This is a genomic window from Halobium salinum (genome assembly GCF_026586625.1).
Classification (GTDB): Archaea; Halobacteriota; Halobacteria; order Halobacteriales; family Haloferacaceae; genus Halobium; species Halobium salinum.
In genome coordinates this window covers 221377-276127 of the sequence record NZ_JAODIW010000004.1, presented here as the reverse complement: position 1 = coordinate 276127, position 54751 = coordinate 221377, and the positions used below count along the sequence as shown (strand labels likewise).

55 protein-coding genes, 1 tRNA gene and 1 pseudogene (2 of these 57 running past the window's edge) are annotated in these 54751 nt (G+C 69.3%); 20 read left to right on the top strand and 37 right to left on the bottom strand.

The features are described from left to right. The 4 genes in view from N5095_RS01430 to N5095_RS01415 are tightly spaced (at most 25 nt apart) and all read right to left on the bottom strand, a layout consistent with a single transcriptional unit that may run on beyond the window. On the bottom strand, positions 1–36 hold the 5' end (the start) of the coding sequence (locus N5095_RS01430) for a CopD family protein (protein WP_267620258.1). Its footprint begins 423 nt before the window's first position; the window shows 36 of its 459 coding nt (coding positions 1–36); the start codon lies at positions 34–36; its stop codon lies beyond the left edge, outside the window. A 25-nt stretch (positions 37–61) separates the two neighbouring features. Beyond that, entirely contained in the window at positions 62–856 is a 795-nt protein-coding gene (locus N5095_RS01425) for a TetR/AcrR family transcriptional regulator (RefSeq protein ID WP_267620256.1), read from the bottom strand. Further along, positions 853–1641, bottom strand: coding sequence for an ABC transporter permease subunit (locus tag N5095_RS01420; protein WP_267620254.1), 789 nt, complete (start codon positions 1639–1641; stop codon positions 853–855). Before N5095_RS01420 ends, N5095_RS01425 begins: the two co-directional genes overlap by 4 nt. Continuing rightward, entirely contained in the window at positions 1641–2729 is a 1089-nt protein-coding gene (locus tag N5095_RS01415) for an ABC transporter ATP-binding protein (RefSeq protein ID WP_267620252.1), read from the bottom strand. The genes N5095_RS01420 and N5095_RS01415 overlap by 1 nt, the downstream gene beginning before the upstream one ends. 166 nt (positions 2730–2895) lie before the next feature. Between N5095_RS01415 and N5095_RS01410 the strand changes: the two genes are divergently transcribed. The 4 genes from N5095_RS01410 (at position 2896) to N5095_RS01395 (ending at position 7649) form a co-directional block, all read left to right on the top strand. After that, positions 2896–3708, top strand: coding sequence for an aldo/keto reductase (locus tag N5095_RS01410; RefSeq protein WP_390202424.1), 813 nt, complete (start codon positions 2896–2898; stop codon positions 3706–3708). Positions 3709–3877: 169 nt separating this feature from the next. Next, on the top strand, positions 3878–4666 hold the full coding sequence (coxB, locus tag N5095_RS01405; RefSeq protein WP_267620248.1) for a cytochrome c oxidase subunit II: 789 nt from the start codon (positions 3878–3880) through the stop codon (positions 4664–4666). After that, entirely contained in the window at positions 4663–7305 is a 2643-nt protein-coding gene (locus tag N5095_RS01400) for a cbb3-type cytochrome c oxidase subunit I (protein WP_267620246.1), read from the top strand. Before coxB ends, N5095_RS01400 begins: the two co-directional genes overlap by 4 nt. Before the next feature lie 83 nt (positions 7306–7388). Then, on the top strand, positions 7389–7649 hold the full coding sequence (locus N5095_RS01395; protein WP_267620245.1) for a cytochrome C oxidase subunit IV family protein: 261 nt from the start codon (positions 7389–7391) through the stop codon (positions 7647–7649). A gap of 32 nt (positions 7650–7681) precedes the next feature. Here N5095_RS01395 and N5095_RS01390 read toward each other — a convergent pair whose 3' ends face one another. Continuing rightward, positions 7682–8119: a hypothetical protein gene (locus tag N5095_RS01390; RefSeq protein WP_267620244.1), complete on the bottom strand. Its 438-nt coding sequence runs from the start codon at positions 8117–8119 to the stop codon at positions 7682–7684. Between the two features lie 69 nt (positions 8120–8188). Next, the gene (locus N5095_RS01385) at positions 8189–8494 is read right to left on the bottom strand and encodes a DUF7410 domain-containing protein (RefSeq protein WP_267620242.1); all 306 of its coding nucleotides are present in this window, start codon (positions 8492–8494) and stop codon (positions 8189–8191) included. Between the two features lie 139 nt (positions 8495–8633). On the opposite strand from N5095_RS01385, the gene N5095_RS01380 reads away from it, so the two are divergent. After that, the gene (locus N5095_RS01380) at positions 8634–9647 is read left to right on the top strand and encodes a hypothetical protein (protein WP_267620240.1); all 1014 of its coding nucleotides are present in this window, start codon (positions 8634–8636) and stop codon (positions 9645–9647) included. Between the two features lie 200 nt (positions 9648–9847). Here N5095_RS01380 and N5095_RS01375 read toward each other — a convergent pair. The 5 genes from N5095_RS01375 to N5095_RS01355 form a co-directional block, all read right to left on the bottom strand. Then, positions 9848–9922, bottom strand: a tRNA-Glu gene (locus N5095_RS01375). 175 nt (positions 9923–10097) lie between these two features. After that, the gene (locus N5095_RS01370; RefSeq protein ID WP_267620238.1) at positions 10098–11510 is read right to left on the bottom strand and encodes a helix-turn-helix transcriptional regulator; all 1413 of its coding nucleotides are present in this window, start codon (positions 11508–11510) and stop codon (positions 10098–10100) included. A 99-nt stretch (positions 11511–11609) separates the two neighbouring features. Beyond that, positions 11610–12785 carry a metal-dependent hydrolase family protein gene (locus N5095_RS01365; protein ID WP_267620235.1) on the bottom strand — a complete coding sequence of 392 codons (1176 nt, stop codon included), beginning with the start codon at positions 12783–12785 and terminating at the stop codon, positions 11610–11612. A 281-nt stretch (positions 12786–13066) separates the two neighbouring features. After that, complete coding sequence (locus N5095_RS01360; RefSeq protein ID WP_267620233.1) at positions 13067–14035, bottom strand: hypothetical protein; 969 nt, start codon at positions 14033–14035, stop codon at positions 13067–13069. Positions 14036–14278: 243 nt separating this feature from the next. Beyond that, positions 14279–14425, bottom strand: a complete 147-nt coding sequence (locus N5095_RS01355) for a hypothetical protein (RefSeq protein ID WP_267620231.1) — start codon at positions 14423–14425, stop codon at positions 14279–14281. Positions 14426–15378: 953 nt separating this feature from the next. Here N5095_RS01355 and N5095_RS01350 point away from each other — a divergent pair. After that, entirely contained in the window at positions 15379–17379 is a 2001-nt protein-coding gene (locus N5095_RS01350; protein ID WP_267620229.1) for a bacterio-opsin activator domain-containing protein, read from the top strand. A gap of 20 nt (positions 17380–17399) precedes the next feature. On the opposite strand, the gene N5095_RS01345 is transcribed toward N5095_RS01350, so the two are convergent. The 4 genes from N5095_RS01345 to N5095_RS01330 all read right to left on the bottom strand — a co-directional run bounded on the left by N5095_RS01345 (position 17400) and on the right by N5095_RS01330 (position 20406). Then, entirely contained in the window at positions 17400–18269 is an 870-nt protein-coding gene (locus N5095_RS01345) for an MOSC domain-containing protein (protein ID WP_267620227.1), read from the bottom strand. Positions 18270–18474: 205 nt separating this feature from the next. After that, positions 18475–19194, bottom strand: a complete 720-nt coding sequence (gene psmA / locus N5095_RS01340; protein WP_267620226.1) for an archaeal proteasome endopeptidase complex subunit alpha — start codon at positions 19192–19194, stop codon at positions 18475–18477. Between the two features lie 137 nt (positions 19195–19331). Then, positions 19332–19640 carry a cupin domain-containing protein gene (locus N5095_RS01335; protein ID WP_267620224.1) on the bottom strand — a complete coding sequence of 103 codons (309 nt, stop codon included), beginning with the start codon at positions 19638–19640 and terminating at the stop codon, positions 19332–19334. A gap of 64 nt (positions 19641–19704) precedes the next feature. Continuing rightward, a complete protein-coding gene (locus tag N5095_RS01330; protein ID WP_267620222.1) occupies positions 19705–20406 on the bottom strand; it encodes a hypothetical protein in 702 nt (233 codons plus the stop codon). Between the two features lie 127 nt (positions 20407–20533). Between N5095_RS01330 and N5095_RS01325 the strand changes: the two genes are divergently transcribed. After that, on the top strand, positions 20534–21196 hold the full coding sequence (locus N5095_RS01325) for an MBL fold metallo-hydrolase (protein ID WP_267620216.1): 663 nt from the start codon (positions 20534–20536) through the stop codon (positions 21194–21196). Positions 21197–21229: 33 nt separating this feature from the next. Here N5095_RS01325 and N5095_RS01320 read toward each other — a convergent pair whose 3' ends face one another. From N5095_RS01320 to N5095_RS01300, 5 genes and pseudogenes are all read right to left on the bottom strand, one after another. Continuing rightward, positions 21230–21898 carry a DUF3006 domain-containing protein gene (locus tag N5095_RS01320; RefSeq protein WP_267620214.1) on the bottom strand — a complete coding sequence of 223 codons (669 nt, stop codon included), beginning with the start codon at positions 21896–21898 and terminating at the stop codon, positions 21230–21232. Further along, on the bottom strand, positions 21895–23361 hold the full coding sequence (locus tag N5095_RS01315) for a lamin tail domain-containing protein (RefSeq protein ID WP_267620211.1): 1467 nt from the start codon (positions 23359–23361) through the stop codon (positions 21895–21897). Before N5095_RS01315 ends, N5095_RS01320 begins: the two co-directional genes overlap by 4 nt. Positions 23362–23502: 141 nt before the next feature. Beyond that, on the bottom strand, positions 23503–23712 hold the full coding sequence (locus N5095_RS01310; RefSeq protein ID WP_267620209.1) for a hypothetical protein: 210 nt from the start codon (positions 23710–23712) through the stop codon (positions 23503–23505). 90 nt (positions 23713–23802) lie between these two features. Beyond that, entirely contained in the window at positions 23803–24624 is an 822-nt protein-coding gene (locus tag N5095_RS01305; protein WP_267620207.1) for an ATPase, read from the bottom strand. Positions 24625–24761: 137 nt separating this feature from the next. Next, positions 24762–25028, bottom strand: a pseudogene (locus N5095_RS01300) (DUF5827 family protein); the annotation flags it as partial. 312 nt (positions 25029–25340) lie between these two features. Here N5095_RS01300 and N5095_RS01295 point away from each other — a divergent pair. Then, positions 25341–25757: a DUF7522 family protein gene (locus tag N5095_RS01295; protein ID WP_267620202.1), complete on the top strand. Its 417-nt coding sequence runs from the start codon at positions 25341–25343 to the stop codon at positions 25755–25757. Between the two features lie 102 nt (positions 25758–25859). Further along, positions 25860–26291 (top strand): universal stress protein, encoded by a 432-nt coding sequence (locus N5095_RS01290; RefSeq protein ID WP_267620199.1) that lies wholly within the window; start codon positions 25860–25862, stop codon positions 26289–26291. Between the two features lie 104 nt (positions 26292–26395). Here N5095_RS01290 and sod read toward each other — a convergent pair whose 3' ends face one another. The 5 genes from sod to N5095_RS01265 all read right to left on the bottom strand — a co-directional run bounded on the left by sod (position 26396) and on the right by N5095_RS01265 (position 32676). Further along, positions 26396–26995 (bottom strand): superoxide dismutase, encoded by a 600-nt coding sequence (gene sod / locus N5095_RS01285; RefSeq protein ID WP_267620197.1) that lies wholly within the window; start codon positions 26993–26995, stop codon positions 26396–26398. A gap of 104 nt (positions 26996–27099) precedes the next feature. Then, positions 27100–27768, bottom strand: coding sequence for a DJ-1/PfpI family protein (locus N5095_RS01280; protein ID WP_267620195.1), 669 nt, complete (start codon positions 27766–27768; stop codon positions 27100–27102). A gap of 111 nt (positions 27769–27879) precedes the next feature. After that, positions 27880–29874, bottom strand: a complete 1995-nt coding sequence (locus tag N5095_RS01275) for a histidine kinase N-terminal 7TM domain-containing protein (RefSeq protein ID WP_267620193.1) — start codon at positions 29872–29874, stop codon at positions 27880–27882. 120 nt (positions 29875–29994) lie between these two features. Continuing rightward, entirely contained in the window at positions 29995–30924 is a 930-nt protein-coding gene (locus N5095_RS01270) for a UbiA family prenyltransferase (RefSeq protein ID WP_267620191.1), read from the bottom strand. Between the two features lie 237 nt (positions 30925–31161). Beyond that, complete coding sequence (locus N5095_RS01265) at positions 31162–32676, bottom strand: cryptochrome/photolyase family protein (protein WP_267620189.1); 1515 nt, start codon at positions 32674–32676, stop codon at positions 31162–31164. Between the two features lie 125 nt (positions 32677–32801). On the opposite strand from N5095_RS01265, the gene N5095_RS01260 reads away from it, so the two are divergent. Next, positions 32802–33968 carry a DUF7351 domain-containing protein gene (locus tag N5095_RS01260; RefSeq protein WP_267620187.1) on the top strand — a complete coding sequence of 389 codons (1167 nt, stop codon included), beginning with the start codon at positions 32802–32804 and terminating at the stop codon, positions 33966–33968. Between the two features lie 169 nt (positions 33969–34137). Here N5095_RS01260 and N5095_RS01255 read toward each other — a convergent pair whose 3' ends face one another. The 4 genes from N5095_RS01255 to folP all read right to left on the bottom strand — a co-directional run bounded on the left by N5095_RS01255 (position 34138) and on the right by folP (position 37599). Further along, positions 34138–34827: an Ntn hydrolase family protein gene (locus N5095_RS01255; RefSeq protein ID WP_267620184.1), complete on the bottom strand. Its 690-nt coding sequence runs from the start codon at positions 34825–34827 to the stop codon at positions 34138–34140. A gap of 48 nt (positions 34828–34875) precedes the next feature. Next, positions 34876–35448, bottom strand: a complete 573-nt coding sequence (locus tag N5095_RS01250) for a universal stress protein (protein WP_267620182.1) — start codon at positions 35446–35448, stop codon at positions 34876–34878. A gap of 55 nt (positions 35449–35503) precedes the next feature. Then, entirely contained in the window at positions 35504–36217 is a 714-nt protein-coding gene (locus N5095_RS01245) for a 6-hydroxymethylpterin diphosphokinase MptE-like protein (protein WP_267620180.1), read from the bottom strand. A gap of 230 nt (positions 36218–36447) precedes the next feature. Continuing rightward, positions 36448–37599, bottom strand: a complete 1152-nt coding sequence (gene folP / locus N5095_RS01240; RefSeq protein WP_267620178.1) for a dihydropteroate synthase — start codon at positions 37597–37599, stop codon at positions 36448–36450. A gap of 133 nt (positions 37600–37732) precedes the next feature. On the opposite strand from folP, the gene N5095_RS01235 reads away from it, so the two are divergent. From N5095_RS01235 to N5095_RS01220, 4 genes are all read left to right on the top strand, one after another. Continuing rightward, positions 37733–39058, top strand: coding sequence for a M48 family metallopeptidase (locus N5095_RS01235; protein WP_267620176.1), 1326 nt, complete (start codon positions 37733–37735; stop codon positions 39056–39058). A gap of 101 nt (positions 39059–39159) precedes the next feature. After that, on the top strand, positions 39160–39456 hold the full coding sequence (locus tag N5095_RS01230) for a hypothetical protein (protein ID WP_267620174.1): 297 nt from the start codon (positions 39160–39162) through the stop codon (positions 39454–39456). Between the two features lie 76 nt (positions 39457–39532). Further along, entirely contained in the window at positions 39533–40114 is a 582-nt protein-coding gene (locus N5095_RS01225; RefSeq protein ID WP_267620172.1) for a DUF8114 family protein, read from the top strand. Further along, positions 40111–40920, top strand: coding sequence for an RNA methyltransferase (locus N5095_RS01220; RefSeq protein ID WP_267620170.1), 810 nt, complete (start codon positions 40111–40113; stop codon positions 40918–40920). The genes N5095_RS01225 and N5095_RS01220 overlap by 4 nt, the downstream gene beginning before the upstream one ends. Before the next feature lie 29 nt (positions 40921–40949). Here the strand turns inward: N5095_RS01220 and N5095_RS01215 are convergent, their stop codons facing one another. Continuing rightward, positions 40950–41414: a MaoC family dehydratase gene (locus N5095_RS01215; RefSeq protein WP_267620168.1), complete on the bottom strand. Its 465-nt coding sequence runs from the start codon at positions 41412–41414 to the stop codon at positions 40950–40952. A gap of 130 nt (positions 41415–41544) precedes the next feature. Between N5095_RS01215 and N5095_RS01210 the strand changes: the two genes are divergently transcribed. Then, positions 41545–42504, top strand: a complete 960-nt coding sequence (locus N5095_RS01210; protein ID WP_267620166.1) for a site-2 protease family protein — start codon at positions 41545–41547, stop codon at positions 42502–42504. Positions 42505–42530: 26 nt separating this feature from the next. Here the strand turns inward: N5095_RS01210 and gatE are convergent, their stop codons facing one another. The 3 genes from gatE to N5095_RS01200 form a co-directional block, all read right to left on the bottom strand. Continuing rightward, positions 42531–44414, bottom strand: a complete 1884-nt coding sequence (gene gatE / locus N5095_RS01205) for a Glu-tRNA(Gln) amidotransferase subunit GatE (protein WP_267620164.1) — start codon at positions 44412–44414, stop codon at positions 42531–42533. Positions 44415–44732: 318 nt separating this feature from the next. Continuing rightward, positions 44733–44915 (bottom strand): HVO_2901 family zinc finger protein, encoded by a 183-nt coding sequence (locus N5095_RS22155; protein ID WP_303651526.1) that lies wholly within the window; start codon positions 44913–44915, stop codon positions 44733–44735. 479 nt (positions 44916–45394) lie between these two features. Then, entirely contained in the window at positions 45395–46801 is a 1407-nt protein-coding gene (locus N5095_RS01200) for a class II fumarate hydratase (RefSeq protein WP_267620162.1), read from the bottom strand. Positions 46802–46991: 190 nt separating this feature from the next. Here N5095_RS01200 and N5095_RS01195 point away from each other — a divergent pair, with 190 nt between their 5' ends. Genes N5095_RS01195 through N5095_RS01180 form a run of 4 tightly spaced genes read left to right on the top strand, consistent with a single transcriptional unit; the run spans position 46992 to position 51524 of the window. Beyond that, entirely contained in the window at positions 46992–48407 is a 1416-nt protein-coding gene (locus N5095_RS01195; protein ID WP_267620160.1) for an ABC transporter substrate-binding protein, read from the top strand. A gap of 21 nt (positions 48408–48428) precedes the next feature. Then, positions 48429–49427 carry a carbohydrate ABC transporter permease gene (locus N5095_RS01190; RefSeq protein ID WP_267620157.1) on the top strand — a complete coding sequence of 333 codons (999 nt, stop codon included), beginning with the start codon at positions 48429–48431 and terminating at the stop codon, positions 49425–49427. Further along, on the top strand, positions 49427–50380 hold the full coding sequence (locus tag N5095_RS01185; protein ID WP_267620155.1) for a carbohydrate ABC transporter permease: 954 nt from the start codon (positions 49427–49429) through the stop codon (positions 50378–50380). Before N5095_RS01190 ends, N5095_RS01185 begins: the two co-directional genes overlap by 1 nt. A gap of 4 nt (positions 50381–50384) precedes the next feature. Further along, entirely contained in the window at positions 50385–51524 is a 1140-nt protein-coding gene (locus N5095_RS01180) for an ABC transporter ATP-binding protein (protein WP_267620153.1), read from the top strand. Between the two features lie 33 nt (positions 51525–51557). Here the strand turns inward: N5095_RS01180 and N5095_RS01175 are convergent, their stop codons facing one another. Next, positions 51558–52781, bottom strand: coding sequence for an AGE family epimerase/isomerase (locus tag N5095_RS01175; RefSeq protein ID WP_267620151.1), 1224 nt, complete (start codon positions 52779–52781; stop codon positions 51558–51560). A gap of 220 nt (positions 52782–53001) precedes the next feature. Next, positions 53002–53265, bottom strand: coding sequence for a BolA family protein (locus N5095_RS01170; RefSeq protein WP_267620149.1), 264 nt, complete (start codon positions 53263–53265; stop codon positions 53002–53004). A gap of 93 nt (positions 53266–53358) precedes the next feature. Here N5095_RS01170 and N5095_RS01165 point away from each other — a divergent pair, with 93 nt between their 5' ends. Further along, a complete protein-coding gene (locus N5095_RS01165; RefSeq protein ID WP_267620147.1) occupies positions 53359–53859 on the top strand; it encodes a DUF7988 family protein in 501 nt (166 codons plus the stop codon). A 59-nt stretch (positions 53860–53918) separates the two neighbouring features. On the opposite strand, the gene N5095_RS01160 is transcribed toward N5095_RS01165, so the two are convergent. Together N5095_RS01160 and fen are read right to left on the bottom strand one after the other, a co-directional pair. Continuing rightward, complete coding sequence (locus tag N5095_RS01160; RefSeq protein WP_267620145.1) at positions 53919–54143, bottom strand: DUF7835 family putative zinc beta-ribbon protein; 225 nt, start codon at positions 54141–54143, stop codon at positions 53919–53921. A 73-nt stretch (positions 54144–54216) separates the two neighbouring features. Beyond that, positions 54217–54751: the 3' portion of a flap endonuclease-1 gene (gene fen / locus N5095_RS01155; RefSeq protein WP_267620143.1), read on the bottom strand. The gene runs 443 nt beyond the window's last position; only the last 535 of its 978 coding nucleotides appear in the window; the start codon falls outside the window, past its right edge — the gene reads right to left on this strand; the stop codon is at positions 54217–54219.

Sequence of the window (54751 nt, the reverse complement as noted above, 5' to 3'; positions counted from 1 at the left end):
ATGCACCGTCGCGGCGGCGGAATCGACGAACGACATGTCGGAGAGGAGGAGGATGGGCCGGTTAGTTCGGTCGGTTCGTCGGGGGGTCGTCGCCGACTGCGGGGTCGGTGCCCCCGCCGACACCTCCCCTCCTGTCGACACCTTTCCTCCCGTCGACACCTTTCCTCCCACCGTCGCCACCCGAACCGTCGTTGCCATCTGACCTGTCGTCGCCACCCGAACCGTCGTTGCCATCTGGCCTGTCGTCGCCACCCGAACTGTCGACGACCAGTCCCGCGGCGACGGCCGAGATGAGCGTGTCGCGGACGGCGCCGTAGCGTTCCTCGCCGACGTCCTCCTCGTGGAGCGTGAGGAAGGTCACCGACCGGATGGCGTGGGCGACCGTCTCGGGGTCGGGTCCGCGGAGGCGGCCCTCGTCGAACCAGCGTTCGACGTAGGGGAGGAAGTACCCGACCGACCGCTCCTGGTTCGCGGCGCGCTCCTCGTCGGTGTGGTACGCCCGGAGGCGGTCGAGGTCGTCCTCGACGACGAGGCGACGCACGAGGGGGTTGGTCTCGATTTCGTCCACGATGGCCGTGAGGAACGCCTCGATGGCGCGCCGGGGGTCGTCGTGGCGTCCGAACGACTCGGTGAGAACGTGGTCGGCGACGACCTCCCCTTCCGACTCCAGAATCTCGAGGTACAGCGCCTCCTTCGAGTCGAAGAACTGGTAGAACGTGCTCGGGGCGATGTCGACCACGTCGGTGAGGTCGCCGATTGTCGTCTTCCGGAGGCCGTAGCGGGCGAACAGCTCGTGGCCCGCCTCGCGCAGTCCCGCCCGGATGCGGTCGCGCTCGGCGTCGGAGAACCCCTTCATCGCACGTCCATCCGGGTGAAGCGACGGGCGCTGAGGGCGACGAGAGCCGCGGCGGCGACGAGCAGGAGCGCGGCGCCGACGAGGTCGTAGCTGCTCTCGACGAGGATGGCCATGGGGTCGTAGTACCACGTCGGACTCAGCCGGGCGAGGGGTTCGTAGTCGGTGCCGGTCAGCAGCGTCTCGAGCATGAACAGCCCGAAGACGACGCCGGCGGCGCCGCGTTGTGCGACGCTCTCCCGGCGGGCGAGCACGGACAGCAGGAGCCCGATGGCTGCACACGTCAGCAGATACGGCACCGACAGCGCGTGGACCGCGACGACGTCGACGGGCGCGAGGGGTTCGCCGACGAGGGCCGCTCCCGCGTAGACGACGGCGCCGACGACGACGTTGACGACGAGAATCGGCAGCAAAAGCGAGAGAAACTTCTCGACGACGACGCGGCGTCGCGAGACCGGGTTCGCCAGGAGCAGGTCCATGCGGTCGCGCTCGACGTCGCCGGCGATGAGCCCCGCGGCGCTGTAGGCGAGATACAGCCCCAGCAGGATGACCCAGCCGAACTGGTACAGCTCCGTCGCGAGGAACCCTTCGACGGTTCCCATCGCCGCGATGTCGAACGCGTTCGAGAACGCCGGCGGCAGCGCCTCGGCGTAGGCTTCGAGGTCGACCTGCGAGATGATGTCGGGGGCGATGGCGAGAAACATCGCGGCCATGAGCGCCAGTCCGACGGCGAGCGCACCCGACGCGAGGACGCGCCGCTCGGACTCGTACCGAGTGATTTCGAACATCAGGCGTCACCCCCGGTGTCCGCGGCGCCCCCACCGCGGGTGCGGTCACCTCCGGTGGTCGCCGTCGCGTCGGCTGGCGTGCCGGTCGTCGAGGCGTCGCCCGATATCTCGGCCGGAGCGTCCCCACTGGCGCCGTAGAAACGCATGAACACGTCCTCGAGCGGGGCGTCCTCGACCGTGAGATCCTGCACGTCGAACTCGAGAAGCCGCCGGAGCAGGGGTCCGAAGCCGCCGGTGTAGGTAAACGAGAACGCCGTGGTGTCGGTCGCCCCGTCCTGGTCGCCGTGGTCGTCGTGGTCCCCGTAGTCGCCGGTATCCTCGCTCCCCCCGTCGGACTCCGCCGTCCCCGACACCTGTAGGTCGTGGACGTCGGGGCCGTCGAACGCTCCGAGCGTAGGAGTCCCGGCCACGCGGACTCGAACGACCTTGCCGCTCCGGTCGAGCAGGGTCCGGACGTCCTCGAGTTCGACGAGGCGGCCGTCGCGGACGATGCCGACGCGGTCACACACCTTCTGGACCTCGCCGAGGATGTGCGAGGAGAAAAAGAGCGTCTTCCCGCGCTCGCGCTCGGACTCGAGGAAGGCGAGGAACTGTTCCTGCTTCAGCGGGTCGAGTCCCGAGGTCGGCTCGTCCATGACGACGAGGTCGGGGTCGTGCATGAACGCCAGCACGATGGCCAGCATCTGGCGGTTCCCACGGGAGTACTCGCCGACCTTCCGGTCGAGCGGTGGGGTGAAGCGTTCGAGGAGTTCCTCGCTTCTGGTGTCGCCGCGGAGGGAGGCGTAGTAGTCGAGCAGCCGTCGGCCGGTGACGGAGTCGTCGAACCCGGGGTCGCTCGGCAGGTAGCCGATTCGCTTGCGCGCCTCGATGAGTTCGCGCTCGTCGGTCACGTCGTGACCGAGCACGCGCGCGGTTCCGCTCGTCGGCGCCTGCAGTCCGAGGAGGGTGCGGATGGTGGTCGTCTTCCCGGCCCCGTTCGGACCGAGAAAGCCGAACACCTCTCCCGACTCGACGGTCAGGCTGAGGTCCTCGACCCCGAGAGTGTCCCCGTAGTACTTCGTCAACTTCCCCGTCTCGATTGCTGGCATGTCGTCCCTCCCACGCCGATACGGGTAGCGAACGCTTGAACGAATCGTTTTCACGGGTTTGAGTCGCTGAAGGTCGACAGACGCGACGACCGGGCACGTCGACGTACACTGCCGACTCCCCAGCGACCTTGTGTCGACGACGCGAACGACCGGTATGAGCAGCAACATGGAGTACGCGACGGTTCAGGGTGTCGACGTTCCGAAGGTCGGCCTCGGTACGTGGCGGATGGAGGGCCGGGAGTGTCGCGAGACCGTCGAGACCGCACTCGACCTCGGCTACCGACACGTCGACACCGCACAGGTGTACGGGAACGAACGACAGGTCGGCCGGGCAATCGCCGCCGCCGACGTCGACCGCGAGGACGTGTTTCTGACGACGAAGGTGAACCCCCGAAAGGCCGGCTACGACGACCTCCTCCTCTCGGTCGGGCGGAGTCTCGAACGCCTCGAGACCGACTACGTGGACCTCCTCCTGCTCCACTGGCCGAACCCACTCGTCGACGTCGGGGAGACGATGGACGCGATGGCCGCGCTGGTCGACCGCGGCGCCGTCCGCCACGTCGGCGTCAGCAACTTCGGCGTCCGCCGACTCCGGAAGGCGCGGAAGGCGGCCTCGGTCCCCGTGTTCGCCGACCAGGTGCAGTTCCACCCCTACTCGCCACAACGTGACCTCCTGCGCTACTGCCAGCGCGAGGACGTTCTCCTGACGGCCTACAGCCCGCTCGCACAGGGGTCGATGCTCGACGACGACGTGGTCGCCGACGTGGCGGCGCAGTACGACAAGTCGCCGGCGCAGGTCGCCCTGCGCTGGGCCACGCAGCACCGAAACGTCGCCGCCATCCCGAAGTCGACGAGCCGCGACCACCTCGCGGCCAACCTCGACATCTTCGACTTCAAACTCACCCGCGAGGAGGTCGACCGCATCACGCGACCCTCCCGGCTGAAGACCGGACTGACGATGGTCCGCGGGATGCTGTAGCCGCGGTTGGCCTCCGTCGAAGCTCACGCCCCATCGCCGCGCCTTCTATCGCCCGCGCTTCGCGCCCGCTTGGCGCGTGCCTCCTCCTCCCTCGCCGACGCTCTGCTGGCGCGCCCCCGAAATACATAATGATTATCTATGTGTGACAACAACTACCAAGGCGGCCACCATGTTCGAGCTCTCGTCCTCCGTCGGGTCGGTGACGGCCGTCCTACAGGCGGGTGGCGACGTCAGAACGCCGGCCACGGAGTTCGAGGCCATCTTCCGCGTGTTCCTCGTGCTCGGTGTGCTCGTCGGCGTCGTCGTCCTCGTCTACATGACCTACAACGCGGTGAAGTTCCGGGCGGGCGGGCCGAACACCGCCGAGGGTGACGCCGACCGGCCGCGACTCGGCGAGCTCCCGACCGGGAGCGGCGGCGGACGGAAGCTGTTCCTCTCGTTCGGCCTCAGCGCCGTCATCGTCCTCTCGCTCATCGCGTGGACGTACTCCTCGCTGCTGTACGTCGAGGGGGACCCACCGGGCGACGACGCACTCGACGTCGAGGTCGAGGGGTACCAGTGGGGGTGGGCGTTCACCTACCCCAACGGGTACACCGACAGCACCCTCCGCGTTCCCGCGGACCGACCCGTCCGACTTACGCTGACTTCTCGCGACGTGTTCCACAACTTCGGCGTCCCCGAGTTGCGGGTCAAGGCCGACGTCATCCCCGGCCAGGAGACCGACGCGTGGTTCGTCGCCGAGGAGCCGGGCACCCACACTATCAACTGCTACGAACTCTGCGGTGCCGGCCACTCCTACATGTCCGCCGACCTCGTCGTGATGGAACCCGACGCCTACGAGACGTGGTACGCCGGGACGGACAACTCGTCCGAGGGAAGTGAACCGGACGGAAACGAGACGACGAGCGCGAACGGAACGACCACCGCGAACGCGACGCTGGCGGGAGTCCTACCATGACGCGACGGAACCGACACCACGAGCGGGCGGAGAGAGACGGCGAGCACGACGAGCCGAGAGTTGCCGACGGCGGCCACGAGCGGCCAGCCGACACCGACGGCGGTCACGAACGCTCCCCGACCCCCTTGGAGGACGTCGGCGCAGTCGGCCGCGCGTTCCGCGTGGAAGAGTTGCCGCCGCTCTCCTCGGTTGCCCGGTGGTTCGTCACGACCAACCACAAGGACGTGGGCGTGCTGTACGTCGTCACCTCGCTGTTCTTCCTCGTCTTCGGTGGCGTACTCGCGCTGTTGATGCGGGCGGAGCTGTGGACCCCCGCCGCCGACCTGCTCGGCGCAAACGCGTACAACCAGGCGGTCTCCATCCACGGGATGGTGATGGTGTTCTGGTTCCTCTCGCCGCTCGCCTTCGGCTTCGCGAACTACATGGTCCCCCTGCAAATCGGCGCGGAGGACCTCGCCTTCCCGCGGCTAAACGCGCTCTCGTACTGGTTCTACCTCTTCTCGGGCCTCCTGCTCGGGGCCTCCTTCTTCCAGGAGGGTGCCTTCTCGGGCGGGTGGACGATGTACGCCCCGCTCAACGTCCCCGTCTACACGCCGGAGTTGGGGGCGACGACGACCGTACTCGCACTCCTCCTCTTCGTCGCGAGCATCACCGTCTCTTCGGTGAACTTCCTCACGACGATGCACCGGATGCGGGCGCCGGGGCTCACCCTCCGCAAACTGCCGCTGTTCACCTGGACCATCCTCCTCACCGTCTGGATGATGCTGTTCGCGTTCGCGGCGCTCGGGGCGGCGCTCGTCATCCTCACCTCGGACCGCGTGCTGGGGACGACCTACTTCGCCGCCGAGACGGCGGGCGGGTCGCTCCTGTGGGCGCACCTGTTCTGGTTCTTCGGCCACCCGGAGGTGTACATCGTCTTCTTCCCCGCGCTGGGCGTGATGGCCGAAATCTTCCAGACCTTCTCGGGGCGGCGACTGGTGGGCCGGAAGTGGTTCATCCTCGCGATGGTGCTCGTCGCCCTGCAGAGCTTCGCCGTCTGGATGCACCACATGTTCCTGACGAGCATCAACCTCCAGGTGAAGACGCTCTTCATGATAACCACCATCGGCATCTCGCTCCCCTTCGACCTCATGGTGTTCGCGCTCATCTACACGCTCGTCAAGGGGAAGGTGCGCTTCGAGACGCCGTTCCTCTTCGCCTTCGGCGCGCTCGCGCTGTTCATCCTCGGCGGCATCACGGGGGTGTTCCTCGGCGCCGTCGTCCTCGACTACGAGTTCCGGGGCACCTACTGGGTCGTCGCGCACTTCCACTACGTGATGGTCGGCGGCGTCACCGGGCTCGTCGGCGGGCTCTACTACTGGTTCCCGAAGATGACCGGCCGGATGTACGACGAGACGCTCGGGAAACTCCACTTCGCGCTGTACTTCGTCGGGTTCAACCTGCTCTACTTCCCGATGTTCGTGGCCTGGGAGACCCCCCGGCGCGTGTTCGTCTACGACGTCTCCCTGCTGCCGTGGCACCAACTCTCGACGGTCGGCGGCTTCCTGCTCGGGGCCTCCTTCCTCGTCATGTTCTACAACCTCACCCGGAGCCTCTGGGCCGGCGACCGCGTCGAGGGGAACCCCTGGGACTACACGACGACGGCCGAGTGGGCCGTCCCGTCGCCGCCGCCCCTCGAGAACTACCCCGAAGGGACGCCGACGTACGCCCGCGGAAAACTGGAGTTCCTCGCCCCGAGCGCCGTCCGCTCGCTCGGCCGGACCGGTGCCGACGGCGGCACCGACGAGGCGTCGACGCCGTCGACGGATGGGGGCACCGTGGTGCGGGACCGGTCGTCGGCGCCGGTCGTCCCCGAGACGGACTTCGACGAGGGCGGTCACGACGAGCACCACGCGAGCCACGCCAGCCCCTGGCCGTTCGTCGTCGGCGTCGCCGCCTTCTTCGCCCTGCTCGGACTCTCGGGCGTCAACGAGGGCGGCCTCTATCTCGTGCTCCTCGCCGTTGGCCTCCTGCTCGGCACCGTCGGCTTCGTCGCCTTCGGGCTCGAACCGTTCCACGTCCCCGAGATGGTCGCGGCCGAACGCTGGCCGTTCGCCGGCGTCGAGAACGCCAAACTCGGCGTGTGGATATTCCTCGCCAGCGACGTGGTGCTGTTCGGGGCGTTCGTCGGCTCGTACGCGTTCATCCGGGTCGCGTTCGGCTGGACGGCGTGGGAGCCGGTTCCCCACGACCCGTTCCCCGGGCTCGTGAACACCTACCTGCTCCTGACGAGCAGTTTCGCCGTCGTACTCGCGCTCGTTGCCGCCAAGAGGCGCAGTCGCGCCGGACTGGTCGGGAGCCTCGTCGTCACCTTCCTGCTCGGGGTCGCCTTCCTCGTGAACAAGGCGGTCGAGTGGCAGGAGCTGTTCCACGAGGGGCTCACCCTCTCCACCGGTGTCCGCACGTCGACGTTCTACCTCACGACGGGACTCCACGCCGCCCACGTCGTCGTCGGCTTGCTCATCCTGCTCTACCTCATCGCCCGAGCGCTGCGCGGGGGGTACCTCGACGACGACCGACCGGTGGAGTACTTCGGGCTCTACTGGCACTTCGTCGACATCGTCTGGCTGTTCCTCTTCCCGCTGTTCTACATCTTCTGACGGAGTGAGACCATGCACACGAAGCACACGAAACACATCGTCGAACCGAGAACCGCCGCGGGGACGAAGACCGGAGGACGCCGATGAGCCGCTTGAGACTATACGTCGCCATCTACGTCGTGCTGTTCGCGTTCGCGACGATGCAGGTGTTCGTCGAGGGACTCGGGCTCTCGTACTGGACCGGCTTCTGGGCGGTCATCGGCCTCTCGGCCGTGAAGGCGCTGCTCGTCGCCGGCTACTACCAGCACCTCCGCTTCGAACCCCGCTCGCTGTCGTACCTGATGCTGGTCGGGTTGACGGCTGCGGTAGTGCTCACCGCGGCCGCGGCGTACTCGATTAGCTGACGAGCCGCGCGCTTCGCTTCGTCCGTCCGTGTTCAGCCGGCGACGAGCAGTTTCACCGTGATGGCGACGACCAGGAGGAGACCGAGCGTCCAGACCCCGGCGGCGACGGCGGCGGCGCTCGACCGCCCGCGGTTACGGACGGCGAAGTAGGCGCCCCAGACGGCGAACAGGCCGACGACGCTCGCGAGGGCCAGCCCGAACGCCCACACCGGCGCCTCGCCGAGCGCCTCCGGCCCCCCGACGACGACGACGGCGGCGGCGACGGCGCCGACGAGCACGAGCGGGGCGAGGTACGGCCCGACCGTCGGCATCGCGCTCGTCGACCCGCCTCCAATCGAGGGTCGGGCCCTGCCGACCCCGGCGACGACGGGCGCGCCCCGCCAGTGGCGTACTCGGGTCGTCGCGCCGGCGACAGCGAGGAGCGCGAGCCCCATCAACAGCGCACTGACGACGTACACGAACTCTACCATGGTATCAGTTCCCACGATAGGTTGCGCGTCCGGCGGCTTAATTCCTCGCCTGCCGACGGCTCTCCGCTCTCACCCGGTCCAGACGATGCCGTAGGCGACGAACAGCACGAAGTAGAGCGCGACGAGCGCCGCGAGGAGCTTCAACTGGAGGACGAACAGCGCGTCGGCCTCGGCGTCGACGGCGCGCTCGTAGGCGTCGCGCTCCGCGGCGGTACGACGGTCGGGGTGGCGCTCGCCGACGTGGAGCGCCCGGTAGTCGGGCGTCGCGAACGGTCGGTCGCAGTACGGACAGCGCGGGGGCGCCACCTCGTGCGGGACGCGAAACGCGGGCTCGCCGACGAGGCGTTCGTCGAACCCACGGTGACCGGTCGCCATCGGTCCCACTACGCGGGCCGACGCTAAATACCCGGAGCACCGTCGTCGCCGATGCGGGCGCCTCTCGGGGACGGAGCCGGGCTCTCTCCCACCAACGCTTAACCACCTGTCGCTCCTACGACCCGCCGACGGTGGGACGATGGAGCGCGGTGGTCACGACCAGGAGCGGTCGGCGCGCGTCGACCTGACCCGACGGCAGGCTCTCCGCGTTCTCGGGGGCGGCGCCGTCGGGGCGGGGGTCGCCAGGGTCGCCTACGAGTACACCGGGTTCGGCATCGTCGCCGGCACCAACCTCACCGAGCAGTCGCTCGGACCTCTGGCGCGACGCCGCCTCGGTCCGTCGCCGTTCACGCTTCGGGTCCGGGGTCACGAACTGACGTTCGACGGGGAAGTAGTCGAGCGGCACGACAAAGCCGGGGAGCGGGTCGCCGCGGTTTCGATTACGGACGGCGAGCCGGGGGTCTCGGAAGACCCGGGAGAGCCGGCCGCGGCGCTCGCGGCGGACCTCGGAGCAATCGAAGCGGACGAGTTCGCGTTCGAGTTCACGGGGGTCGAAGGGTTCTTCCAGCGGCTCCGCGGGGGTCGGACCCGTCCCTTCACCGTCGCGGCGCTCCGCGGGGACGGGTTCCGACGACCGGACCCGGAGACGGTTCGAGCTTTCACCGGCGTCGGCCCCGCCGACCCCCGGTCGCTCGTGACCGGCCTCGCCGACGCGTTCGGCGGGCACGCCCACTTCGACTACGCCCGGTACGTCGCCGGCCTCGTACAGGAGTACCTGCTTCTCGGAACGATACCGGTCGAGAAACCGTTCCGGGAGCCGACGCACTTCGAGGCGATGCTCGACGGTACCTCGGGGCTCTACTGTTACGAGTACGCATTCCGCTCGGTCGAAGCGTTCCACGCCGTTCCGCCCCATCGCCAATCGGTCCCCGTCTTCGGCGCGCTCGTCCTCGACGACCGTCACAACCACGCCTACACCGCGCTCGCGAGCGTCGTCCGGGAGGACGGCGACCTCCGCGTTCCGATGACGTTCGTCGACTACTACTACTCCACGCTGTTCGACAACGTCGACCTGCAGTGGGCGCTCGGCGACGGAATCGGCGCGTACGACGAACACCACCGTGCGTCGGGGATTCACTACAGCACCCCCTGACACACCCACCGCTGACCCACCCGTTCCACGAGGAACTCCGGACCGGACCGAGAGAAGCAGGCCACCTCGCCGGGGAGCGGTCAGCGGGAGTCGACTCGGGGTCGCGCGTCCCGTCTTCGGTGGAGCCTGAGTCGGACGCCCTGCCCTCCCGATTCGAAGGACGCTGGACGCGTCGCTCGGGCACGTGGATTCGGGAGAAATGCTCCGTCAGGGATTCGAACCCTGGTCATTGCCGTGAGAGGGCAATATGATTGGCCGGACTACACCAACGGAGCGTGGTGCGCACTCCAACGTACCGCCGTTTGACGTATAACAGTTGCGCTTTCGGACCGTCGTGGCGTGGATTCACAGGCCACAGCGGCCCGGAGCGGCCGTGTCGGCTTCGAAGCGCTCGGCGGTCTCACTCGGCTCGGTCCGTTCGACGCCGTCGACTCAGCTTCCGCCGTCGGCTCAGCTCTCGCCGTCGAACGGCGACCCCGCCGCGTCCGGCTCGTGGCCTTTGAGACTGATGACGTTCTCGCGGCCGACCCGGAGCTTCGAGATGTCGCCCGACTCCTCCATGTCCGAGAGCAGCATGCTCACCTTCGACTTCGACCAGCCGGTCTGGTCGACGATCTTCACCTGCTTCATCCGGCCACCGTGGTCGCGGAGCATGGAGACGACGCGGTCTTCGTCCGAAAGCAACTCGCCGTCGCCGAGTCCCGGCGGCGCCCCCGCGGTCGCGCCCCCGTCGCCCGCGTCCGACTCGGAGACGCCCGCCGCGTCGGGTGCTTCGGTCCCGTCCGCCCCTCCCGGCCGCCCCGGCTCGTCCGACTCTCCTTCGAAGAACGACGGGTCGCGCTCGTCGTCACGATACCACCACACGGCGGCGGCGACGACGGCGACGAGCAACACCCCGACGCTGATGGGCAGTATCGGCAGCCCGCCGTCGGCGGAGCCGGGCGGTGTCGTCCCGTCGCCGGTCGAGCCGTTGGTCCCTTCGGTCGGTCCGGAGCCGCCGGTCCCGTTGGCCGTCCCCGTCTCCGAGCCGGCCCCGGTCTCCCGGTCGGCGGGGACGAAGACGACCCGCGGACGGTTGTCGGTGAACTCCTTCTCGCCCTGCCAGGTGACCGAGTCACTACTGCGGAGCGAGGAGGCGTTCGACGGCGTTCCTTCGGGGTCGACCGACTCGAAGACGACCGCGGGACCCGGTGAGATGACGAGTGTCTGCTGCGGGCCGAGGTACAACCCACCCTCGAACACGTCGCCGACGACGACGTTCCCCCCACGTTCGGCCGCGAACCCCGTCCAGAGGAACGACATCTCGACGACCCCGACCGGTCGCCCGAACGTCGTGTTCGTCACGGACGCCTGCCGAGAGAACTTCGTGGCGTTCATCTCACGGCCGGTGACGTTCTGTCCCTCGCCGGTCAGCGCCCGCGAGTCGGCTCTGAAGCGGCGGTAGAGGCTGGTCCGGTTCGAGTTGAACTCCGTGGCGAACGCCTCGAAGTTCTGCCGCTCGGACTCGTTCCCGAGGGTCCGTCGGTAGTGGAAGGTCCACTCCGCCGACCCGTTCTCGTACACCGTGAGCACGACCCGGTTGCGGTCGAAGGAGGCTTGTGAGAGGCTCGCCGGGTCGGCTGTGCCCGAGACGCTCTCCCGGTCAGGTACGCTCGAGACGCTCTCCCAGTCGGCTGCGCCTGGGGCGCTCGAAAGGCTCGCTGCGCTCGGTCCGCGTGGTGGTTCCGCGTCGGTACCGTCGAGCGACGCGGCCGGTGCGGGACGGACGCCGTCTGCCGACGATTCGGCAAGCGCCCCCGGAACGCCGAGCGACAGGGACGCAGAGAGGAGGAGGATCGACAGCAGGGCGGCCGAGCGTTGCATCGATGGAATACTGACGCGTGCGTGGCTAAAGTGTTTTTGACAGCGGACTGTCCACCTGTAACCACCGTGTCACTGGGCGACGGTATCGTTCACAGTCACTCACGGCGACCGGACGACTCGCCCGCCAGCGAGGACGCGCTCGGGGTCCTGCCACGCGGTCACGTCCTCGGTCGGGTCGGCGTCGAGAACGACGAGGTCGGCACGGAACCCGGCCGCGACTCGTCCCACCTCGTCGAGACCGAGCAGGTCGGCGGCGTTCGTCGTCGCCGCCCGGAGCGCGTGGTCTGGCGTCAACCCCCCTTCGACGAGCAGTTCCAGTTCCCGAGGGATGTCCGCGAAGCGGTTGAACGGCGTCCCGGCGTCGGTGCCCATCGCGATGGGTACGCCGGCGTCGAGGGCGTGTCCGAACGCCTCCGCGTGGCGTTCGCTCGCGGCCTCGGTCTTGCGGACGGCCTCCTCGGGGATGCCCGCCTCGACGCCGTTCTCGGCGATGCCGTGGAGCGCGCTCGCGGTCGGCACCCAGTACGTCCCCCGCTCGGCCATCAGTTCGGCGGTCTCCGCCGAGAGGAACGTCCCGTGTTCGACCGAGGCGATGCCGGCCCGGACGGCGTTCTCGATACCGGCGTCGCCGTGACAGTGCGCCGCCGTCGGCGTCGACTTCGCGTTCGCGGCCGACACCAGCGTCTCCAGCTCCTCCGGCGTCAGCTCGGGCAGACCGATTTTCGCCCCTTCGGTCAGTACCCCGCCGGTCGCCATACACTTCACCACGTCGGCGCCGGCTTTCAGCTGCTCCCTGACGGCCTTCCGCACCTCGTGTGGCCCGTCGGCCTCGCGGCCGAACCAGTGGCCGTGGCCGCCCGTCATCACGACGTTCTGCCCGGCGGCGAGCACGCGCGGCCCCTCCACGACGCCGGCGGCGACCGCCCGCTTCGCGTCGAGGGCGATGCCGTCGGGCGTCCCGAGGTCGCGGACGGCCGTCACACCTGCCTGGAGGGCGTCCCGGAGGTTCTCGACCGCGGTGAAGGCGAGGGTCGCCGTCGACGCCGACTGGTAGTCGGCCACGTCGGCCCGCCCGTCCATCGTCAGGTGGACGTGGGCGTCGACGAGACCGGGTGCGACGAACTGCCCCGACACGTCGGTCTCCTCGTCGACCTCGTATCCCGCGTCTTCGACCGCCTCGTCGCCGACGGCGACGATTCCTTCGCTTTCGATGCCCACGTCGGCCTCACGTGTACCGTCCGTGTCGACGACCGTCCCGCCGCGAAGTACGTGCATGGTCGGTCGTCGGCGGGGGAGTAGGTGAATCTAGGTGCGGCGGCGAACGCCCGGACGCGAGCACCCTCGAAAACCTCCGCGTGCCGGTGGGTCCAGCGCCTGTGAAAGCGGGTGTCCCTGAAGGAGACGTCGGTGAACACCGCGCTGGGGAAGTCGGCGTCGGCGCGGAACGTCGACTCGTGGAACACCGTAGCGTCGGCGTCGACGACCCAGTCACCCACAAATAAAAATCACAACACAGACCCGAGGCTCCGCCCGAACCTCACCGCACTGGGTCCCCTTCAGCCGAGTACGTTCCGGCACTCCTCGGCCGTGAACGCCGCGTTCACGGCGTTCGGCGAGCAGTGCTCGCACTCTTGTGTCGGGTTGGCGCTCCGGTCGTACGTCTTCAGCGGGCGGCCGAACAGGAAGAACGCCTCCAGCTGGAGCCGTTCGATGACGGCGTCCGCCGGCTCGCCGCAGTTGCCACACCCCTCCTCGCCGTCCACGGGGCGCTGAAAGGTGACCTTCCGGCGACCGACGCCGGCGTTCGAGAACGCCTCCGAGCGCGTGGTCTCGACGAGGTCCGCTGCGGGGTACGGCGCCTCCTCGACCCGGTTGTCGAAGCCGGCCTCGGACCCGACCTCGGCCGACAGGTACGGTCCGACGGACACCTCGTTCTCGTAGCCGACGAGGTGGACTGTCACGGTCGCCTCCCGACCTTCGACGACGACCTCGTTGTGGTGGCCGACGACGTAGATTTCGAGGTCGTGGTGCGCCTTCTCGATTCGAACCTCGCCGCGCGCCCCCGAGATGGACGCGCCCACCGTCGGGTCTTCGACCCGCCCCGACTGCTCCCAGCCGTCGAGTCGGAGGTCGTACTCTGCGGGGTCCGCTTCGGGCCCCTCGTCCCTGTCGAGGTCGAAGACGTTCTCCGCGCCCGAGACGCGGAGGTCGCCCTCGACGCCGTCGCGTGCGACGAACACGCCCTCGGCGCCCGAGATGCGGAGGTCACCGGCGACGCCGCCGGGGTCGACGTAGCCGTCCTCGATGTCACCCCGGACCTCGGTCTCGGGCGCCCAGCCGCCGGCGGCGCCGTCGGGGGCGACCCCGGTGAACACGTACTCCGCGTTCTTCACGTCGAGGTTGCCCTCGACGGCGTTCGGCCGGACGAAGCTGTCCGCCGTCCCGTGTAGTGCGACCGGCGGAGCCTCGCCGCCGGCGAGCGTCACGTCGCCGCTGTATCGGTGTGTCGTGGATTCGTGGGTCATCGAGTCGCCTCCTGGTCGTCGGTCGTGGCCGGTGTCGTCGTTCTGACGGTCGCTCGCGGCGCCGCCGGGTCTCTCCGGGCGTCCCCGGTCGCCGTGTCGGTGTCCTCGGCCGTCGTCTCGGCGGGGTCAGTCGCGTCTCCGTCGGGAGTGCTAATCCGTGCCCGGGTAGGTGTGGTACGTCCCGTACCCCTCCCCGTGAGTGGAAGGGTCGCCCAGGCGTCGGGACCGAAGCGGGAGGCGGCGTCACTCCCCGCCGGCTCGGGAAACGCCGCCATCGGCACCGCGGCCCCCGCTGTTTCCCTTTCCCGTGACGTTCGCGACGCCGACCGGGAGCGGGGCGCTCGCGCCCGGTTCGGCGAGGTCGGTGCTCGCGGCGTCGGACCGGGACACCACCCCAGGCGCCGTCCGCGATGTCGATACGGCGGCCCCCGAGCGGACCGACACGTCGGAGACGACGTTCGATTTCCGTGGGGTGGAGAGCCGGAGCCGAGGTAGCCGGCAGCGGCCACCGTGGTCGCGAGAGCGCTCGCGGCGAGCAACTGGCGACGTCTCATCCGTGGAGCCGTTTCCGAAGCGGAGTTTCAGGTCAGGATAAATATACTTTGTCCCTCTCGGACCCGGTTCGGACGGTCGCCGGGCGGTCGCGGCCGGAGCGAACGCTCTCGGGGCGTGAACTCCGCGTCAGAACGTCGAGAACACCCGGGAAGGGTGTTCGGCAGGCGCGTGCGGCAGCCTGCGTGCCGGAATGCACGGCGCGCGCCCGTTCGAACGCGCGCCGTACTCCGGCGTATGCGAAGGTCGAATATATGCGTAACGATTACCCGGAAAGTCGAGCACTCGGCAGGGAGAAGACGTTACGCGATCGAATCGTGCGAGAACGGATTGAAGCGATGGCGCGTCTGCGGCGACGCACCGTGCACTCCGGCACGCCGTGTACCGTCCGACCACGGATAGTCCTCTCGTCGAAACAGTTAGGCTGCACCGACTCACCGCGCCGATTTTTTCGGGGGTGCTCTGGATGAACCCTCGGGACACGCGTCTAGACGCCTCGGTTCGGCCGGTCTGCCGACCGGCATCTCGCCGTGACGTCGGCGACCGGACGCCGTATTGGCGAGGCGACGCCCGTAAAATCTCGGAGCAGAACCCCCAAGACTCTCGATTCACTCTCGGTTCACTTTATTAGGGTCGGCGGCGCGTGGGGCCGCACTTCGTTCGGGACGGTCGGCGGCTCGGTCAAAAGAGTTAGGTTCACGAGGAACTTGAGGCACAACCCAAGACCGGTGTGGCGGTCACCGGAGCCGTGCGACCGGGCCGTGGTGGTCAGCGGAGGGTTCAACTCAGAGATGTCACGACAATTCAACGGTGACGCGGGACCGTACGAGGGGCTCGTGCGGGCGATGGGTAGCGGCTGTTTTACGCTGGACGACAAGGGCGTCGTCCGAGGTGTCTCGGACGGGCTCTGTGAACTGCTCGGGCGTGAGCGCGAGGAACTCGTCGGCGAGCCGCTGTCGTCGATGACCGAGAGCGGCGCGTCGGCGATCGTCGAACTGGCGGCGACGCTTCGGGATTCGGGGGAGTCGACGGACGTGGTGTCGGTCGACCTCGTGACGGGCACCGGGGAGACGGTACAGGTCGAGTGCTGGGTCGGTGTCGTCCCCGATACCGAGGGGTACACCGCGGTCTGCGCCGTCGGTGCGGAGGGGAACGAGCCCTCCGAACACGTCGACGTCGGCGACCTCGACGTGGCGGGCGACGTCGACCAGAGCGTCCGCACTCGGGCGCTGGAGAAGGCGTCCATCGCGCTCTGCCTCTCCGACCCGACCCGACCCGACAACCCGCTCGTCTGGGTCAACGAGGGGTTCGAGAAGATGACGGGATACGACGCCGAGGAGGCCATCGGAGAGAACTGCCGGTTCCTGCAGGGCGAGGAAACCGACCCGGAGAAGGTCGCGGAGCTCCGCGGGGCCATCGAGGACGAGGAACCCATCTCGCTCGAACTGCTCAACTACCGCAAGGACGGGATGCCGTTCTGGAACCAGGTCGACGTCGTCCCCATCTACGACGACGACGGCGAGCTCGTCCACTTTCTCGGCTCCCAGAGCGACATTACCGAGCGGAAGGAGCACGAACAAGACCTCCGCCAACAGCGCGAGCAGCTCGTCGCCCTCAACGGGCTCAACCGGGTCGTCCGCAACATCAACAGCGGGCTGGTGTCGCTGTCGACCCGCGACGAAATCGAGTCGCTGGTCTGTCGCTCCCTCGCCGAGTCCGACTCCTACGTCGGGGCCTGGATCGGCGAGGCGAACCGCGGCGACGGGACGGTGACCGTTCGAGCGTGCGAGGGCGTCGAGCAGTCGTTCGTCGACACCGAGACGGAGGCGACGGCCGCCGGCGACGACACGCCGACCAAGCTCGCCCTCGACACCCGCGAACTACAGGCCGTCTCCGCCATCTCGGGTGAGCGCCACGGCGGCTGGGGCGAGGAGGCCGAACGACGGGGGTACCACGCCGCCGTCGCCATCCCCATCGGGTTCCAGCAGTTCCAGTACGACGTACTCACGATATACGCCGACCGGCCGCGCGCGTTCAGCGGACAGGAGCGCGATGCGGTCGCCGAACTCGGACAGATCGTCGGTCACGCCATCAACGCCATCGAGCGCAAGGAGGCGCTGCTCAACAACGTCGTCACCGAGTTGGAGTTCGACCTCCGCGACGGCGTCGACCCCCTCATCGCCGCGACGGCCGACTCGGACCTCGTCGTCGAGTTCGACCACACGGTTCCGACGCGCGACGACGCCGCAGTGCAGTTCGTCCGCATCACGGGCGAAGCGGCCGACGACGCGGTCGACGTCTTCGAGGGCCTTGACGAGGTCGACCACGTCCGGCTCGTCGGCGAGCGCGAGGGCGAACGGATGGTCGAAGTGCGCTGGACGGAGGAGCCTGCGACCTTGATGTTCGCGGAGTACGGCGGCTACGTCACCGAGGCGACCATCGAGGACGGCTCGTTCCGCGTCGTCGTCGAACTCCCACACGAGGTGAACGTCCGCGAGGTCATCGACGTGGTGCAGGGTCGGTTCCCCGACTCCGAGCTCGTCGCCCAGCGCTCCACCACCCGCTCGGTCCAGACGCTGAAGGAGTTCCGGTCGGCCATCGGCGACCGTCTCACCGAGAAACAGCGGAGCGCGCTCGAAGCCGCCTACGCCGCGGGCTACTTCTCGTGGCCCCGGGAGTCCACCGGCGAGGAGATAGCCGAGGCGCTCGGCGTCTCCCCGCCGACGTTCCACCAGCACCTCCGACTCGGCCTCGAGGAGCTCCTGTCGGCCTCGCTCGACCAGTCGTCCTGAACCGAGGGAGCCCCGCCCCGTCAGGCGTCGACCGGCACCGTCTCCCCGACGCGGACCTCGTCGTCGACGGCGACGCGCTCCCCGACCGTCGACGCCGGAACGACGGTGTTCAGCATCAGTCGAAAGTCGTGGTCGAAGCGCTCCCCGTCGGTCCACGGCGGTTTGGTCTCCCGGCGCTTCTCCACGAACCGCTCGCGGAACCCCGGGTACGCCTCGCCGGTGTCGGGGTCGCGCGAGGGGACGACACAGCGCTGACAGGGGTTGACGCCGACGAACCGCGTCCCCCCGACCTCGAAGGCGACGCCCTCGCCGCGGTCGGCGAACAGCCGGTCCTCCCAGAACGCCGGGACGCCGTCGACCTCGAGGTTCGCACGGAGGCGTCGGCGCATCCCCGCCTCGTCGACGCCGTCGAACCACGACGCCACCTCGCGAATCGTCGCCGTGCTCACCAGCGTCGGGCCGGAGAGGGCCTGGTCGTCCGGGAACCCGCCGCTCCCGTCGCGCCGGACCGTCACCGGGTACCCGAGATACTCCTCGAAGGCCCGGCCGGCGCGCGCTCGCCCGTCGGCCGCCCCGAGACGGACGGTGACGGGGTCGGCATCGGCCGGTCGCAGGGTCACCCGTCGCCACGGCTCCTCGCCGGGTTCGTCGCCTTCGTCGCCTTCGTCGGGTTCGTCCGCTCCGCCCGGCCCGCCGAACGCCGCCCGAATCCGGTGGACGCGTCGCTCGCGCTTTCCGTTCACGTACTCCCCGTCGGCGTCGAACGCCGCGAACTCGCGGTCCCCGGCGAGCGCCCCGCTCTCGACGATTCGCGACGCGGGTCGGTCGAGTCCGTCGAGGGACTTGAAGGGGTAGACGGTCACTCGGGCGAGTCTGGCGCGGTCGGTCATATCCGGAGCGACGCACCCGACGGACCTGAACCCAGCGTCGTCGTCGCCACGTCGGCTCCGGCGGAGTGCGCGCGAGTGGGAGCGAGACGAGGAGGAAGAGGAACGCACGGCGTGGCGGTCGCTCAGGAGTGCCGACGTGACGGGTACGGGCCTCGGAGAACCGGAGCGTCGTCCGCAGGGGCCGACGGCCGGGAGAGTGGAGCCGTTACTCGTCGACGTCGACGCCGTCGAGGAGGTCGGAAATCTCTTCGGTCGTGTAGGGGTCGTACCCCTCCTCGGTGACGGCCGCGAGGCTCATCCCTTCGGCCTCGATATCCTCGACCTCGGTCTTCAGTGCGCGCACGGCGAGCGAGACGGCGTCGTTGACGCCGGCGGTCTCGTCGTACCGCTCTTCGAGCACCTCTTGGATGCCGTCACGGCCGCCGCCGATGGCGACCGCGCGCCACTCCTGGGGCGTTCCCGAGGGGTCGGTCGCGAACAGCCGCGCGCCGGTCTCGTCGACGCCGCCGAGCAGGAGCGAGGCGCCGTACGGGCGTGTCCCGCCGGTCTGGGTGTTCTCCTGGATGTGGTCGGTGATCTCCTTCGTCAGCGCCTCGATGCCGACAGGTTCGCCGTAGCGCAGGCGGTTCACCTGGGCGTGTTCGCGGGCGAAGTCGACCAGTTTGCGCGCGTCGGCGACGTGGCCGGCGCTCGCGGCGCCGACGTGGTCGTCTATCTTGTGGAGCTTCTCGATGCTCTCTGCCACCATCAGGTCGGAGCCGGCGCGGCTCTGGGCGGCGAGGACGACCCCGTCGCTCGCGCGAATGCCGAGACTGGGCGCGCCGCGTTTGACGGCCTCGCGGGCGTACTCGACCTGGTAGATGCGGCCGTCGGGGGAGTACAGCGAGGTCCCCCGGTCGTACGCCTGCTGGTCGCTCCGATTCATCGTCGGCCCTCCGTCGTGGTCGCACCGTCGTGTAGTCGCATCGTCCCTCGCTACGCCCCGGGTGCGGAAAAAGGCTCCCTAACGCGAATTTTAGCGCACGGACCCGCTGCCGCCGGTGCCACCGACGTACTCGCCCATCAGTACTCCGGCGGGACGTAGAGGTTCAGCGTCTCCAGGGGCTCGCCCCCGCTGTTTCGAATCTCGTGGGTCTCGCCGCGCTCGACCAGTAGTAGGTCGCCCGCCCCGAGGTCGACCGTCTCCCCGCCGACGGTCGCCTGCCCCTCGCCGGCGACGACGTACAGCCACTGGTCGCTCTCGGCGTGGGCGTTGTCCGGGCCGCCGGTCGACTGCCCGGGCGAGAGGGTCATCGTCGCCGCCTGCGCGCGGTCGTTCTCCAGCACGACGTCGAAGAAGCCGCCGGTCGTATCGAGATTCGTCCGTTTCATACCCGGTCTTCGCCGTCCGGTTACGACTCGGTTTCGGCGGGGTGGAGCGGAGACCGGACTCGGACTACCCGACCGGCGTCAGGTCGAGGCGCACGTCGTCGAGGTAGTCGACGCGGTCGGTCTCCCAGACGACGCTCACGCCGACGGCGAGGTGGAGGGTGTCGGCCGTCAGCTCGGGCGTCCGCCACGTGAACCGGTAGGTTCGCCAGCCGGGGCCCTCGGGGTCGTCGCCCTCGCCGCTGCCGTCCATCGGCTCGCGGAGGCCGCCCACCGGAGCGTCCGCCCGGTCGGAGGAGTTCCAGTCCGGTTCGGGAAAGTCCCCCTCTACGGTCGGGGCGGTCGGCGAGAGCACCGCGACGACGTGGCGGACGGTGTTGAAGCTCTCGCCCTCGCTCCACGCACGGACCGAGAACGTCGCGTCGTAGGCGTGTCCGGCCACGACGCGAACGGGGTGGCTCACCCATGCCGTCCCGTCGTCGTGCTCGCCGCCGGTGAACACGCGGAGGCTTCGGCTCCCCTCGACGGCGCGGTCGGTCGAGCCGCCGAGGTCGAACCGGAAGGGGCCGCCCGCGTCGCTTCCGACGTGCCCGTGAGCGGTCCACTCGCCGAGGCCGTCGCCGTCCTCGAACCCCTCGCGGAGGGTCACCGGCTCGGGGTCGGAGCCGGGGCGGTCGACAAAGGCGAGACAGCCGGCGAGTGAAGCGACGCCGACGGCGGCCGCGGCGCCGAGCACGGCTCGGCGGGAGGGGAAGGGATGTAGGGACATGGTTCTCGCACGATACACGTCGGCTCGGAGCATCAATGCGGCGTGACACCTCCTCTCTGTCGAGTACGGTGGGATGAGGAGACCGCCGACGGGAACGCACAAGCCCTCACCCTCCCAACGCTGTGGCATGATTCGCAACGTCGCCGCCGACGTCAGGGGCTTCACGAGCAACGCGTTTCTCGTCTCGGGGGTGGCACGGAGCGCGCCGAACGCGACGGGCGACGCCGGAACCGAGGGGCCGACGGCCGAAGCCGACGCTGGCGCCACGGGACGCACCGTCCTCGTCGACGCCGGCGCCGGCTTCGACGTCGTCTCGGCGGTTCGCGAGGCGGGCGTCGACGACCTCGACGCGGTTCTCCTCACTCACACCCACCCCGACCACGTCGGCAACGTGGACGACCTGCGCGAGGCGTTCGGCGTCGAGACGTGGGGGTTCGACCCCGACGGGCCGGCCGTCGACAACGGAATCGCCGACGGCGAGACGCTCCGAATCGGCACGAGCGAGTTCACCGCGCTCCACACGCCGGGGCACAAAGACGACCACCTCTGCTTTCTCTCGGCCGACGGCGCGGTGCTGTTCGCCGGCGACCTCGTGTTCGCGGACGGCGGCTTCGGCCGCACCGACCTGCCGGAAGGGAACCGCGGGCTCCTCGTCGAGAGCCTCGACCGGGTGGTCGAGGCGACCGGCGAGGGGCTCGAAGAACTCCACACCGGCCACGGCCGGAGCGTCGTCGACGGGCCGTTCGACCACGTCGAACTCGCCGCACAGGCCGCCCGCGCCGACTACTGACCGGTCGGTTCGGTCGGCGGCCGCGAGCGGGGACTACCGGTCGTCGGCGTCGGTGTCGGAGTCCGGCTCCTCGTCGCCGCGCCCGCCGTCGACTGCCCACTCCTCGTCGACCGCCCACTCCTCCTCGCCGACCGCTCTCTCGTCCGCTCCGTCGTCGCGTGCTCCCGCGTCCGCGTCCTGCTCTCGACCCGCATCCGTGTCCTCTTCGTCCGCGTCCTCCTCGTCTGCGTCCCTGTCCGATTCCTCGCTCTCCTCCGCGTCCGCTTGCTCGTCCGCCTCGTCGCTCTCGAAGTCCCGGTCGTCCTCGCTTCCCGGCGGTCGACGCGCGAGACGCTCGAACCGTGAAGCGGCGGACTCCCGGCGGGACGCGGTCTCTTCGGGGTCGAGCGCCACGTCGACGACCGTTCCCCCCTCGTAGGTCACCCGGAGCACGGCGTCCTGCTCTCGACCCGCATCCGGGAGTGCCTCGCGTTCGAGTACGAGTTCGGTCGCCGACTCCTTCTCGACGACGAGCACCGCGAGGTCGCCCTCGAACCGGTCGACGACGGCCTCGTAGCTCTCCCGGTCGTCGGTCACGGCTTCGGTCCCGCCCGAGTCGGGCGGGCGTTCGTCGCCGTCGGCATCCCCGCGGTTCGAGACCCCACCATCACCACCGCCGTCGGCGTCGCCCGAGGCGTCGCCGTCTTCGGCACCATCGGTCATTCGTAGCGCTCCGTTAGCACTCGGTCGCCATCAGCGTTGATGAGCACGACGGTGTCGCCGTCGTTGTTCCACACCGGGCCGTCGGCGTCCCAGTACAGCTCCGAGTCGGTGTCGGTGCCGCTCCCGGTGTGCACCGTCACGGTCGTGCCCGGGGCGAGGACGGTCCCGTCGGGGAAGCGGTACTCGTGGCCCGCCTCGTCCCGGAGCGTCCATCCCGAGAGGTCGACCGGCGCGTCGCCGGCGTTCCGGAGCGTCACGGTCTCCTCGGTCAGGCGCTCGCGGTCGTCGCCCTCGGGGTTCGCGACGACGCCGGCGAGCTCGACTTGGGCCTCCGTGCCGGAATCGCCGTCTGTGTCGCCGCCGTCGGTCGAACTGCCGCCGTCGGGAACCGCAACCGGCCGGACGGGCCCGTCGGGCCGCACCACGAACCGGCGCTCGACCGCGGCGTCGGCGTCGGGGTCGACGGGTGAGCCGTCCCGGAGCCGGTCGGCGGTCGTCGGGGCCCCTCGTTCGGTCGCGACGACCACCGCGGAGCCGTTCGAGGTCAACACCACGTCGCCGTGGGTCGCGGTCCACAGGGTCTCGATTCGGCGCTCGGTGAGCCGGTCCAACACCTCGCGGTGGGGGTGGCCGTACGCCGAATCGTACTCGCTCGAAATCACGACCGCCTGCGGGGAGACGGCGTCGAGGAACGCGGCGGCGGAGCTGGTCGAACTGCCGTGGTGGCCCGCGAGAAGGACGGTGGAGTCGAGCCCGTCGCCGTAGCGCTCGACGAGGTACGCCTCCTCCTCACGACCGGCGTCACCCGGCAGGAGGACGGCGGTGTCGCCGTGGACGACCCGGAGGACGACGCTGTTCTCGTTGCGTTCACCCCCCGCGAGGCGCTCTTCCGGCGGGCCGAGCACCGACACCGTCGCGCCCGCCATCGGAATCTCGTCGCCGGCGCGGGTCTCGTAGAGGGTGACCCCGTGGCGTTCGACGGCGTCGAGGTACCGCTCGTACGTTCTGGTGCTCGCGGTCACGCCGGGGTCGTAGACGGCGCCGACGCCGCCGGCTTCGGTCTCGTAGTAGTCGATGACGGCGGCGTGGCCGCCGATGTGGTCGGCGTCGGCGTGGCTCGTCACGAGGTAGTCTAGACGTTCGACGCCCTGGGCCTGGAGGTAGTCGAGGACGAACTCACCGTCGTCGGTGAAGTCCCCCGTGTCGACGAGCATCGTCTCCCCCTCCGGCCCGACGACGAGCGTCGCCGACGCCTGCCCGACGTTGATGACGTGGACGGTGAGCGTCCCGTTCGCCGTCTGCACTGCCGTCGGGGTCCCGGTCGTCGCCGTCCCCGTCCCGCCCGTCTCCGTCGCGTTCGGCGTCGCCGCCTCCGGGCCGAGCGTCGGGTCGCCGCCCGTGACGCCTCCACAGCCGGCGAGGACGACGACGAGCGCGAGGAACAGGGGAGCGAGTCGGTCCATCGGTCACAGTAGGTGGGTAGACGGGAAAACCGTTCGTGGTCCGCAGCCGTGACCGGGTCGACGCCGGTGGTCCAGTTCGCTCGTCGTCGTCCCCCCTACTCGGTCACGGTGTCGGACACGAGGCGAGGGGGTCGACGGGCGTCATCCCGAGTTCCTGCGAGTTCGGCGCGTTCGGTACCGATAGGAGAGGTACGTCCAGATGGCGAGCGCACCGCCGACGGCCCCGGCGAGTTGTACGAGGAATCCGGACGGCCCGTCGTAGAAGACGAACACGAGCGCGACCCCCGCGACGGCACCGACGAGGAGGAGCGGCAGGAGAACTGTCAGGGGAGCGGTCTCGGGCGTATTCATCGGGGACTCGACCTGAGCGCCGCACGTAGTCAAATCTTATCGCCGGCACGTCGACTGTGCACGACCCGACCCACGCGGCTTCCCCGGCCCCTACGCCGCCTCCACCAGCGCCTCGTACGCCGAGGCGTACCGCGCGGCGACCCGACTCGGGTCGCGGCGCTCCTCGCTCGCCAGCGCCGGCAACTCGACCGCGGCGAGTGGGTCGAGACGGGAGACGACGTTCCCGACGCGCTCCTCCAACCGGCCGTCGTGGGGGCTCCCGCTCGTCACCTCGCGAGCCTTCAGGAAGCGCGAACCGTCGAAGACGCGGGCCCGGCCGGCACGAACTGCGGCCACGGCGTCGACTCCGACCTCCGAGAGCGGGAGGGCGATGTCGCCGTAGGACTCGATTACGGCCGTCTCCGTGGCCCCGACGCGCCGTCGGAGCCGGTCGAACGCGGGGACGTACCGGTCGGCCATCAGCTCGTTGAACTCGGGGACGTCGTAGACGCGGGGGGAGTCGCCGAGCGGGAGCGACTCGACCACGAGGTCGGGGAGGTCGACGGTGCCGTTGACGACGAACTCGGGGCCGGAGTCGCCGGTGACGCGGTCGACGAGGAACGTCCGCTCGGGGTCGCCGAGCATCCCCGTCTCGCCGGGGGTCGGCGTCCAGAGCCGGTGGACGGGGTTGAGCGTCTCGGGGTCGGTGTCGCCGGCGCTCGTCGCGGCGAGACGGCGGGCGTCCTTCCCGTAGAGGCGGCCCTCCCCGACGGTCGCTCGCACGTCGTCGTGGTCGAACCAGTAGTCGTTGCCGGCGCGGGGCTTGAACCCCACCGGCGCGTGGCCATCCCCGCGGAGATGCGCCAGCAGGCCGGTCGCGAACGTGGTCTTGCCGGCGTCGACGCGGTCGCCGCCGACGACGAGGAGTCTCACGGCTGGGTGCCGGCGCCGCCGTCGGCGTCGTCGGCACCGTCGTCACCGGCGGCCGCGTCGTCGCCCGCCGTGACCGACGCCGACTCCGCTTCAGCCTCCGTCGGCGCGGTACCCGACGCGGCGCCGTCGAGGTCGCCCTCGCTCCGGAGCCCGTAGTACCCCGGCTCCTCGTCGCTCGGCGGCTCGGCCACGACGAGTTCGTCGGCGTTGCGCATCACCCAGGGGATGGCCCAGTCGAGCAGAATCTCCTCGGTGCCGACGTCGAGTTCGGCGTCGACGTCGAGTCCCTGCAGGAGGCGGGCGATCTCGTAGACGCTGTACATCGTGTCCGGCTCGAGCAGTTCGGCCGGGGTGTAGAAGTCACAGGGGTAGAGCCGGTCGAAGTCGGATTTCGGGCGCGGCATGTGCGAGCGTACGCTCGTCCGCCCGTAAGTTCTGCCGGTTCGTCGAACTGCGTGAGACGAATCGAGGAGGGCCGCGAGCGCCAGCGAGCGGTCCGACTGGGGTCCCGCCGAGCGAAGCGAGGGGAGAGCAGGGAACGCCGTGACCGAGATTCGCCGAACGGTACGAGCCGGGAGCGGGAAGCGCTAGCGACCGCGGTGTCGCCGAGCGGTGTCGTGCGCCGTCGGTCGTCGGACTGATGCGGAAGTTAACACTCTCCCGATATTTCACGATTATACAACAACCGTTATCAACGGCGAAGTAGTTGTTACCCCATGGCAGACCCGACGGACCGCCTGGTCGAGGTCGTACGGGCGTTCGGCGGCGACGAACTCCGCGACGTCTGGCTGTTCGACCAGTGGACCCACCAGCGTCTGTTCGTCCGTCGCGACGTGGCCGACGTGCTGGACGACGTCGACATCGATGTCTGTATCGACAACGAACGATACGGGTTCGTCACGCGGGAGACCTACGAGACGCTCTACTACGCCGACTACGAGTACACCCTCCGTGGCTTCTCCGAGTTCGTGCAGTTTCGGACGTTCCTCGACGACGGGGAGACCAGAGTGGGGGTCATCGCCTCCTTCGACCGCTCGGGGGGTCTCGACCCGGGGACGCTCTACGCCGACCTGACCGACCTCCGCGAGGAGTTCGCCGTCTCGGAGTTCACCCCGGTCAGAACGGAAGACTGAGACGCTCCGCTCGTCCGGGGCGCCGGTCCCGCGGCCGCCACCCCGTTCTCGGCTCGCGGGAACCGACCGCCGACTCATCCCGTCGCGGGACTTATCTCCGGTATGGCACCGCGAATCCTCGTGCCGGTGGACGGCTCCCCGAAGTCGACGGCCGGCCTCGAACACGCTCTCTCGACGTACCCGGACGCCGAGGTCACCGTCCTGCACGTCCTCTCCTCGCCGGAGGGCTGGGACGACACCGACCCGCCGCTCCCGCCCGAACTCGCCGAGGAGTGGGTCGACGGTGCGCGGACGCGCGCCGACGACCTGCTCGCGGCGGCACGGGAACTGGCGAGCGACCACGGCGTCACCCCCGAGGTCGCCGTCGAGACCGGCGACGTGTGGCGCGAAATCGTCGACTACGCCTGTGACCACGACGTCGACCACGTCGTCCTCGGGAGCCACGGCCGGACCGACGAGGCGGGTGTGGCGCTGGGGAGCGTCGCCAGCACCGTCGCCCGGCGCGCGCCGGTCTCGGTGACGATTATTCGCTGAGCGGCGCCGACGCCGTCGTCGGCCGAGGGACGCCGTCGCTCTCCGGTCCGACGAACCACAAAAAACGCGGGGTTGACGTAGTCTGCGCGTACCGACTCGCTCGATTACTCGAACAGGTCGACGGCCTGCTGGTAGCGCTCGCTGGGCTCGTCCCAGTCGACGACGTCGAAGAACGCACTGATGAAGTCGCCGCGGGCCGGGCCGTAGTCGTAGTAGTACGAGTGCTCCCAGACGTCGAGCGCGAGGATGGGGTGGCTGCCCCAGAGGGCGCCCTGGTCGTGCTTGTCGACGACGACGTTCCGAAGCTGGTTCGAGAACGAGTCGTAGACGAGCAGTGCCCAGCCCGAGGCGTTCTTGCCGGCGGCCTCGAACTCGCCCTTCCACGCGTCGTAGGAGCCGAAGTCCTCCTCGATGCGGTCCGCGAGGTCACCCTCCGGCTCGCTGCCACCCTCCGGCGACATGTTCTTCCAGAACAGGTCGTGGAGGATGTGCCCGCTGCCGTTGTGGGTCACGTTGCGGATGGCGCCGGCCGACGAACCGAACTCGCCGGATTCGCGGTTCTCCTCGAGCGTCTCCTCGGCGGAGTTCCAGCCGTTCACGTAGCCCTGGTGGTGCGTGTCGTGATGCCACGTCAGGACCTGCTCGCTGATGGACGGCTCCAGCGCGTCGTAGTCGTACGGAAGTGGGGGAAGTTCGTAGCTCATAGATGATGCCTCCGGGGGATGAAAGGGACGGTGACCTGTTAAACCTTGAGGAGCCAATTGGTAGCGCCCCGCACGCGACCGCCGTCACGCGGCTCTCGAAGCCTTCACTCGGATTCGTGTACCACTCCGTGGCGCTCGTACTCCAACTCGGTCGCGACCCGGTTCGCGAGGTCGGCGCCGACCTCCCGCTCGACGAGGTGGAGCGCGAGGTCGAGGCCGGACGTGATTCCGCCGGCGGTGAGGACGCTCCCGGCGTCGACGACGCGGGCGTCGGCCCGCACGTCGGCGGCGGTCCCCCGGAGGTCGTCCATCGCGCCCGCGTGTGTGACCGCCGGGCGCCCGTCGAGCAGTCCAGCCTTCGCGAGCAGCATCCCGCCCGTGCAGACCGCGGCGACCGTCGCCCCCGCTTCGTGGTGGGCGGCCACGGCGTCGGGGACGACGCCGCGTTCGTACTCGGCCCACGCGCCGGCCGCGCTCCGGTCGTTCCACCCGCCACCGGGGACGACGAGCAGGTCGGGCGCGTCGTCGGCATCCGGGCCAGGGAGGGTATCGCCCGCGACGACTCGCAGGCCGTGGCTCGCGCTGACGGTCGGTTCGGCCCGGTCAGCACGGACGGTTCGGTCGGTTTCGTCCTCGTCGGCGGCGACGGTCACGAGCCGAACGTCGAACGCCGCGCCGAGCGCGGCGGCCGTCGCGAACACTTCGTAGGGGCCGACGGCGTCCAGCTCGTCGAAGCCGTCGTACAGGAGCACGTGGACCGTAGTGGTGGTCATAGTCTCGGTCTCCGATTCGCCGCCGAGCGCAAAACCGTTCGCGTGCGTCGGCCGCTGCACGTCGGTCGACGCGCTCGGTCGGCATACGTCGCCCGTGGCTCCAGTGAGGGTTCAGCCGTCGAGCGACGGTGAGTTACCCGACCCGCCGTCGGGGTCGCCACCCGACGCACGGGTGGGCGCGGCTTCGTCAGCCGCGGTCGAGCGGGTTGTCTCGGCCGCCCCGCCCGTGTCGTCGACGAGGGTCCCGGTCTTCGATGCAGTCTCTTCCCGATTCACGCAGTCGGCTGCGAGCGCCGGTACGTCGACGGTGGCGACCGTCCCCGTCGGACCGTTCGGCTCGATTTCGACGTGGCCGCCCGCGATGCCGACCGCCCACGTCACGAGCCAGAGGCCGAGGCCACTGCCGTGTTCGAGTGCGGTCTCCGTCCCGCGCTCGAGCACCGACTGCTCGTACACCCCGATACCGGGACCGTTGTCGGCGACGGTAATCCGGTACCGGTCGCTTTCGGTCTCGTCGCCGGCCCCGTCGCCGGCATCCTCCACGCCGCCGACGCCGGTCCCGTCCTCGTCGCGGGCTCCGTTCTCGTCGCGGGCTCCGTTCTCGGCGTCGCCTCCGGCTCCGTCCCCGGCACCAGTTCCGTCGTCGCCGTCCGTTCGTACGGTCTCGACGTCGACCTCGACGTGTGGGTTCGGGTCGGTGTTGTGTTCGGCGGCGTTCTCGACGAGGTTCGACAGCGCGGGTTCGAGGAGACTGTCGACGTAGGCGTCGTCCGGGACGGCCCCGACCTCGACCGCGACCTCCGGATGCTGTCCTCGAACGTCGGCGACGCTCTCGGCGACGAGTTCGGCCAGCGGCACCGGGCGAGGGTCGTCGCGGACCCGCTCGAACACGCCGACGATCTGACGGGCCTTCTCGCCGAGGCCGGCGATGTTCATGGCCCGCTCCTTGACGATGGCGGCGTGTTCGCTGCCGGCCTCGCCGGTCTCCGTGAGGAGGTCAGCGTAGCCGTAGATGACGTTGGTCTCGTTTCTGATGTTGTGTCGAAGCAGGCGGTTGAGCACCTCGAGACGCTGCTGGTGGCGGACGTGGTCGCTCACGTCGTGGAAGGTGACGACGCGGCCGACGGTGCGGCCGCGGTAGTCGTCGACGCGCGTCTCCGTCACGTCGAACCGCCGACCCCTCCGACCGGTCCCGGTGTCGAGCTGTGTCGTCCGCGACGCCCGCCCGTCGGTCCCGTCGTAGCCAACGAGGACCTCGGTCGCCGGCCGCCCCAGCGCCGCCTGGACCGGCACCCGCAGTACGTCCGCCGCGCTCTCGTTCGCGTCCACCACGTTGCCGTGGTTGTCGACGACGACCGCGGCGTCGCGCATCCGCTCGAAGACGAGTCGCCGGGCGCGACGGTTCGGCGCCGGACTGGTGTCGAGGAGTCGGAACTGGGTGAGTGCCCCGAAACTCGCGACGCCCGACACGGTGAACAGAAACGGCGTCGAGTCGAACCCCGACAGCGGGACGACGTTCAGCGTGTGGAGGACGTTGCCGACTATCGGGACGACGGCGGCGACGAGGATGGCGGCGCTCTGGCCCCGGAACGGCCGGGACTCACGGACTATCAGGTGGATGAACAGGGCCGACCCGAGAGCGAACGCGAGGTACGTGTAGCCGATGATGACCCAGTGCCAGACGCCGCGGGTGAGCACGAGCATCGAACTCTCGGCCGACAGCGCCGCCCCCGTAATCATCAGTCCGTGACCGCCGTTCGTCCAGGCCAGGACCACGGTGACGGCCGGCAGGGCGGACAGCAGGCCGAGATGCGTGGGGCTCGTATACTGGTCTCGGCCGGTGTACGCGAGCGCGAACGCGAGCCACGCGACCGGCATCGCGGCGGCGCCGAACCACTGCATGCGAACCCAGAACAGCTTCGCCGCGACCGACCCCGCCGTAATCTCGAAGGTGTACGACGCGGTCCACCAGGCGGCGGCCACCATCAGTACGGCCAGCGCCGTCGCTCCCGGTTCCGGCCGCTCGCGCCACGCGAGTAACGCCGTTCCGACTCCCACGGCGACCGTCGTCGGCATGAGGACCGTGAGAACACTGATATCGTTCACGTGAGCTCTACTCCATCCCCGAGTACGTCTTCGATGGACGGCCAAGAGGTTATGAATGTTCCGTCGACCGTCGTGTTCCGGACGGCGGCGAACTGACCGCGGAGGAGGCGTCGACCGCCTTCAGAGCGTGACGAGGAGGACGCAGACCAGCATCAGGGGGTACTCCGCCAGGCGGGAGAGGCCGAGCCGGCTCATGTCGGTGGTCCGGCCCGACCGCCAGGAGACGAACGCCGAGAGGAGGATGGCCGGAACGAACGCGAGAACGACCTCGTCCCCGACGACCCCCTCGACCGCCGCCGCGGCGAGGAGGCCGAGGGTGAGCGCGTCCAGCGCGTACAACACGAGGCGGGTCCGTCCGGCCCCGATGGCGAGGGGGAGCGTCGAGACGCCCGCGGCGGCGTCGCCGGAGACGTCACGGATGTTCAACAGCTCCCCGGCGATGAACGTGCGGAGCACGAAGACGAGGAACATGAGGACGCCGCCCGCACGGATCGGCAGCCCGGCGTACGCGAGCGGGAGTAGGGCGACGACGGCCGCCCACGCGACGGCGACGACGGTGGTGTTCACCACGAGGACCTCCTTCAGCCGTCGGGCGCTCCCGACCCGAATCAGGTCCTTGCTGTAGAGCGCCCCGACGACCCCGGGAAACAGCGTCAGTAGGAGCGCCAGCGGGCCCCCGAGCAGCGCGAGGCCCAGCGCGAGCGCGTACGACATCGTCGCGGCGAGTTCGAGGTGGCCGCTCCAGCGCTTGACGAACCGGACCCCGTCTGGGTCGTTGATGCTGTCCTCCTCCAAGTCGGTGAGGTCGTTGTGGACGTAAATCGAGAAGGTGACGAGGAACGCGATGACCGGCGCCGCGTTGGCCGGAACGGAGAGCACCGCCATCACCGTCGCGACTTTCACCATCGCCGCGACGGCGACGACCACCTTGCTCTGGAGGAGCAGGTCTCCCGCGCGTCCCCCGTGCGCCGTGAGCCACGCGACGACTCTGCTGCTCCACGCCCCGTTCCGTCCGCCGGTCCCGTTCGAATAGGAGTTCTCGTGTGCCATGTGTTCGATTTCCGTGGTTTCGACGGGTCCTACACCCCGCGGCGTCGGCCCCGCCGACTCGGCCTGTGCTGTGGAGTCGACGTGTATATTTAATAGCCACCTACCGAGAAAATCAACGAAACAGATGTTCGGAAGGCATCGCCTGAATCGGACTCTGGGGCCGGCAGAACGCGGGTCTGGCTCACCCAGAGGGGCTCTGGCGGACCCGTCGGTAGCGTGAGGGAGCGCTCTGTGCGTTCAGTCGTCGCCGCGGGCCGCTTCGAACGTCTCGATGGCCTCCTCCCGCCGCTCGGAGTGGTCGACGATGGGCGCCGGGTAATCGGGGGCGGCGTCCTCACGTTCGTCCTCGTCGAGTTCGTGCCACGAGTGGATGGTGTCGGCGTCGACCCCCTCCAACTCGGGGACGTACTCGCGGATGAACGCCGCGTCCGGGTCGTAGCGCTCGCCCTGCGTCATCGGGTTGAACACGCGGAAGTAGGGTTGAGCGTCGGTTCCAGTCGAGGCCGCCCACTGCCACCCTCCGTTGTCGTTGCTCGTGTCGTGGTCGGCGAGGCGCTCCCGGAAGTGCTCGTACCCGTGGCGCCAGTCGAGGATGAGGTCCTTCGTGAGAAAGGAGGCGACGACCATCCGCAGGCGGTTGTGCATGTACGCCTCCTCGCGGAGCTGGCGCATCCCGGCGTCGACGATGGGGTACCCCGTCTCGCCGGCCTTCCACGCCTCCAGGTCGTCGCCAGGCTCCCGCCACCCGATGGGGTTCGCGTACTCCTTGAAGTTCTCCGTGACGACCTCCGGGTTGAAGTGGAGCACGTGGGTGTAGAACTCCCGCCACGCGAGTTGGCTCTGGAACTCCTCGGCGGACTCGTCCTCCTCGCCGCCGGCGCCCTCCCGGGCCTCGGCCGTCGCCTCGTACACCTCCCGTATTCCGAGCGTCCCGTACTTGAGGTCCGTCGACAGCCGGGAGGTGCCCTCCCGCGCCGGATACTCCCGGTCCTCCTCGTAGCTGTAGATGGGACCGTCACAGAACGATTCGAGGCGGTCGCGAGCGGCCTCGGTGCCGGCGGTCGGCACGTCGGCCTCCGGCTCGTCGAAGCCCAGGTCGCCGATACTCGGGAGGCCGCGGTCCTCGTCGTCGACGTGCTCGGCGGCGACGAGCGCCGACCCGTCGGGCGCGTCGACCGGCGCCGCCTTCTCGCGGTCGCGCCACTTCTTCCAGAAGTACGTGTAGACGGAGTAGTACTTCCCCTCGTTCGTCGTGATGGAGCCCGGCTCGTGGTGAATCGCGTCGTGGAACTCCTCGTGTGCGGTGTCCTGCTCGTCGAGGGCGGCTCGCACGGCCTCGTCGCGCTCCTGGGCCAGCCCGGAGTAGTCGTGGTTCCAGACGACGCGGTCGGCCTCGTACTCGTAGGCGACGTTCGGAATCACGGTGCTCGGGTCTCCCTGACGGACGAGCAGCTCGCTCCCGCGCTCGCGGTAAGCCGCCCGGAGTTCGGCGAGCGCGTCGAGCAGGAACCTGACTCTGGGCGGACTGGCGAACTCGAGGACGCCGGGGTCGAAGACGAACACGGGGAGGACGCCCTCGATGTCGCCTCCGTCCCCGTGTTCGTCACTGTCACCGCCGCCATCGGCCTCGTCGGCCCCACTTTCGTCGCCGTCCGACTCGTCCGTCTCACCGCCGCCGACGGCCGTCGCCGCGTCGTGGAGCGCGAGGTTGTCGTCGACGCGGAGGTCCCGCCGGTGCCAGTGTATCTGCATCTACCCCGCGGTTAGGACTCCCCCGGGCAATAGCTTCCGGCCCCGGCAGGGACCGACCGACGGGGTCGGGTGGCCACCGCCGAACGGCGGACGCTTTATCCCATCGTGGCTCGGAGTTCGTGGGGATGACCGGGAGCGAGGCGGCCGACGCCGGAGCCGGAAACGACGCCAGGAGTGGGCGCGACGCCGGGGCCGGACGTGACGCCGAAACCGGAAACGACGACGAGACCGGAGGCGACGTCGGGGTCGCGAGCGGTCGTGACGCGGCGGCCGAGCTCGCGGAGCCTGTCGAGACCGCCGACACCGCCGACACCGCCGACACCGCCGACTCCGCGGAGGCCGTCGAGGTCGACGAACCGTCGGTCGAGCCGACCGAGGCGGTCGCCGCCAGCGAGGCGTTCGCCAGCCTCGGCAACGAGACGCGCCTGCGGGTCGTCCGAGCCGTCGTCGACGCCGACGAGCCGCCGACGTTCACCGACCTGTTCGAGGCCACCGAGGAGGAGACGACGGCGGGGTTCGCCTACCACCTCCGCCGGCTCGTCGGCCACTACCTGGAGAAAGAGGAGTCGACCGAGACCTACCGGCCGACCTACGCCGGGCGACAGGTCGCTCGCGCGCTCCGGGCCGGAACCTACACCGAGCGCGTCGACAGCGAGCCGACCGCCGTCGACGGCGACTGTCCGGTCTGTGGCGGGTCGGCGCTCGAAGCCCGGGCCGCCGACAACCGCATCGCCGTCGCCTGTACCGCCTGCGACACCGCGCTCCTCTCGCTTCCGTTCCCGCCGAGCGGTGCCCGCGGTCGCTCCCCCGAGGAACTGCTCGACGCCTTCGACGCGCACCACCGGGGCCGCCTCGCACTGGTCGCCGAAGGGGTCTGCCCCGACTGCGCCGGCCGCGCGGCCGGCCGCATCGAGCGGGCAGACCCGGCACGTGTCCCCGACCGCGAGACCGACCCCGAGGGAACGACGACAGGAGCCGCCGCGGGGACCGACTCCGTCCGGCCCGTGCTCGTCGCCGACTGTGCGGACTGTGACTTCGCCGTCCGCGCGCCGGTGACGCTGGGAGTCGTCGAACACCCGGCCGTCGTCGCGTTCTACTACGACCACGGTGAGGACCCGCGGGACCGTCCGGTGTGGAACCTCGGCTCGGAGTGGCGCGAACGCGTGTTGTCGACCGACCCGTGGTGCGTGCAGGTGACGACGCGCCTCGACGGTGAACTCCTTCGACTGCTCGTCGGCGACGGCCCGACTGTCGTCGACGCCGAACGGCGACCGGCGGACGACGGAACGTGACGAGACTGGACGACGACTCGCCGCCCGCGTCGGACCGACGCGGTCGCGGCCGTGGTTGCAGTCGCGGTCGGGAGCACGAGATCTCGTCGACCCGACGGCTTAGCTCGGTTCGACGGTCAGCGTCGGTCCGGCGGTTCGCGTCGGTCCGGCGGGACGGATTCGGTTCGGCTCAACTCGCGACGTCCGTTCCCCTCCCGAACCCGGTCGGGTCGTCGACCGTCCGTACGTCGACCCCGTCGCGGCTGACCTCGCCGACAACGAGCCCGTTCCCGCTCGCGAGGTCACGCTCGCTCGCGACGGCGACGGCGGTGGCGGCTACCTCCCGCGCCGCTTCGGCGGACAACCCCGGTTCGTACTCGGCCTCCAGGAGGCCGTAGACATACGGCGTCCCGCTTCCGCCGGCCGCGTACTCGCCTTCGAGGAGGCTCCCACCGACATCCACGTCGTAGAGGTGCGGTCCGTCGGCGTCGACGCCTGCGAGGAGCGGCGCGGTCTGGAACGACTCGCGCCGGAGGAGGTTCGAGAGGGCGGTCGCGAGCGCGCCGGTCGACATCCGCTCGCCGCGGCGAAGTTCGTACAGCCGGACCTGCGACTCGAGTCGGGCGGTGAGTGCCTGTGCACCCGCCATCGACCCGGAGAACGCCATCGCGGCGCGGTCGGCCACCGACACCACCTTCCGTACGTCCTTCGAGGAGACCATCCCCCCGAGGCTGGCCCGGCGGTCGCTCGCGAGCACCACCCGGTCCTCGGCGACGACTCCTACGAGCGTCGTCCCGGTCTTCACGCCCTCGACGCCCGCGTCGCCATCAGTCGTGTTCGACAACTGTCTGTACTGATTCGTCGGATTCTCGGCTCCCATGGTCTACTCTCGGGCGGTCGCGCGCAAATATGTTCGCTAAAATATATTTTAGTCGCGCTTCGGTGACGGCTCGGACGCGTCCGCGGTTCGGGCCGTCGGCTCCGGTTCCCCCTCGTCCGCTCGGTCCCCGTATCCGCCCTCGCTCTCGGTCTCGACCGCCGAATCGGCCACGGCTTCGAGGTCCTCTCGGGGCCCTTTGACCGTCAGGACGGGACAGTCGGCCAGCCGCACCACGTCCTCGGTGACGCTTCCGAGGAGGAACCGCCGGATGCCCCGGCGGCCACGGGTCTCCATGACGACGAGGTCGACGCCGCTCTCCTCGACGTAGTCGACGATTTCGCGCTCCGGAGACCCCTTCAGCACGACCGTCTCCACGGGGACGTCGGCCTCCCGGAATCGGTCTGCGACCCGGTCGACGCGGTGCTCGCCCTCCTCGAGCGCCTGTTCGACGAACTCGGCCGGGAGCCCGCCCGCGCTGAAGTAGCCGCCGAGTTCGTCGAGGTCGACCACGTGGACGACGTGGACCGTCGCCCCGCACGTCCGCGCCAGTTCGATGGTCTCCTCGACGGCCGCCGTCGCATCCCCGACGCCGTCGGTCGGGAAGAGAATCGTCTCGTACATGGCGATGAGAAGTACGCACCGCGTCAGCATAACCCATGGGCAGGGGAGCCGTTCGTCAGGGGAGGACCAGCGACTCGCGCCGCCCGTCCAGCACGCCGAAGCGCTCACCGCGGCGCGTCTCCAGCCAGTACAGCAGGCGCTCGGCCCAGCGGAGTTTTCGCGCCTTCGCGGGCGTCACGTCCGGGTCGTCGAACGCCCAGCCGACGAACAGGAGCTCCTCGGCACCGAAGGCGTCGGCGAGGAAGGCCGCTCGGTCGCCGTCGGTGAACCCGCCGTAGTTGCGGACGCCGCCGACTGGGGCCGCCTGGGTCGTCGGGAGGGTCCAGTCGGAGTCGAACTGCGGGACCCACTCCCGGACGGCGGGGACGTTGTCGCCGTGTGCGTGGGCGGCGACGGGGACCCCCTCGCGGGTCAACTCGCGGGCCGTCCCCGGGTTCTTGTCGAGGTCGGTCACCATGCAGTCGACCCCGATGCCGGCGTCGAGACAGACGTCGGCGGCGGTCGAAGCGGCGAACACGAGGTCGGCGGCGGCGACCCGTTCGACCTCGTCTACCAGCCCCGGCGCCGCGCCGACGACCGCGACCGTCGCGCCGTCGACCGTGTCGAACGCGCCGGTCGCCTCCGGGTCGAGCGCGCCGGGGTTCGCGTCGCTCCCGCCGCTGCGGGTCAGGTCGGCGAGAATGTCACGCGCCCGCTCGTCGCCGGCTCGGTCGTAGCCGAAGTCGGCGAGCAGTCGCTCGTAGACGGGCTCCCAGTCGACGAAGTTCACGGCCGGACCTCCTCGACGTTCATGGTCGGCGCTCCTCGCGGGCCCGGGTCGCGGGCCGGCGTCGGCGAGGGACGGACTCGGCAGTAGCGGGCGTGACTCTGCCTCGAAAGATGGGACCGTATGGGCCGGAGTGGCACCAAGTACCCCTACCCGTGTGCCCGTCCGGCTTCCACGTGACGGGTTTCCTCTCGATTGGCATAAGTTTTCTCCTCGTAGAGTGTCCGTCCCGTTTATAACTGCGATTCGAAATACCGCCCCAGCGCCCGGCCGAGCGGCGTGGTATCGTCCGTCGCGCTCCGCACCGAATCGAGGGCGTCGAGGGTGCCGGCGACGACCGCGCGCCCACCCGTACCGGCGACGGCGGTCGCTCCCGTTCCCGCACACGCGTCGTCGAGCACAGCCATCTCGTCCCCTCCGAGGGGGCCGAGTTCGAGCACGCGCGCGACACAGCCGTTTGCGGCCGCGGGGTCGACCGACTCGCCACCGACTCGTTCGAGGTGCCGGGCGGCCTCGCGCGGGGTCGTCACGTCCAGCTCCTCCACGCCGACCGGTTCGGACCGCTCCCGGTGTCGCGGGCGGCGGAACTCGCTCCCGATCAGTGCGGCGTCGCGCGTCTCGGCCACGTCGTGGGTCCGGACGACGTGGGCGCCGCGTTCGACGGCCATCGAGGTGGCGGCGAGACTCACGGGGAGTGCACCCTCCGTGTCGCGACCGGCAACCGCTTTCAGGAAGTTCTTCCGGTTGATGGAGACGAGAATCGGACGCCCGAGTCCCCGGAACTCCCGGAGGCGGTGGAACGTCTCTCTATCGTGGTCGAGCGTCTTGGCCTCGCTCCAGCCGCCGAAGGCGGGGTCGACGATGGTCTTCTCGGTCAAGCCGCCGCGCTGCAGCGCCTCGTAGATGTCGTCGACCTCCTCGACGGCGCCGGGTCGTTCGAGGTCCGGGGGGCTCGCCATCTTCACGACGGCGGCGTCGCGCTCCGCACAGACGCGGGGCATCTCCGGGTCGGCGAACCCACAGACGTCGTTCACCATGTCGAAGCCGGCGTCGAGGGCGGCGGCGGCGACCTCCGAGTATCTGGTCTCGATGGACCAGACGGCGTCGCCGGACGTGGACGCCATCGTCTCCACCGCAGTTTCCAGTCGTTCGAGTTCGGCCTCCGCGGGGAGCACGTCGAAGCGCTTGTTCGCCGTCTCCAGCCCCACGTCGACGATGTCGGCCCCCTCGTCGATGAGGTCGCGGTCGACGTACTCGGCGGCCTCGTCGGCGTCGTCGAAGACGCTCGGCTTGTATGGCGACTCGTCGGAGACGTTCAGCACGCCCATGACCCGCGGCGGGTAGTCGTCGCCGATGCCCAACCCGGCCGCGTCCACGTTTCGCATGTTCGGGGGGTAGGATTCGGCGCACATATGCCGTCCGGTGTCGGCGTTCCGTGTGGACCGTATCCGGAGCGTAACTCGCGTGTACTGTGGGACACCGGTGCATTACTTTATCAACGCCCCGTCAGGTTTCCGCATGGACTGGTCGACCGACAGGGGGCTGACGCTCCGCATGGCCGGTACGTTCGCCCTCCTCCTCGCCTTCGGCGTCGTCCTCTCCGCGCTGGTCGGGGTCTCCGTCGTCGCGGTGGGGTTCGGCGTGTCGCTGTTGCTCGCGGCCGGCCTCCCGGTGTGGATCTACGCCGGGACCGCCGGTCTCGCCGTACTGCTCGCCCTCCCGCTGCTCGCCGGGCCGCTCTCGCGAACGTCGTTCGTCGGCGCGCGTCGGGAGGTAGACCCGATGGTGCGGGATTGGCACCGCCTGGTCGACGCTCCCGCCTCCAACTCCGACTCCGGGAGTCGGGGGTTGATGACGTGGGTGACGGCGGCGTGCACGCTCCCCGTTCCGTTACTCGTCGTCAGTTCTGTTCTGTTTCTCTCCCTCCCCGATGGGTACCTCTCCGACGTCGTGGACGCCACCGTCGGTCGGCCCGCGCTCGTCCTCCTCGCGACCGCCGTGGTCTTCCTTACCGCGGCCGTGTTCGAACTTCGTCTCGGCCAACGAATCGTCTCCGTCTCCGGTGCGAGGGTGGTGGAGGCGTCGACCCATCCGCGGCTCCACCGTACTACGACGGCGGTCGCGAAGGCGTACGACCTCCCAGTTCCACGGCTGGCTGTCGTCGACACCGAGACACCCGAGGCGTTCGTCGTCGGATTCACTCCCTCGCGGACGACGTTGGCCGTCTCGACGAGCCTGCTGGAACGGCTCTCGGACGACGAACTCCGGGCCGTCGCCGCACACGAGTTGGCTCACGTCCGCAACCGTGACGCGGCGGTGATGACGGCCGCGGCGGGACCGCTCGCGGTCGCGGATTTCTTCTACGAGAGCGCGACGACGGTCGTCGAACTCGGGGAGCGGGGACGGCTCCCGCCGCGGGCGTTCGCCGTCGCCGCGTACCTCGCCGTCCCCTTCGTCTTCGGCCTCGGCTGGCTGTTCCGTGGCCTCGGCGGTGCGCTCGTCGCCTCCTTCTCGCGGACCCGCGAACTCGCCGCCGACCGTGCGGCCGTCGCCGTAACCGGGGACGGCTCCGCCCTCGCGTCGGCGCTCGTCTCCATCAACGACGCCCTGCGGGACCGTCCCGCCGAGGACCTCCGAGCGAGCGAGAGCCTCTCGGCGATGACCATCATCTCGCCCTCCTCGGTGTCGGACGGCCCCATCGAACTCGGCGCCGAAGGCGAGGACGAGGCGTACATGCTGTACTACGAGGAGTTACTCCGGGAACGGCTGTTCGGGACGCATCCGCCGGTCCGCGAACGGGTCGAGCGACTGCGCTCGCTCACGGGCGGTCTGGGACGTCACTGACCGGCCCTCGGAGCGTCGGTACTCCGACCGACATTCATCATGAATTCGTTATACGTACCAGTTCCGAAACACGTTTAGTCGACGGTCGAGTCGGGCGGCCCGTGTACACCGGTGTCGTAACCGAGCACGGTACGGTGGTATCGAACGAGTCCGCAGGCGAGGGACGTCGACTCACCGTCGGGACGGGGCTCGAAACCCCGCCCGACCCCGGCGACAGCGTCGCCGTCGACGGCGTGAGCCTCACTGTCTCGGCCGTCGATTGCAACCGGTTCGCGGTCGCGCTGATTCCCGAGACCGTCGACCGGACGACGCTCGGCGACCGCCGCGCCGGCGACCGCGTCAACCTGGAGACGGACGTGCTGGCGAAGTACGCGCCACGGGTCCGGACGGCGAACTGAGCTCTCGTCCGTCGTCCGACCGGTCGACCGCCACGGTAACACGCCCTTTTTACCGACCGACCGGCTACCCCGAGCTATGGCGAAGGTCAGCATCGGGCTCCGCGGGTGGCGGTTCGAGGAGTCCGAGGTGTTCACCGAGGACGGGGAGTTCAGACCGCTGGAGGAGATTCCCGAGGACACGCGCAACCGGCTCGTCCGGCTGGCGGGCATCGTCGAGGACCCCTGTGACGCCTGCTACCTGATTCACGGCGAGGAGGACATCCGACAGTGCAATCCGGCGGCCATCGTCTACGGCGAACCCGGCGACGAACTGCTCCTCTGTACCGAGCACGAGGCGGATTTCCTCTACTGGTTCCGCGAGGACGACGGCGACGACCTCGCCGGCGAGGAACTCTTTCGTGACTCCTTCCACGAGTGGTTCGCCGCCGGCAACCGGGCGCCGGAGGGGTACGCCGGACTGGAACACGTCGACACCGACCCCGACGCCCTGCCGGAGCCGCCGGACCCCGCCGAGGTCCAGCGCCGACTGGAGGAGGGGCTCGACCTCGACCGCGTGACCGTGACGCGCGCGGAACCGGGCGAGGGGGAGCTACTCGACGACGACTTCGACGAGGAGGACGCGGGACTCGACCTCGACACCGACTACCCGACGAAATGAGCGAGAGCACAGACGGCGCCGACGCCGTAGAGAGCGGCCCCCGCTCCGAGAAACCCGTCGTCGTCGTCGTCGAACCCGAGACGAAGGGGAACGTCGGCACCATCGCCCGGGCGATGAAGAACTTCGGACTCTCCGACCTGAAGCTGGTGAACCCGCCCGACCTCCACCCCGACGACGAGGCCTACGGGTTCGCCGGCCACGCCCGCGAGGACGTGCTTCCGAACGCCGAGACCGTCACCTTCGACGAGGTCGTCGAGACCTACCACACGGTCGGGACGACGGCCATCACCGCCGAGGACTCCCGGAGCCACGTCCGGTGGCCCTACAAGACGCCCGAGGAGGTCGAAGAGAGCCTCCGCACCGTCGACACTCGGACCGCGCTCGTGTTCGGCCGGGAGGGTCGCGGGCTCAACAACGAGGAACTCGCCCGCCTCGACGAGGTGTGTTCCATCCCCGCCAGCGAGGAGTACCCCGTACTCAACCTCGGACAGGCCGCGACGGTGCTCATGTACGAACTTCGGGACCTGACGGTCGAGAAGACCCAGCTTCCGGACGTGGAACGTCACCGCGCCGACGAGGCCGACGTCGAACGCCTCCACGACGTCTTCGAGGGATTCGTCGCGCTCGCGGAACACCGCGACCACAAGCGCCCGAAGACCCGGCGGATGCTCCGGCGGGTGCTCGGCCGCGCCCACCCCACGGACCGAGAAGTGTCGACGCTGACGGGGCTGTTCCGCAAGGCGACTGCGCAGTTGGAGGACCGCGAGAAACTCCTCGAGCGCCAGGACGCCGACGAAGGGTACTGAGTCGCGAAAAGTTGAGCGCGGACTGAGTCCTACTCCTCGGTCGCCTTCCGCCGAGCGTACATCACGACCGAGGTCATCTCCAGTGCGACCTCCGTCTCGCCGTCCGCACTCTCCCGGAGCGTCTCCGTCTTCGTCCGGACCGTTCCCCGGTCCGGGCGGTCGGCCTCCTTCTCCAGGACCTCGCTGCGGACCGAAAGCGTGTCCCCGGGTTGGACGGGTCGGCGCCAGCGCAGGCGGTCGAGCCCCTTCGCGCCGAGGGACATCGCCTCCGAGAAGTGGTGGTCGACGAGCATCCGCATCGTCATCGCCGTCGTGTGCCACCCGCTGGCGATGAGCCCGTCGTACATCGTCTCCTCGCGCGCCCGTTCGGCGTCGAGGTGGAAGAACTGGGGGTCGTATTTGCTCGCGAACTCGACGATCTCCCGCTCCGTGACCTCGTAGGCGCCGAACTCCTCCACGTCGCCGACGGTCAGGTCCTCGTAGAATATCGCCATCGGCCGGACCGACGACCGCGGCGACCAAGTAGGTTCTCTCGCGCGGGTCGCGCTTCGGTCTCGCCCCATCCACGTCTCGGCTTACTCGGCGGAGGTAGAGCTATGACCTCCGTTCACCTAGGGTCGGTCGATGTCGGATGACTCCCGGTCCGCGCCGGGTGACGATGTGCGGTCCGTCGGAGGGGCAGGGCGGGACGCGAAGACGGGACGCGACGCCGAGTGCGGGAGCGACCGGCTCCCCTGGGTCCGCGCCAGCGCGACGACGCTGTACCTCCGAACGACGGCCGTCGAGCGCCGCGGCGCGGCGACCGCCTCGGCGGCGTGGGACCGCTGGCACGACCTCGCCGTGCGACTGCTCCTGCTCGCGCAGGTCGTCGCCCTCGGCGGGACCGGCTTGCTGGCGTGGCGCGCGGTCGGCCTTCGCGGGCGGTCGACACCGGCGCTCGCGGACCTGATTGCTCCCGAGACGCTGGCCGGCCTCCCGCTGGTCGCCGTCGCGCCGTTCGTCGTCGCCGCACTGCTCGTCGCGACCGTCGTCCACGAGGGCGGTCACGCGCTGGCCTGTCACCGCGGCGGCGTCCGGGTTCGCGAGGCGGGCGTCGCACTCTTCCTCGGGGTCCTGCCGCTCGCGGCTTACGTGCTCCCGGACGGCCTCGCCGAGGCCTCGGACCGGGTCCGACTGCGCGTCCTCGCGGCGGGCGTCGCCAACAACTTCGCCGTGGCGCTCGCCGCCGGCCTCGTTCTGCTGTCCCCCCTGACGGCCGCGCCGACCGAGGTGTACCACACGTACTTCGGGTGGACGCTCGCTGAGATTCCCGAGTCGGTCACGGTGGTCGCCGTCGCCGACCTCGACGCGCTCACGAACCTGGCGTTCTGGACCGCGCTCCTCAACGCCAAACTGGGCCTGCTCAACGCGCTCCCGCTCGCCGGGTTGGACGGCGGCCGGGCGCTCTCGATTCTGCTCGGGCGGGCCGAGGCGCGACTCGGGTTGCCGGTGTACACGCGACTCAACGGCGCGCTCGTCTCGCTGGTCGGGGCGGTGTCGCTGTGGCTGCTGCTGTTGACGGTCGTCGGACCGTTTCTCCCCTGACCGCCCGGGGAGAGCGCGGAGGCGGCTTACGTGCGCTTTCCGATCTCCGCGCGGAGCGCCTCGGAGACGACCTCGCCGTCGGCCTTCCCTCGAAGCGCGCCCATCGCCTCGCCCATCAGTGCGGAGAACGCGCCCATCCCCTGCTCCTCGACCTGTTCCGAGTTCCGGTCGACGACTTCGGCGACGGCCTCCCTGACCTCGTCCTCGTCGACCCCGGAGAGGCCCGCCTCCTCGACGGCCTCCTCGGGCGTCAGTTCCGGACTCTCGGCGAGGGTGGCGAACACGTCGTTGACGCCCTCTTTCGCGAGGTCGCCTTCCTCCACGAGGAGCAGGACGCCCAACAGGTGGTCGTCGGTGAGACGCTCGACGGGGACGTCGTCGCGGCGGAGTTCGGTGAGCGTCGATTCGAGGACGCCCGCGGCGAACGTCGCGTCCACCCCGGCGTCGACCGCCTCCTCGAACAGGGGCATCCGCCGGCCGTAGGCGACCTGCTCGGCGAGACCGGCGTCCAATCCGTGCTCCGACTGGTAGCGGTCGACCTTCTCCGTCAGGAGTTCGGGCGTCTCAATTTCGGAGGGGTCGGGTTCGACGGGCGGCACGTCGGTCTCGGGGTACATCCGCGCCGCACCGGGGAGCGGACGGAGGTAGCGCGTCGTGCCCGCGTCGTCGTCGTTGGCGCCACGGGTCTCTTCGGGGACCGCCTCGATGGCGACCCGCGCGCGCTCGGCGACGGCGTCGATGGCGAGGTCCGCCGTCTCCGAGTCGGCGGCGACGATGGCGACGGCGTCGTCCTCACCGGCGCCGACGAACTCCTTCAGCGCGGCGACCTCCTCGTCGGTGACGCCGTACGCCGGCAGTTCGTCGGTGTGGAAGATGCCGCCGGCGCCGTGGCGCTTCGCGTGGTCGGAGAGCTCCGTGCCGAGTCGGCGGTCCGGCTGGAGTTCCCGGCCGACGAGCCCGTCGAAGGCGTAAAGCGGGACGGCGGCGACCTTGCCGCCGTCGACAGCGGACTTGAGGACGCCGCTCTCGGTGTCTTCGAACACCTCGGTCGCGTCCTGCACCTCGCCGACCTCGGCGTCACGGGACTGGAGTTCGTCGCGAATCTCGACGAGCGCGACCTGCCGGGCGACCTCGTTCTCGACGATGGCGTCGATCTGGTCGAGCGCCTGGACGCCCTTGATTTCGACGCGCGCGCCCTCGGCGATGGAGACGTTCACGTCCTGGCGGATGGTGCCCAGCCCGCGTTTGACCTTCCCGGTCGAGCGCAGGAACATCCCGATGGTCTCGGCGGCTTCGCGGGCCTGCTCGGGCGAGCGGATGTCCGGTTTCGTTCCGATTTCGACGAGGGGGATGCCGAGGCGGTCGAGCGAGTAGCGCACGCCGTCCCCCGTCTCCTCGACGCGCCCGGCGGACTCCTCTTCGAGCATGAGGTCCTCGATGCCGACGGCGCCCTCGCTGGTGTCGATTTCGCCGTCCTGGCCGACGAGCATGGTGCGCTGGAATCCGGAAGTGTTGGAGCCGTCGACGACGATTTTGCGCATCACGTGGACCTGGTCCATCGGTTCCAGGTCGAGCATCGCGCCGATCTGCAGCGCCACGGCCATCGCCTCCGCGTCGACCCGGCTCGGCGGCTCGTCGTCCTCCTCGACCAGGCAGGTCGAGTCGAAGGCGAGATACTCGAACTCGCGGTCGACGCGGCTCTCCTCGACGGCGGCCTCGTCGAGCTCGCCGAGTTCGCTCTTCGTCGGGTGGAGAAAGCGGGTGAACCGCCGGGTCGACTCCTCGGGCTCGCGGCGTTCGGTCGGACAGGCACAGAACAGCTTGGTCGCGGTGTCGAGCTGCTGGTGGATTTCGAGCCCCGCGACGAGGCCGAGCTCCCCGTAGTCGTACTCGCGGTCGGCGTCGCTCATTGGTGGGACGTGGGAGCGGGGGGAGTAAAAAGCCGTTCTGTCGCGGTTCGTGACCGGAGTGTGACCGGACGGGACGAGAAGTGTGATACGGGACCCGAACGAGAACTGGATGGTGCGTTCGCGGGCCGCGTGCGACGAACGACGCTCCCGGGGCGAGTCGGGGAGTCGGAGGAATTCACCGGAAACGCGGTGTGCGAGAACGACACGCACACCGGTCGAAGCCGTAGAGAAGTGGACCGAAGCGCCACGTCGGCCGGCGCCGGTCGCCGGCCGACCCGCTGACGCGAAAGAAGACGGCCGCGTGGGACAGGTCGAACGTTACTGTTCTGTCGGTCGAACGCGTCGAAGGCCCTCGCCGATGCCCTCGGCCTCACCGCACTCGGGGCAGGAATAGTGCCACCCGTCCTGTGTGGCCCGGCCCTCCGGGAACCGCGCGTCGCATTTCCGACATACCAGTTCGTCCCGTCCCTTGGCCTCCCGTCGGAGCTCTAGCCCAGGCATGTCGTGAAACTTCATCATACACCCTCTTCAAAATATCGCTTCCTGCCGGATTCGTAGGAATACGGACGGATTGACCGCCGTCTGTCGGTTTCGGCCCTCCGTAGTCAACGACCCGTGTGAGCGTGAAACAAACGTCAGACGCGCTCCCCCCCGGCGTCACGTCGGAGACGTGTCGGTGTGGGACGGGAAACCGGCGGACTCCCTCCCGAGATAGCGTCGCGCCGAAGTCGGCCGTTCCCGACGTCACGGTCGAGACGTCGGCCGTCCCACCCGCGCGCGTCGTCGCCGGTCGAGGTTCGAGCGCGGGTTTCGAGAGCCGTATCCGGGCCGTTCGCCTCGTGGCGCTCCGGGCCTACTCGCACCGACGTCGGCGAGACGAGAGCGGCTGAATCCGTACTCGCCACGGCGCGTTCGAGCCTACACTTCCGCGCCGGCGAGTCGGCCGTACCCGAGCGCACGGCCGTCGTGGCGCTTCTGGCTCACTCGCTCCCCAGAATCCCCCGATGCGTCATCGCCTCGGGGTCGAGCACTTCGTCGGCCTCCGCCTCGCTGAGGTACCCCTCCTCGACGACGACCTCGCGGACGGTCTTCCCTTCGGCGAGCGCCTGCTTCGCGACCTTCGAGGCCTTGTCGTAGCCGATGGCGGGGTTGAGCGCCGTCGCGAGCGCCATGCTCTGTTCGACCTGCGTCTCGCAGTGTTCCTCGTTCGCCTCCAGTTTCGCGACGAAGCGCTCGGCGAACACCTCGGAGGCGTTCGCCAGCAGTTCGGCGGACTGGAGGAAGTTGTGCGCCAGCACGGGTTTGTAGAGGTTGAGGTCGATCTGGCCCTCCGCGGCGCCGGCGGCGACCGCGGCGTCGTTGCCGACGACCTGCTTGTGCACCTGGTTGACGGCCTCGGCGACGACGGGGTTGATCTTCCCGGGCATGATGCTGGACCCCGGCTGGTTCTCCGGCTGTTCGAGTTCGCCCAGTCCGTTTCGGGGACCGGAGGCGAGCAGGCGCAGGTCGTTGGCGACCTTGTTCAGCGACCCCGCGATGGTCCGGAGCGCGCCGTGGGCCTCACTCATCGCGTCGTGGGCGGCCTGCGCCTCGAAGTGGTTGTCGGCCTCGCGGAACTCGACGCCGGTCTCCTCGGTGATGTACTCGGCGGCCGTCTCCGGGAACTCGGGGTGCGTGTTGAGCCCCGTGCCGACGGCCGTCCCGCCGAGGGCGAGTTCGGAGAGGTGGTCGCGGACGTAGTCCACGCGCGCGAGCCCCTTCTCGACCTGCGTCCGGTAGCCGCCGAACTCCTGGCCCAGCCGGACGGGGGTCGCGTCCTGTAGGTGTGTCCGGCCGGTCTTGACGACGCCGTCGAACGCCTCCTCCTTGGCCTCGAGCGCTTCCCGAAGCGTGTCGAGCGCGGGCAGGAGGTCCTTCTCGACGGCTTCGAGGGCGGCGACGTGCATCGCCGTCGGAATCACGTCGTTGCTCGACTGGCCGTAGTTGACGTGGTCGTTCGGGTGGACGACCCGGTCGCCGATTTCGGCCCCCGAGAGTTCGGCGGCGCGGTTGGCGATGACCTCGTTCGCGTTCATGTTCGAGGACGTGCCGGAGCCGGTCTGGAACACGTCGACGGGGAACTGGTCGTCGTGTTCGCCGGCGATGACCTCGTCGGCGGCCTCGACGATGGCGTCGGCGGTGTCGTCCTCGAGGAGGCCGAGGTCGCGGTTGGCCTGCGCGGCGGCCTTCTTCACGACGCCGAGCGCGCGGACGAAGCGCCGGCCGAACGTGATGCCGGAGATGGGGAAGTTCTCGACGGCGCGCTGGGTCTGGGCGCCCCAGTAGGCGTCCGCCGGAACCTGCATCTCGCCGAGGCTGTCCTTCTCGGTGCGGTAGTCCTCGCTCATGGCTGGGACTCTCGGGCACGGTCGTAAAAGCCACCGGTCCGTGACGGGGACGCCACCAGTCCACGACGGAGTGGGAGTTCCATCAACCGGTGAAACGACTGAAGAAATATTTCACCCAATTCCTCGTAACTTTCTCAATCTTTAAGTAACATCCGGCCCCACATCCGGAACGACTCCCGCAGAGAAAACCATGACAGACGACAACCAACGCGACGCGACGCGGCGATCGGTCCTCAAAGGTGCCTCCGCGGTCGGAACGGCCGGTCTGGTCGGCCTCGCCGGCTGTACCGGCGGTGGCGGTGGCGAGGGCGGCGACGGTGGCTCCGGCGGCAACGGTGGCTCCGGCGGCAACGGCTCCGAGGGAACCTCGGGCGGCGACAACGCGTCCGACTCGGGTGGCTCCGGCGGTGGTGGCGGCGGCTCCGGCGAACTCGAACTCGTCCACTGGTGGACGGCCGGTGGCGAGCAGGAGGCGCTCAACGCCCTCATCGAAGGGTTCGAAGAGAAGTACCCGGACGTGGCGGTCAACAACAATCCGGCGCCCGGCGGCGCGGGGAGCGCGCTCGACGCGGTCATCAAGAACCGCGTCCTCAACGAGAACCCGCCCAGTTCCTTCCAGATTTGGCCGGGTGAGGCGCTCCGTCCGTACCTCGACAGCGACGTGCTCGACGACATCGGCGACAGCGTCTGGACCTCGGAGATGCAGGACGCCTACCTGCAGGGGCCGAAGGACGCCGCGGCACCGAACGACACGTTCGTCGCCGTCCCGCTCAACATCCACCGGCTCAACAACCTCTTCTACAACACGTCCGTGATGGAGGAGGCCGGCGTCGACCCGTCGAGCATCTCCGACCCGAAGGCGCTGCTCGACGCGATGGCGACCATCGAGGAGAACACCGACGCCGCGGGGATGGCCCAGCAGACCCAGTCCCCGTGGTCGACGGTCCAGCTCTGGGAGACCGTCTTCATCGGCGAGCAGGATACGGAGACGTTCAAGAGCATGGTCGAGAGCGGCGACGCCAGCGCCAACGAGGACGCCATCAAGAGCGCGCTGACGACCGTGAAGGACTACAAGGAGTACTTCAACCAGGACGCCGGCTCCATCTCGTGGGACCAGGCGAACTCGAAGGTCATCAACGGCGAGGCCGCCATGATCCACCAGGGTGACTGGGCGGCGGGCCAGTACCGCGCACAGGACGGCTTCGAGTACGAGCAGGACTGGAACATGGTCGCCTACCCCGGCACGGAGGGCGTCTACTCCATCGTGATGGACTCGTTCGTCATGCCGTCGAACAACCCGTCCCCCGAGGCGACGAAGAAGTGGCTCCAGTACGCCGGCTCCGTCGAGGGGCAGCAGAAGTTCAACCCCATCAAGGGGTCCATCCCGCCGCGTACGGACGTGCCGACGGACCCGTTCGGCCCGTTCCTTCAGTCCCAAATCGAGGAGTTCAAGAACTCCGACACCCAGCCGCCGACCATCGCCCACGGGACGGCCGTGCCGCCGGAGGTCAAGACCAGCATCGAGGAGGCGTTCTCCGGCTTCATCGAGAACTGGAACGTCGACAGGGCGTACTCGGGTATCGCCGACGCGATCTCGGGCAACTAACAGTCTCACGCCATGAACCCCATGGACCTGGTATCGCGACTCGTCCGCTCGGCGGACGACGAGGCTCACGAGGACGCCGACGTCCGCACGGACGGCGGGACGGCCACCTCGGAGCGACAGGGGAGCGGTCGGGGCTTTCTCGCCTCGAACCGCAACCTCGTCGAGTCGCTTCCGTTCTGGCTCCCGCCCGCCCTGCTCGTCGGCCTGTTCGTCTACGGTGCGATCGGCTGGAACGTTCTCATCTCCCTGACCGACTGGGAGGGGCTCGGCAGCCCGGAGTACGGGTCGCTGGACCTCTCGATGTACGCCCAGCTTCTGGGCGACGACACGTTCATTATCGCGTTCCGCAACACGCTCGTGTTGCTCATCGCGTTCACCGTCGTGTCACTCGCCGTCGGACTCGTGGTGGCGATTCTCGTCGACCAGCGCATCCGCTTCGAGAACACGTTCCGCACCGTCTACCTCCTCCCGATGAGCCTCTCGTTCGTCGTCACGGCCATCTTCTGGTCGTGGATGTACAACTTCGAAATCGGGATGATCAACCAGCTGCTACGGCTCGCGGGGCTCGACTTCCTCACGCAGCAGTGGATTTCCGACCCGCAGTGGAAGATGGCGGCAATCATCTTCGCGCTGATGTGGCAGTTCAGCGGCTACTGCATGGTCGTCTACCTCGCCGGGCTGCGAGCCATCCCGACCGAGCAGTACGAGGCCGCCCGCACCGACGGGGCGAGTACGCTCCGGATGTACTGGCGAATCATCGTCCCCCAGCTCCGCGCGTCGACCACGTCGGCGGCGGTCGTCCTGATGGTGTTCGCCCTCAAGGCGTTCGACTTCCTCTACGTCCTGTTCGGCGACACCCCCGGCCCCTCCGTGGACATCCTCTCGGTGATGATGTTCCGCGAGGCGTTCTCGACGACCAACTGGGCGTACGGCTCCGCCATCGCCACCGTGCTGTTCCTGATGGCGCTGTCGGTAATCGGGCCGTACCTCCTCACGCAGTACCGACGAGGTGACCTCTGATGGCAACCGACGCACCCGCCGCACCTGCCGAACCGAGCGACGACCAGGCGGACCCGACCGAGACCCGCGAGTCGGACCGCGGACTGGGCGACCAACTCCGCGACGTCGGCCCGGGTCGGGTCGCGCTGTACGCGGTCCTGCTCGCCCTCGGGGCGTTCTACCTCGCGCCGCTGGAGAGCGGGCTCCTGACCGCGTTCAAGACACAGGAGGCGTTCTTCAGCACGACGCCCTTCGCGCCGCCGCCGATAGACGGGACGACCGTCGCCCCGTGGCTGTCGGCGTTCGACACCCTGAGCGGCGGACTGGTGAACAGCTTCATCCTGGTCGTCCCGGCGACGCTCATCTCAGCGCTGCTGGGGAGTCTCGCCGCGTACGGCCTGACGAACATCGACTGGCGCGGCCAGCTGGTCGTCCTCCTGCTGTTCGTCGCAGGCGTGTTCATCCCGTACCAGGCCGTCCTCGTCCCGCTCACGCGGTTCTGGACGATGGTCGGACTGAACGACCTGCTCGCGTTCTGGGAGCCGCTCGCGAGCCGCGCCGACCTCGTGGCGCTCATCATCACCCACGCGGCGTACGGCATCCCCATCTGTACGGTGCTGTTCCGGTCGTTCTACAGTACCATCGACGGGGAGATGCTGGAGGCGGCGCGCTTGGACGGCGCGAGCGCGGCCACCATCTACCGGCGCATCATCCTGCCCCTGTCGGGGCCAATCTTCGCCGTCACGCTCATCTATCAGTTCACGCAGATCTGGAACGACCTCCTGTTCGCGCTGGTGCTGCTCTCCTCGCCGGAGAACCAGGTCGTCACCATCGCGCTCAACAAGCTGAAGGGGTCGATGGTCCAGCAGTACAACCTCCAGATGGCCGGCGCGTTCATCGCGGCCCTCCCGACCCTGCTCGTCTACGTGTTGTTCGGCGAGCAGTTCGCGGAGGGGGTCGCCGGAGAAACCTGAACCCATGTCAGCACTCACCCTCGACCACGTCACCAAGCTGTTCGACGACGACGGCGACGAGATCGTCGCCGTCGACGACGTCTCGATAGACATCGCCGACGGCGAGTTCCTCGTCCTCGTCGGCCCGTCGGGCTGTGGGAAGTCCACGACCCTGCGGATGATCGCCGGGCTCGAGTCGATCTCGCGCGGCGAGATTCGACTCGGCGGCACCGTCATCAACGACAAACCCCCCGCGGACCGGGACATCGCGATGGTGTTCCAGTCCTACGCGCTGTACCCGCACATGACCGTGCGCGAGAACATGCGCTTCGGGCTGGAGGAGTCGACCGACATGGCCGACGACGACATCGAGCGCACCGTCACCGACACCGCCGAGATGCTCGGCATCTCGAGCATGCTCGGTCGGAAGCCGAAGGAGCTCTCCGGGGGCCAGCAACAGCGCGTCGCGCTGGGCCGCGCTATCGTGCGCGACCCCGAGGTGTTCCTGATGGACGAGCCACTGTCGAACCTGGACGCGAAACTGCGCGCGGAGATGCGCACGGAGCTCCAGCGCCTGCAGGAGGACCTCGACACCACGACCGTCTACGTCACCCACGACCAGACGGAGGCGATGACGATGGGCGACAAAATCGCCATCCTCAACGACGGGCGCCTCCAGCAGGTGGCGACGCCGCTCGAGGCCTACCACGAGCCCGCGAACCGCTTCGTCGCCGGCTTCATCGGGGAGCCGTCGATGAACTTCTTCGAGATGGAGGTACAGGGCGACCGCCTCGTCGGCGAGGAGTTCAGCTACCCGGTCTCCGAGTCGACGCTCGAGAACGTCGGCGACGCCGAGCGCGTCACGCTCGGGGTCCGACCCGAGGACGTGCGCCTCGTCGGCGAGAAGACCGACGAGCACGACTTCCAGACCACGGTCGACGTGGTCGAGCCGATGGGTCGCGAGAACAACGTCTACCTGGCTTTCACGGCCGACAGCGAGGCGACGTTCGTCGCGAGCGTCGACGGGATGCGGAGCGTGGAGGCGGGCCAGCCCGCCATCGCGCGCATCCCCGAGGAGGCGATTCACCTCTTCGACGGCGACACCGGCGTCACCCTGCAGAACCGGTCGCTCGAGGACTTAGAGCAGACCGAACCGCGCATCTGAGCGCGCGGTTCGACCCAACTTTCTTCGGGTGAATCAATCGAAGGCTCTGAGTCCCTCGTAACAGGCGCCGATGGGATGGTAGCCCGGCTCGACCGCGGGGCCGCCGCTCGTGTCGACGTACTCGTTCTCTCGGGTGAGCTTCGAGTACCAGTTGCCGGCGTCGTTCACCAGGTGGTCGGCCGCGTACTCCCACTGGCGGTCGTACCACTCGCGGTAGCGGTCGTCGCCCGTCGCCGCCGCGAGCGCCGCGGCCGCGCCGATACCTTCCGCGACCGGCCAGCCGTACTTGTCGTCGACGACCGGTTCCCCGTCGGCGTCGACCGTGTAGTAGAACCCGCCGTACTCTTCGTCCCAACCGGTCTCGACGGCGGCCTCGAACAGCTCTTCGGCCCGCGACAGCAGCCAGTCCGCGTCGCGGTGGCGCGCCAGACCGGGGAGGAGCTTCGCCCACTCGAGGTGGTGACCGGGCTGGTATCCCCACGGGCGGAACTGGTGGGCCGGGTCGTCCTCGTTGTACCCCATGTCGTGGCTCCACTCCGCGGTGAAGTGCTCCCAGAGCAGGCCGTCCGTCTCCGCGGCCAGGTCGACGGTGATTCCTCGCGCGACTCCGAGCGCCCGGTCGAGGTATCGGTCCCGACCGGTGGCCTCGTAGGCGGCGAGAAACGCCTCACAGCCGTGCATGTTGGCGTTCTGTCCGCGGTAGGGTTCCACGGGCTCCCAGTCGGCGTCGAGTTCGCTCCGGAGCAGGCCGTGGTCCTCCTCGACGAACCGTTCCTCGACGAGGTCGGCGACCTCGTGGAGTCGGCTCTCGACGCCGTCGACTCCGGCCTCGGTCGCCCGGGCGTAGGCGAGGAGGACGAACGCGTGGCCGTAGGGCGAGCGTCGCTCGTCCACCGGCTCGGTCCCGTCGAGCAGCCAGTGGTAGCCGCCGCGCTCCGGGTCGCGGTGGGCCGATTCGAGGAACTCGAGCCCGTGGGCGGCGGCCTCGCGCCACTCGCCGGGGCCGCCCTCGTCGGTCTCGATTCCCAGGCGGGCCGCGAGCGAGAAGTTCGCGGCGAACCGACAGGTGGCGACGAGGTGTCTCGGTCCTGAGTCGTACACTGCTCCCGTCCGTTCGTCGAACTGGGCGACGTAGCCGCCGCGCTCCGAGTCGATGCAGTCGGGGTAGTAGAAGTCCAGAATCCGGCCGATACGGCGGCGGAGAGCCCCTGAATCGTCGTGGGCGACCTTCTCGTCGTCGAGCGTCCGCTCGGTCATGGCGCGAGGATTGCCCGACGCGAAGAAAAAGGTGCGGGCTGGCGGTGACCCCGCTACGCTCGGGTTCGTGGCGAGCAGGTGGCGCGGACGGGCGACCACGTCGTTACCGGGACGGTGCGTCGCGCGACCGCCGTGTTCGCCCCGGCGCGAGCTTCGGCGCACGGGGGGCTTGCTCCCGCCATCCGATTTCGAGCCTCGCACGGCGCTCGGGCGGTCGGCCTTATCCCTCCAGCGCGTCGTACTCCTCGGGGGTGTACGTCTTCATCTCCAGGGCGTGAATGTCGGTCGTCATGTGGTCGCCGAGCGCGTCGTACACCATCTGGTGCTGTTGAACGAGGGACTTCCCCTCGAACGCCGGCGAGACGACGACGGCGGCGAAGTGGGCGTCTTCGTGGTCCTGGTCCGGATTCCGCGGGAGCGTCACGGTCGCCTCCGCGTCCTCGATTCCCTCCTCGATGAGTCGTTCGACCTCGGCGGTGTCCATGCCGTGGTCGACGGGGGCCGGGGAAAAAGACCCCGCGCTTCGGCTTTCGGGACCGACGGGAGAGTTATGTAGGCCGCGGTGACACGGGTGGTCGTGAACGACCGCGCGTCCTCCTCCGGCGTCGACACCGCCGACCTCGCCGCGACCGTCGAGACTCGCGTCCGTGCCGAACACGGCGCCCTCCTCAATGCAGTCGGCGACTGTGCCGACGCCGTCGCGACGACGTGGCCGGAGGGCGAGTCGAGCGGCGGCGCTGAGGACGACGACGAGCCGGCGCGAGCGACGACCGACCGTGACCGCGTCGTTCCACCCTTCGAGGCCCTGCTCGCGGAACACGGGCTCCTCGACGCCTGCACGGCGGTCCTCGTCGACGCAGTCGCCGCGGCCGGCGAGGAACTCTCGGCGTCGCCGGTGGCGGCGCCACCCTACGTGGTGGTTACGAGCGTCGGGCCCGTGCTTCGGGCGACGCTCCCGTTAGGGCGGCTCGTGTTGACGCTTCGCGTGTTCGACGTAGTGCGCGACGGGAGCGAGCGACCCCGGTACGTTCGACTCGACGGCGGCGAGCCCGCCGCGCTCGACGTGGCGGTCCGGTGAGTAGAGCGAACAGCCGTCCGCCGGAGCGTTCGAGTTTCGCGGCTCGCCCGCCGACTCGCCTACCGACCGGAACGGTCGTGGTTGAGGCGGACCGTCCGCTCCGTGCCGCAGTCACGGCAGTTGGCCACCCGGTGGGGCTCGCGAGCGAAGCGTGCGTTCGACCCCCGGTCGCTGTGCGAGACGAGTTCGATGCTCACGCGGTGTCGGGTGTCCCGCCCGCAGTGCTCGCAGTGTTCCACGTTCTCGTCCGCTCGCGTGCCCCGATGCGACCCTTTCGTCCTCATGGTTCGGTCGGAAACCCGACCGGTTCCCAATTATACCTTTCGGACGGAACGTGATTCTCGAATTACAGACGGTTCACGTCCAGCGGTCGAGGCCGGTCTGGACCAGCGCCTCCTCGATGCGCTCGAAGCCGCGTTCGACCTCCGCCTCGTCGACCTCCCACTCGTCGACGACGAACTCCCGCGCCTCGGCCATCCGGGGGTCGTAGTCGGTGTCGAAGTCGTACTCGTCGGTGACCGGCGGGTCGAGAAACAGCTCGCGGACGCGGTCCGCGAAGTCGATGTGGAGGTCCCGAGCGTCGAGGACGGCGAAGAGGTCGCCGTGTTCCTTCACCGCCTTCAGCGCCGTCTTCGGGCCGACCCCCTTCACCCCTTCGTTGAAGTCGGTGCCACAGAGGATGGCGATGTCGACGAGCTGCTCCCACGTCACGTCGAGCTCCTCGAGGGTAGCGTCCAAGTCCATCAGCTCCGGGTCGCCCTTGCTCGTCAGCTGTCGGAGGGTGAACGGGGCGCCGAACAGGAGCGTGTCGTAGTCCTCGCTGCCGACGTAGTCGGCGTCGCCGCGGCGGGCCATGAACGACGCCTGCGCCTCGCCCTCCGCCGGCGCCTCG

Coding starts and splice junctions, on each gene's coding strand:
- N5095_RS01425 (WP_267620256.1), bottom strand. CDS start 856: ATGAAGGGGTTCTCCGACGCCGAGCGCGACCGCATCCGGGCGGGACTG.
- N5095_RS01420 (WP_267620254.1), bottom strand. CDS start 1,641: ATGTTCGAAATCACTCGGTACGAGTCCGAGCGGCGCGTCCTCGCGTCG.
- N5095_RS01415 (WP_267620252.1), bottom strand. CDS start 2,729: ATGCCAGCAATCGAGACGGGGAAGTTGACGAAGTACTACGGGGACACT.
- N5095_RS01410 (WP_390202424.1), top strand. CDS start 2,896: ATGGAGTACGCGACGGTTCAGGGTGTCGACGTTCCGAAGGTCGGCCTC.
- coxB (WP_267620248.1), top strand. CDS start 3,878: ATGTTCGAGCTCTCGTCCTCCGTCGGGTCGGTGACGGCCGTCCTACAG.
- N5095_RS01400 (WP_267620246.1), top strand. CDS start 4,663: ATGACGCGACGGAACCGACACCACGAGCGGGCGGAGAGAGACGGCGAG.
- N5095_RS01395 (WP_267620245.1), top strand. CDS start 7,389: ATGAGCCGCTTGAGACTATACGTCGCCATCTACGTCGTGCTGTTCGCG.
- N5095_RS01390 (WP_267620244.1), bottom strand. CDS start 8,119: ATGGTAGAGTTCGTGTACGTCGTCAGTGCGCTGTTGATGGGGCTCGCG.
- N5095_RS01385 (WP_267620242.1), bottom strand. CDS start 8,494: ATGGCGACCGGTCACCGTGGGTTCGACGAACGCCTCGTCGGCGAGCCC.
- N5095_RS01380 (WP_267620240.1), top strand. CDS start 8,634: ATGGAGCGCGGTGGTCACGACCAGGAGCGGTCGGCGCGCGTCGACCTG.
- N5095_RS01370 (WP_267620238.1), bottom strand. CDS start 11,510: ATGCAACGCTCGGCCGCCCTGCTGTCGATCCTCCTCCTCTCTGCGTCC.
- N5095_RS01365 (WP_267620235.1), bottom strand. CDS start 12,785: ATGCACGTACTTCGCGGCGGGACGGTCGTCGACACGGACGGTACACGT.
- N5095_RS01360 (WP_267620233.1), bottom strand. CDS start 14,035: ATGACCCACGAATCCACGACACACCGATACAGCGGCGACGTGACGCTC.
- N5095_RS01350 (WP_267620229.1), top strand. CDS start 15,379: ATGTCACGACAATTCAACGGTGACGCGGGACCGTACGAGGGGCTCGTG.
- N5095_RS01345 (WP_267620227.1), bottom strand. CDS start 18,269: ATGACCGACCGCGCCAGACTCGCCCGAGTGACCGTCTACCCCTTCAAG.
- psmA (WP_267620226.1), bottom strand. CDS start 19,194: ATGAATCGGAGCGACCAGCAGGCGTACGACCGGGGGACCTCGCTGTAC.
- N5095_RS01335 (WP_267620224.1), bottom strand. CDS start 19,640: ATGAAACGGACGAATCTCGATACGACCGGCGGCTTCTTCGACGTCGTG.
- N5095_RS01330 (WP_267620222.1), bottom strand. CDS start 20,406: ATGTCCCTACATCCCTTCCCCTCCCGCCGAGCCGTGCTCGGCGCCGCG.
- N5095_RS01325 (WP_267620216.1), top strand. CDS start 20,534: ATGATTCGCAACGTCGCCGCCGACGTCAGGGGCTTCACGAGCAACGCG.
- N5095_RS01320 (WP_267620214.1), bottom strand. CDS start 21,898: ATGACCGATGGTGCCGAAGACGGCGACGCCTCGGGCGACGCCGACGGC.
- N5095_RS01315 (WP_267620211.1), bottom strand. CDS start 23,361: ATGGACCGACTCGCTCCCCTGTTCCTCGCGCTCGTCGTCGTCCTCGCC.
- N5095_RS01310 (WP_267620209.1), bottom strand. CDS start 23,712: ATGAATACGCCCGAGACCGCTCCCCTGACAGTTCTCCTGCCGCTCCTC.
- N5095_RS01295 (WP_267620202.1), top strand. CDS start 25,341: ATGGCAGACCCGACGGACCGCCTGGTCGAGGTCGTACGGGCGTTCGGC.
- N5095_RS01290 (WP_267620199.1), top strand. CDS start 25,860: ATGGCACCGCGAATCCTCGTGCCGGTGGACGGCTCCCCGAAGTCGACG.
- sod (WP_267620197.1), bottom strand. CDS start 26,995: ATGAGCTACGAACTTCCCCCACTTCCGTACGACTACGACGCGCTGGAG.
- N5095_RS01280 (WP_267620195.1), bottom strand. CDS start 27,768: ATGACCACCACTACGGTCCACGTGCTCCTGTACGACGGCTTCGACGAG.
- N5095_RS01270 (WP_267620191.1), bottom strand. CDS start 30,924: ATGGCACACGAGAACTCCTATTCGAACGGGACCGGCGGACGGAACGGG.
- N5095_RS01265 (WP_267620189.1), bottom strand. CDS start 32,676: ATGCAGATACACTGGCACCGGCGGGACCTCCGCGTCGACGACAACCTC.
- N5095_RS01260 (WP_267620187.1), top strand. CDS start 32,802: ATGACCGGGAGCGAGGCGGCCGACGCCGGAGCCGGAAACGACGCCAGG.
- N5095_RS01255 (WP_267620184.1), bottom strand. CDS start 34,827: ATGGGAGCCGAGAATCCGACGAATCAGTACAGACAGTTGTCGAACACG.
- N5095_RS01250 (WP_267620182.1), bottom strand. CDS start 35,448: ATGTACGAGACGATTCTCTTCCCGACCGACGGCGTCGGGGATGCGACG.
- folP (WP_267620178.1), bottom strand. CDS start 37,599: ATGCGAAACGTGGACGCGGCCGGGTTGGGCATCGGCGACGACTACCCG.
- N5095_RS01235 (WP_267620176.1), top strand. CDS start 37,733: ATGGACTGGTCGACCGACAGGGGGCTGACGCTCCGCATGGCCGGTACG.
- N5095_RS01225 (WP_267620172.1), top strand. CDS start 39,533: ATGGCGAAGGTCAGCATCGGGCTCCGCGGGTGGCGGTTCGAGGAGTCC.
- N5095_RS01220 (WP_267620170.1), top strand. CDS start 40,111: ATGAGCGAGAGCACAGACGGCGCCGACGCCGTAGAGAGCGGCCCCCGC.
- N5095_RS01215 (WP_267620168.1), bottom strand. CDS start 41,414: ATGGCGATATTCTACGAGGACCTGACCGTCGGCGACGTGGAGGAGTTC.
- N5095_RS01210 (WP_267620166.1), top strand. CDS start 41,545: ATGTCGGATGACTCCCGGTCCGCGCCGGGTGACGATGTGCGGTCCGTC.
- gatE (WP_267620164.1), bottom strand. CDS start 44,414: ATGAGCGACGCCGACCGCGAGTACGACTACGGGGAGCTCGGCCTCGTC.
- N5095_RS22155 (WP_303651526.1), bottom strand. CDS start 44,915: ATGCCTGGGCTAGAGCTCCGACGGGAGGCCAAGGGACGGGACGAACTG.
- N5095_RS01200 (WP_267620162.1), bottom strand. CDS start 46,801: ATGAGCGAGGACTACCGCACCGAGAAGGACAGCCTCGGCGAGATGCAG.
- N5095_RS01195 (WP_267620160.1), top strand. CDS start 46,992: ATGACAGACGACAACCAACGCGACGCGACGCGGCGATCGGTCCTCAAA.
- N5095_RS01190 (WP_267620157.1), top strand. CDS start 48,429: ATGGACCTGGTATCGCGACTCGTCCGCTCGGCGGACGACGAGGCTCAC.
- N5095_RS01185 (WP_267620155.1), top strand. CDS start 49,427: ATGGCAACCGACGCACCCGCCGCACCTGCCGAACCGAGCGACGACCAG.
- N5095_RS01180 (WP_267620153.1), top strand. CDS start 50,385: ATGTCAGCACTCACCCTCGACCACGTCACCAAGCTGTTCGACGACGAC.
- N5095_RS01175 (WP_267620151.1), bottom strand. CDS start 52,781: ATGACCGAGCGGACGCTCGACGACGAGAAGGTCGCCCACGACGATTCA.
- N5095_RS01170 (WP_267620149.1), bottom strand. CDS start 53,265: ATGGACACCGCCGAGGTCGAACGACTCATCGAGGAGGGAATCGAGGAC.
- N5095_RS01160 (WP_267620145.1), bottom strand. CDS start 54,143: ATGAGGACGAAAGGGTCGCATCGGGGCACGCGAGCGGACGAGAACGTG.